This window comes from Candidatus Mycolicibacterium alkanivorans (assembly GCF_022760805.1).
Classification (GTDB): domain Bacteria; phylum Actinomycetota; class Actinomycetes; order Mycobacteriales; family Mycobacteriaceae; genus Mycobacterium; species Mycobacterium alkanivorans.
The window spans coordinates 3,202,925-3,257,878 of record NZ_JAIVFL010000001.1 but is presented as its reverse complement, the minus strand read 5'-3'; the positions used below and the strand labels follow the sequence as shown (position 1 = coordinate 3,257,878).

Here is a 54,954-nt window from a genome sequence, read left to right as displayed (position 1 = left end):
CAGTGCGGAGGCCGCCTCGGACTGGCCCCGCGGAAGCGCTCGAACCCCGGCCCGGACGATCTCGGCGATCACGGCGCCGTTGTAGAGCGTCAGCCCGGTCACCACACCGGCCAGAGCCAGGTGTTTGGACGGAAAAACGTCGTACTGCGCGTAGAGGAAGTAGGCAAAGATCATCATGATCAGTACCGGCACCGCCCGGAAGAACTCGACGATCACCGCGCACGGCACCCGGACGGCCGTGAGATGCGAGAGCCGTCCCACGCCCAGCAGAACGCCCAGAACCCCGGCCAGCACGATCGACAGTGCGGCCGCCGTCAGCGTGCCCTCGATCCCCGGCAGAACATAGGTCTTCCAGAGCCCGGACGTCAGGAACGGCTGCCACTTCTGCGCCGTGAGCTGACCCTTGGCGGCCAGCCTGGCCACCACCACCCACACCGCCAGCGCGGCCATCACCAGGGTGGCCACCGAGATCACCCGGTTGCGCATCCGCGCGCGGGGACCGGGCGCGTCGAAAAGCACCGAAGCCGAGCTCATTTCGCCACCGCCAGCCGCTTGCCGAGCCAGCCGAACAACAGGCCCAGCGGCAGGGTGAGGATGATGAAGCCCACCGCGAAGATGGTGCCGACCGCCAGCAGTGCCGCGGTGTTCTCGATCATCTCCTTCATCAACAGCGCCGCCTCGGCAACCCCGATGGCCGAGGCGATCGTCGTGTTCTTCGTCAACGCGATCAGCACCGACCCCAGCGGGATGAGCACCGCCCGAAACGCCTGCGGCAGCAACACCATCCGCAGGTTCTGCCCGAATGTGAAGCCCAGCGATCGGGCGGCCTCGGCCTGCCCCAGCGGCACGGTGTTGACCCCCGAGCGCACGGTCTCACACACGAACGATGCGGTGTAGACGGTCAATCCGAGCATCGCCAGCCGGAAGTTGCTGTCCTCGATCGACGTGAGCGACTTCGGGTCGACCAAGGTGATCCCCAGCGTTTGCGCCAGCCCGAACGAGCAGAACAGGATGATCAGCGTCAGCGGAGTGTTGCGCACGACGTTGACATACGCGGTGCCGATCCAGTTGAGCATCGGCACCGGCGCCAGCCGCATCGCGGCCAGTGCTGTGCCGAGGATCAGCGCACCGATCGCCGAGAACACGGTGAGCTGGATCGTGGTCCAGAACGCCTCGAAGATCTGGCCGCGGTACGCGCTGAAGACCTCCACCTCAGTACGAACTCAGCAGGCGTCGGGGGCGGGCGGCGCGGGTGCGGTGATTCCGGCCGGCCCGAGGTTCTTGTCGAAGGCGGCCTTCCAGGCGCCGTCGGCTTCCATCTTCTTCAGCGCATCGGTGATCTTGGTGCACAACTCGGTGTCACCCTTCTTCAGCCCGATGCCGTAGCGCTCCTCCGAGAACGGCTTGCCGACAATCTTGAACGCGCCCGGGGTCTGCGCGGCGTATCCGGCCAGGATCACCTCATCAGTGGTCACCGCGTCGACGGCGCCGTTCTTGAGTGCTTCCACGCACGCCGAGTAGGTGTCGTACTGCTGCAGCTGAACACCCGGGTACTTGTCCTTGATGCGCTGAGCCGGTGTCGAACCGGACACCGAGCACAGCTTCTTGTTGTTCTGCAGTGATTCAGGGCCGGTGATGTCGCTGTTGTCGGCCCCCACCAGCAGGCTCTGCCCGGTGATCAGATACGGCCCGGCGAAGCTCACCTTCTCCTTGCGCGAGTCGGTGATCGAGTAGGTGGCGACGATGTACTTCACCTGATCGTTCTGGATCAGCGTCTCGCGCTGGCCCGACGGTGATTCCTTCCACTCGATCTTGTCCTCGGGGTAGCCGAGCTCCTTGGCCACGTACTTGGCCACGTCCACGTCGAGCCCGCTCATCGTCCCGTCAGGGTTTGTCAAACCCAGGCCGGGCTGATCGAACTTGGTGCCGATGACCAGCTTGTCGCCGGCGCCGCCGCCGCACGCGGTCGCGGTGAAGGGCAGCGCGACGGCCAGCACCGCGGCCGCGGCCAAGCGCAATGAGAATGACGGCATAACTGGGTTTTCCTTTGCCCTTAGTGGTTGAGGATCTTGCCGAGGAAGTCTTTGGCCCGGTCTGACTTTGGATTGTCGAAGAACTCGCCCGGCTCTGCGTCTTCGACGATGGCGCCGTCGGCCATCATCACCACCCGATTGGCGGCGCGGCGGGCGAAGCCCATCTCGTGGGTCACCACCACCATCGTCATGCCCTCGCGGGCCAGCGAGGTCATCACCGCCAGCACCTCGTTGATCATCTCGGGGTCCAGGGCGCTGGTCGGCTCGTCGAACAACATCACCTTCGGGTCCATCGCCAGCGAGCGCGCGATGGCCACACGCTGCTGCTGGCCCCCGGAGAGCTGCGCCGGGTACTTCTCGGCCTGGTTGGCGACGCCGACCCGCTCCAGCAGCTTCATGGCCCGGTCGTGGGCCTGCGCCTTGTCGACCTTGCGGACCTTCATCGGCGCCAGCGTGACGTTCTGGATGATCGTCTTGTGCGCGAAGAGGTTGAACGACTGGAACACCATGCCGACATCGGAACGCAGCTGTGCCAGCTCGCGCCCCTCTGACGGCAACGTCTCTCCGTCGATGGCGATCGTTCCTGAATCGATCGTCTCGAGCCGGTTGATGGTGCGACACAGGGTGGACTTGCCGGACCCGGAGGGACCCAGCACCACGACGACCTGACCGCGTTCGACGTCGAGGTTGATGTCCTTGAGCACGTGCAGGTCACCGAAGTGCTTGTTCACACCCTGAATCGAGATCATCGGCACCCCGCCGCTGCTCTCCATTTGAAAGACCCTACCCAGGTGATCCTCACCCTGCCGGGCACTCGGCGCGATTTCTCCGGGGCAGCGCCCCCTCCGTACGATGAGATGTGTGACGTCGGTGCTGACCCAGGGCCCTGAAGCGGGAGGTGCGGCGGGCGATTCGCCCCGCTCGCCGGCAGGTCGCACCTACCAGGTCCGCACCTACGGCTGCCAGATGAACGTCCACGACTCCGAGCGCCTCGCCGGACTGCTGGAGGCCGCCGGCTACCACCGCGCGCCCGACGGTGCCGACGCCGACGTGGTGGTGTTCAACACCTGCGCGGTGCGGGAGAACGCCGACAACAAGCTCTACGGCAACCTCAGCCACCTGGTGCCGCGCAAGCAGGCCGATCCCGACATGCAGATCGCCGTCGGCGGTTGCCTGGCCCAGAAGGACCGCGAACAGCTGCTGCGCAAGGCCCCCTGGGTCGACGTCGTCTTCGGCACCCACAACATCGGCTCACTGCCCGCCCTGCTCGAGCGCGCCTGGCACAACCGGGAAGCTCAGGTCGAAATCGCCGAGTCGCTGCGGGAATTCCCCTCCACGCTGCCTGCCGCCCGCGAATCTGCTTACGCCGCATGGGTTTCCATCTCGGTGGGCTGCAACAACACCTGCACGTTCTGCATCGTGCCCTCGCTGCGCGGCAAGGAGGTGGACCGCAGGCCCGCCGACATCCTCGCCGAGATGCGCTCACTGGTAGACCAGGGCGTCCTCGAGGTCACCCTGCTCGGCCAGAACGTCAACGCCTACGGAGTGTCCTTCGCTGCCGACGAGCGCTTGCGCGAGTCGCCGATGGCTCTGTCGGATACCCCCCGCGACCGTGGCGCCTTCGCGTTGCTGTTGCGCAGTTGCGGAGACATCGACGGCCTGGAACGAGTCCGGTTCACCTCGCCGCACCCGGCCGAGTTCACCAACGACGTCATCGAGGCCATGGCGCAGACCCCCAACGTCTGCCCGGCCCTGCACATGCCGCTGCAGTCGGGATCGGACCGCATGCTGCGGGCCATGCGCCGGTCGTATCGCGCCGAGAAGTACCTCGGCATCATCGACCGGGTCCGTGCCGCCATGCCGCACGCCGCGATCACCACCGACATCATCGTCGGCTTCCCGGGCGAGACCGAGGAGGACTTCGCAGCCACCCTCGACGTGGTGCGCGCAGCCCGCTTCGCCGCGGCGTTCACCTTCCAGTACTCCAGGCGCCCCGGTACCCCGGCCGCCGACCTCGACGGTCAGCTGCCCAAAGAGGTTGTGCAGGAACGCTATCTGCGACTGCTCGAGGTCCAGGAACAGATCTCGCTGGAGGAGAACACCGCCCAGATCGGCGCACAGGTCGAACTGCTGGTTGCTACCGGCGAGGGCCGCAAGGACGCCAGCACCGCGCGAATGAGCGGACGGGCGCGCGACGGCCGGCTGGTGCACTTCGCGCCCGGAACCGCCGAGGTGCGCCCCGGTGACATCGTCACCACCACCGTCACCGGCGCCGCCCCGCACCACCTGATCGCCGACGCACCCCTGCTGACCCGCCGGCGCACCCGCGCCGGCGACGCGCACGCCGCCGGACGGCGCCCCCGCACCGTCGGCCTGGGCCTGCCGGCCATCGGCGCGCCGACCACCGGGGACCGTGCCACGACGGGATGTGTGCGATGAGTGACTTCGAGGCCTACCGCGGCGAGATAGAGGCGGCCGAGCGTAAGGTCGCCGGCGAGATCCAGCCGGGCGGGCGCGCCATGGTCGTGGCGATCCTGGTGTTCGTGTTGCTGGTGTCGCTGATCCTGCAGCACACCGGCAGCGCCCGCGGTGTCGACGTCCTGATGGGCGACGACAAAGCCATCAGCGTTGGAATCGCCCTGCCGTCAAGGATTTTCAGCTGGCTGGCACTGGTGTTCGGGATCGGCTTCTCGATGCTGGCGCTGTTGACCCGGCGCTGGGTGCTGGCCTGGATCGCCCTGGCCGGCTCGGGGCTGGCCAGCGCGACCGGCATGCTCGCCGTCTGGTCGCGCCAGACCGCCGTGCACGGCCAGCCCGGTCCGGGCATCGGCCTGATCATCGGCTGGATCGCCGTCATCCTGCTGACCTTCCACTGGGCCCGCGTGGTCTGGACGCGCACCGCGGTGCAGCTGGCCGCCGAGGAACAGCGCCGCCGCGAAGCCGCCGAGCGGCAGTCCCGTTCGCTGATCGACGATGTCGACCGCCGCGAGGGCCAGCCGCCGCCCGCCGGCGAGAATCCCTGAGAGTTCAGCCGCGCCGGCCCAGCGCCTCGACCGCGGTCTCGGCCCACTGCCGCCATTGCTCGGCACTTGCCCTGGCCTCCTCGGCCTCCTTTGTGCGGCCGGCCGCCTCGGCCTTCTCGGCCTGCCGTTCGAACTGCTCGACGCGGGCCAAGAACTGCTCGGCTCGGGCCTGGGCCTGCGGATCGACCCGCCCTGCATCAGCGGCGTCGCGCACCTTCTTCTCCACCGCGCGCAGCCGCCGCTCCAGATCGGCCTGCCGCTCGTGCGGAACCTTGCCGATCGCGCCCCACTTGTCGGCGATCGCGCGCAGTGCCGAGCGGGCCGCCTCGACGTTGGAGGTGTCGATCTTCTCCGCCTCCGCCAGCAGCCCCTCCTTGGCGGTGGCATTGGCGGTGAACTCGGCATCGCGTTCGGCGGTGACCGCGTTGCGGGCGGCGAAGAACGTGTCCTGAGCGGCCTTGAAGCGGTGCCACAGCGCGTCGTCGACACCCTTGGCCACCCGGCCTGCCGCCTTCCACTGGGTCAGCAGGTCGCGGAACGCCGCCGCGGTGGCGGCCCAGTCCGTGGAACCCGACAGCTCCTCGGCCCGCTCGCACAGCTTCTCCTTGGCCTCCTTGGCCCCGGCCCGCTCGCGGTCGAGCTCGGCGAAATGCGACCCCCGCCGGCGGTTGAACGTCTCCCGCGCCGCCGAATAGCGCTTCCACAGCGCGTCGTCGGTCTTGCGGTCCAGGCCGGTGATCGTGCGCCACTCGTCGAGAATCGCGCGCAGCCGGTCGCCGGCGGACTTCCACTGCGTGGAGTTGGCGGCCAGCTCCTCGGCCTCGGCGGCCAGCGCCTCCTTGCGGGCGGCCTGGGCGGCGCGGTGCTCCTCGCGGCGGGCGCGGTCGGCCGCGGCGGTCTCCTCGACATGGTCGCGGACGGCCGCCAGCCGGTCGGCGAGTGCGTCGATGTCACCGAGAACACTTGCGGTTGGCAGGGTTTCGGCCAGCGCCGCCGCGGCGGCTTTGATCTTGCGGGCGTCGCCGGTGCCCGAGGCCAGCCGGGTCTCCATCAGGGTGACCTCGGTGGCCAGGTCTTCGAAGCGCCGGCCGAAGTGGGCGTAGGCGGCCTCGGCGTCGCCGGCCTGCCACGAGCCGATGGAACGTTCGCCGGAGGAGGTGATCAGCCAGACCGTGCCGTCGTCGTCGACCCGGCCGAACCGGTGCGGGTCACTCGACGGCGGGCCCACCACGGGAGTCGCGGGCGGATGGGGCCGCGGTACGGGACGGGGCGGACCCGGTCGGGGGGCCGGCCGTGGCGGTTCACCCGTGTGCGGTTCGTCGATCGTCATGGCTCGCCTCACCTAACCCTCCGCGCGGAGCTCCCGCGCTCCTGCCGCGCAACGCGGCGCCAGTAGTGCATGAAGTCCGCCGGAATCGGGCGGACGTCCTGGAAAGGTATTGAACCAGGTCGCGGTCAGGTGTGCCCCAAGGTTGAGCTCTGCGGGTTGCATACGGTGCCGGTCGGCGGGCACTCTGACGCCCCGAACCCCGAGGAGACGAGTCGTGCACAAGTCGGACATCGCCACCCTGTTGGCCCTCGGCGCGGCGCTGTTGTTCGCAGTCGGTGACGTCATCCAGCAGCGCTCGGCCCACGACGTGACCGACGAACAGGTCGGCCACGTCGCCCTGTTCCTGCGGTTGCTCAGGGACAAGAAGTGGTGGCTGGGCAGCCTGGTGGCCGCCGGGGGATTCGTGCTGCAGGCCGCCGCCCTCGGGTTCGGCTCCGTCCTGCTGGTGCAGGCGCTGCTGGTGACATCGCTGCTCTTCGCGCTACCGCTGAGTGCGCGCTTCGCGGGCCGGCGCATCACCCGCTCACAGTGGGTGTGGGCGGTGCTGCTGGCCATCGCCGTCGCCGTGGTCGTGACCGTGGGCAACCCGTCCAAAGGTCAGGCGCGGGCCGGGTTCGAGCCGTGGATGTGGGTGATCGCCACCCTGGGTCCATTGCTGGCGCTGTGCCTGCTCGGCGCGCGTGTCTTCGCCGGCAAGCCAGTGGCCGCGGTGCTGCTGGGACTGGTGGCGGGTTCGCTGTGGGGCCTGTTCGCCGTACTGACCAAGGGCGTGGTGGACCAGCTGGACGAGGGCATACTCGCGCTGCTGAAGACACCCGAGCTCTACCCGTGGGCGGTGGTGGCCGTCTCGGCGACGGCGCTGCAACAGTCGGCGTTCCGGGCCGGCTCGATGGCCGTATCGCTGCCGGCGGTGACGGTCAGCGAGCCGGTGGTCGGTTCGATCCTCGGGCTGGCCATCCTGGGTGAGATGTTGCGACCCGGCCGGTCCGGCTGGGTCGGCCTCGGCCTCGTCGTGGTGGTGATGGTCGTGGCGATCGTGGAGCTGGCCCGCGGTGAGGCGACCTCGGGGGAGCCCGCACCGGCGTCCGGCTGATGCGCGGGACGCTAGCGTGTGGGGCGTGTTGACGGCCATCGCATTGACCCCGTCGGCGCCGGTCCTGGTGCCCGACCTCGCCGGCACGGCCGCCGCCGAGGTCGCCGGGATCCGCGACGCCGCGGTGGCGGCCGCCGCCGAACTGCCCGGCCGGTGGATCGTCATCGGTGTCGGCGCCGCCGACGCCGTGATCGAGCCGTCCACCCGCGGCACCTTCGCCGGCTACGGCGTGGACGTCCCGGTCGCCCTGGGTCGCGAGGCGCCCGCCACGGTCACCGCGCTGCCGCTGTGCGCGCTGTTCGCCGGCTGGCTGCGCGGTCAGGCCAACCCGTCGGCCCAGGCCGAGGTGTGGGTGTATCCGGCGGGTCTCGACGCCGGGGCCGCCCTTGCCACGGGCCGCGCGCTGCGGTCGCAGCTCGACGAGGTGGCCGACCCGGTGGGTGTCCTGGTGGTCGCCGACGGCGCCAACACCCTGACACCGCCCGCCCCCGGTGGGTACGACCCCGACGCCGCGCCGGTGCAGGCCGCCCTCGACGACGCGCTGGCCGCCGGCGACACCGCCGCGCTGGCGACGCTGCCCAACGGGATCGTCGGCCGCGTCGCCTACCAGGTGCTGGCCGGGCTGGCCGGCTCCGGCCCCCGCTCGGCCAGGGAGCTGGTCCGCGGGGCTCCGTATGGCGTGGGCTACTTCGTCGGCCTCTGGGTGCCGTGACTCCCGGACCCCGCCCCATCGCGGTCATCGGACCCACCGGCACCGGCAAGTCTGCGCTCGCGCTGGAGGTGGCCGAACGGCTCGGAGGGGAGATCGTGAACGCCGACGCCATGCAGCAGTACCGCGGCATGGACATCGGCACCGCCAAGCTCAGTGCGGACGAACGCCGCGGTATCCCGCACCACCAACTCGACGTCCTCGACGTCACCGAGACGGCGACCGTCGCGCGCTACCAGCAGGCCGCGGTGGCCGACGTCGAGGCCATCGCAGCCCGCGGCGCGGTCCCGGTCATCGTGGGCGGCTCGATGATGTACATCCAGTCGCTGCTCGACGACTGGGCCTTCCCAGCCACCGACCCGCTGGTGCGCGCCCGCTGGGAACAGCGGCTGGTCGAGGTCGGGGTGGCAGCCCTGCACGCCGAACTGGCGGTCCGCGATCCGAACGCCGCGGCGGCGATCCTGGCCACCGACGGCCGCCGAATCGTGCGGGCCCTGGAAGTCGTCGAGCTGACCGGTCAGCCGTTCGCCGCGTCGGCCCCGCAGATCGGCGCCCCGCGCTGGGACACCGTCATCGTCGGGTTGGATTGGGACACAACGGTTCTCGACGAACGGCTGGCCCAGCGCACCGATGCGATGTTCGACGCCGGTCTGGTCGACGAGGTCAGCTCCCTGCTGGACTGCGGGCTTCGCGACGGTGTCACCGCCGCCCGCGCGCTCGGCTACGCACAGGTGATCGCCGCCCTCGATGCTGGCGGCACCGACGAACAACTGGCCGAGGCACACGAGCTGACATTCATCGGCACCCGCCGCTACGTGCGCCGCCAGCGGTCCTGGTTTCGCCGCGACCACAGAATCGCCTGGCTCGACGGGTCTTCCCCCGGGCTCGCCGACGCGGTGATCGCACGGTGGCGGCACGTATCCTGAACAGGTGATCCGCGCCGACGACGATGATGCCGGTGCAGCCGGGATCGAGGAGCGGTGCAGATGATTTTCGCCAAGGGGCACGGCACGCAGAACGACTTCGTTGTGCTGCCCGACCTGCACGCGCAGCTGGACCTGGCGCCCGCCGCGGTGGCCGAGCTGTGCGATCGGCGCCGCGGCCTCGGTGCCGACGGCGTCCTGCGGGTCACCACCGCCGGGGCGGTAGTCGCCGCAGGCGTGCTCGACCGGCTGCCCGAGGGTGTCGAGGCCGGCGACTGGTACATGGACTACCGCAACGCCGACGGCTCGTTGGCCCAGATGTGCGGCAACGGCGTGCGGGTGTTCGCCCACTACCTGCGGGCCAGTGGACTCGAGCACCGCGACGAGTTCGTGGTCGGGTCGCTGGCCGGGCCACGTCCGGTGGTCGTGCACCGCGCCGACGCCGTCGACGCGGAGGTCACCGTGGAGATGGGAAAGGTCAACCGGCTCGGAACCGGGACCGCCACCGTCGGCGGACGGCAGTTCAGCGGCGTCGGCGTCGACGTCGGCAACCCCCACCTGGCGTGCCTGGTTCCCGGCCTCACCGAGACGGCGCTGGCCGCCCTCGACGTCGCCGCGCCGGTGGGGTTCGACCGTGGCCAGTTCCCCGGGGGCGTCAACGTCGAGATCCTCACCGAGCCCGTCGAGGGTGTGGTGTCGATGCGGGTGCACGAACGCGGCGTCGGTGAGACCCGGTCTTGCGGCACCGGCACAGTCGCCGCCGCGGTGGCCGCACTGGCCCACCTCGGCGCCTCGACCGGCACCCTTGCCGTGCGGATCCCGGGCGGCCGGGTCAGCGTGGAGATCAGCGACACCACCAGCTTCCTGCGCGGCCCCTCGGTGCTGGTGGCCCACGGCGAGATCGCCGACACATGGTGGGCGGCCCGACACTGACTGCTGGGGGCACGTTATTCGAATGCGCGGCGTTGTCCGTGCGTGACACCATCAGTACCACTTATGACTGAACCTGATTCGAGAACCCCCGAACCCAGCACCGGCGAACTCGCACTGGAGGACCGTGCCGCGCTGCGGCGCGTCGCCGGACTGTCCACCGAACTCGCCGACGTCTCCGAGGTCGAGTACCGCCAGCTCCGGCTCGAGCGCGTCGTGCTGGTCGGCGTATGGACCGAGGGCAGCGTCGCCGACGCCGACGCCAGCCTGGCCGAGCTGGCCGCATTGGCCGAGACGGCTGGCTCCGAGGTGCTCGAAGGCATGATCCAGCGCCGCGACAGACCGGACCCGAGCACCTACATCGGCTCGGGCAAGGCCCAGGAATTGCGCCAGATCGTCATCGCCACCGGCGCCGACACCGTCATCTGCGACGGCGAGCTGAGTCCCGCGCAGCTGACCGCGCTGGAGAAGGTGGTCAAGGTCAAGGTCATCGACCGCACCGCGCTGATCCTGGACATCTTCGCCCAGCACGCCTCCAGCCGCGAGGGCAAGGCGCAGGTGGCGCTGGCCCAGATGGAGTACATGCTGCCGCGGCTGCGCGGCTGGGGCGAATCGATGTCCCGGCAGGCCGGTGGCCGCGCCGGCGGCAGCGGCGGCGGGGTGGGCCTGCGCGGCCCGGGCGAGACCAAGATCGAGACCGACCGTCGCCGCATTCGCGAGCGAATGTCCAAGCTGCGCCGCGAAATCAAGGACATGAAGCAGATTCGCGACACCCAGCGCAGCCGGCGGCTGCACAGCGACGTGCCGTCGATCGCGATCGTCGGCTACACCAACGCCGGCAAGTCCAGCCTGCTCAACGCGCTGACCGGCGCCGGGGTGCTGGTGCAGAACGCGCTGTTCGCCACCCTCGAACCCACCACCCGTCGCGGCGAATTCGAGGACGGCAGGCAGTTCGTGCTCACCGACACCGTCGGCTTCGTGCGTCATCTGCCGACCCAGCTCGTCGAGGCCTTCCGCTCCACACTGGAGGAAGTCGTCGACGCCGACCTGCTGGTGCACGTGGTCGACGGGTCCGACGTCAACCCCATGGCCCAGATCGAGGCGGTACGCCAGGTCATCCGCGAGGTGCAGAACGAGCATCACGCCGCACCCGCGCCGGAGTTGTTGGTAGTCAACAAGATCGACGCCGCCGCCGACCTGACCCTGGCCCAGTTGCGCCGCGCACTGCCCGGCGCGGTATTCGTCTCGGCGCATACCGGTGACGGGCTCGACCGGCTGCGCAGCCGGCTCGGCGAACTTGTCGAGCCCCGCGAGATCGCCGTGGACGTGACGATCCCCTACGACCGGGGCGACCTCGTCGCGCGCCTGCACGAGGTGGGTCACGTCGATGCGACCGAGCACACCGAGGCCGGCACCCGCCTCAAGGCACGGGTGCCCGCCGCGCTGGCCGCCGGCCTGCGTCAGTACGCGACTTAGCCCGGCAAATCAATAACGTGTGAACTGTCGTGCGACGTCACGGCCCCATCATCCAACCAACCACCCGGTCGGTCTATTCTCGTCGCAAGAAGAGCGGAGCGATTCCTGGAGGGTCTATTCATGAGCAGCGCCATCAAGTACGAGCGGACGTTGTTCGAGCCGGAGCACGACCTGTTCCGGGAGTCGTACCGGGCGTTCCTCGAGCGGCACGTTGCCCCGTACCACGACCAGTGGGAGAAACAGAAGATCGTCGACCGCGGGGTCTGGCTCGAGGCCGGCAAGCAGGGCTTCCTGGGCATGGCCGTGCCCGAGGAGCACGGCGGCGGCGGCAACCCCGACTTCCGCTACAACACCATCGTCGCCGAGGAGACGGTCGCGGGCCGCTACAGCGGCCTGGGCTTCTCGCTGCACAACGACGTCGTCGCGCCGTATCTGCTCAGGCTGACCAACGAGGAGCAGAAGCAGCGCTGGCTGTCCAAGTTCTGCACCGGCGAGCTGATCACCGCCATCGCCATGACCGAGCCCGGCACCGGCAGTGACCTACAGGGCATCAAAACCCGCGCGATCAAGCAGGGTGACCACTACATCCTCAACGGCTCGAAGACGTTCATCACCAACGGCATCAACTCCGACCTCGTCATCGTCGTCGCGCAGACCGACCCCGACAAGGGCGCCCTGGGCTTCTCGCTGCTGGCCGTCGAGCGCGGCATGGAGGGCTTCGAGCGCGGCCGTCATCTCGACAAGATCGGCCTCGACGCGCAGGACACCGCAGAGCTGTCGTTCACCGATGTCACGGTGCCGGTGGAGAACCTGCTCGGCGAGGAGGGCCAGGGCTTCATTTACTTGATGCAGAACCTGCCGCAGGAGCGGATCTCGATCGCCATCATGGCCGCGGCCGCGATGGAGGCCGTGCTGGACGAGACGATCCAGTACACCAAGGAGCGCAAGGCGTTCGGCAAGCCGATCGGCTCGTTCCAGAACAGCCGGTTCCTGCTGGCCGAGCTGGCCACCGAGGCCACCGCGATGCGGATCATGGTCGACGAGTTCATCCGGCTGCACCTCGACGAGAAGCTGACCGCCGAGCAGGCCGCGATGGCCAAGTGGTACACCACCGAGGCCCAGGTCCGGCTCATCGACCGCTGCCTGCAGCTGCACGGCGGTTACGGCTACATGCGCGAATACACCGTGGCCCGGGCTTACCTGGATGCCCGCGTGCAGACCATCTACGGCGGGACGACCGAGATCATGAAGGAGATCATCGGCCGCAGCCTGGGCGTCTAGCCCGGGCCGGCGGGCTTTGGCCCCCTGGCGCGTCCCCGAGCCGGAAAACAGGGTTTCGATACCAGTTTTCCGTCGATTCGGGCGTTTCCGCGCGCCGTTTCGCGGATATTGCCGCGTGTCGTGTTCTGCTGACGCAGAGTTGACACGGACTATAACTAGAGGCATCTTGACCGGAACGGCGGGGAGCGTGCATGACCTGGCTTGGAAGTCGTCTCAGTAGAGGCACCGGGCGAATAGCGCTCGGCGTGTTCGCGACGGCGGCGGCAGCGGTACTCGTGGCCCCCGCGGCGGTGGCGACACCGGAGAGCGACGCGGCAAACGATGCCATCAACCAGGCCTGGCAAGCCGCCGGCGGCGACGGCTCGCCGGTGGGTGGCAGGGACGGCGACGTGTACCAGGTCGGCGACGGGTTCGCCCAGAATTTCTCCAGCGGGAAGATCTTCTTCACCGCGGGCACCGGCGCCCACCTGATCGACGGCGCGATCCTGGACAAGTACCAGGCGCTCGGCGGCCCGGCTGACAGCGATCTGGGATTCCCCACCATCGACGAGGTGACGGGCCTGCTCGGACCGAGCAGCCGGGTCAGCACGTTCAGCGCCAGTGACAAGCCGGCCATCTTCTGGACGCCCGACACCGGTGCGTGGGTGGTGCGTGGCGCCATCAACGCCGCGTGGGACGAGCTCGGCGGCTCCGGCGGAACCCTCGGCGCGCCCACCGGCGACGAGACCTACGACGGCGACGTCGTCAGCCAGAAGTTCTCCGGCGGCACGGTGTCGTACAACAACGCCACCAAGGTGTTCACCACCGACCCGCCGGACCTAGCCGCCAACCTCGCCGGCGTCGAGGTCCCGTCGGATGCCACCACGGCCATCAATCAGGCCTGGCGTGCCGCGGGCGGCCTTGCCGGTCCGCTCGGTGCGCGGCAGGGCGCCCAGTACACCGTCGGCGACAACGGCGCCGCGCAGGACTACTCGGGCGGCAAGATTTTCTACTCGCCGGCCACCGGTGCGCACGCCGCGACCGGCGCGATCCTGTCCAAGTACGACTCACTGGGCGGCCCGAAGAGCGATCTGGGCCTGCCGATCGGGACCGAGGCCGACGGCGGCGCCGCCAACAGCCGGGTCAGCGCCTTCAGCGCGCCGGACAAACCGGTGATCTTCTGGACGCCCGACACAGGCGCCATCGTTGTGCGCGGCGCCATCAACGCCGCGTGGGGCAAGCTCGGCGGAGCCACCGGGAAACTCGGGGTGCCCACCGGCGAACAGAAGACCGACGGCGACACCGTCACCCAGACCTTCAGTGGTGGCGAGATCTCGTTCAACACGGCCGCCAACACATTCAGCACCAAGCCGGCCGAGCTGGCCGGGCAGCTGTCGGGCATCGAGGTGCCCGCCGGCACACCGGGTCCCTCCGCGCCGGGAAAGTCCGGCAAGGGGCTCAACTGGCACTGGTGGTGGCTGCTGGTGATCATCCCGGCGCTGCTGTTGGTCAGCGTAATCGCGCTCGGCCTGATGCGGCTGCAGCGCCGGCGTGCCGCGCACCTCGATGACGAGGATTACGACGATGACGACCACTGGGCGGACGGTGGTCGGGTTCAGGTACCGCAGTCGTCGGGCTACGGCAGGTCGGCACCCGACGCGACGACCAAGACGATGCCGGGTCCCGAGGACGTTCTCGATGGCGACCAGGATTCCATCGACACCACGCCGACCCGCATTCCCTCCGAGCCCGAGCCCGAGACGGCACCGGAGCTGGTCGAGGTTCCCGCGGAGTTCGTCGAACATGAGGAGTACGCCGAAGTCGAGGAGGTCGACGAGGAGCCCAGCGATACCGGTCGCCACGCCGCAGTGAATCTCGAAGAGTCACAGTCGATGTGGAGGCTCAACATGGGCGAGCTCGGCACGCCGCGCCGCCGTCGCGCTGCCGAGGACGTCACGGTCGAGCCGGAAGACTATGCCCGGCCCGCGGAGGTTGTGGAATCCGGGGACGAGGAACAGCACGGTGCGGCCAAGCCGGCGATCCACTTGCCACTGGCCGATCCGTATCAGGCACCCGAAGGCTACGTCATCAAAGCCAACACGCATTCGGGTCTCTACTACACCCCGGATTGCGCCCTCTACGACCACACCGTTCCCGAAGTGTGGTTCGCCAGTGAGGAACTCGCGCAGGCGAACGGCTTTATCAAAGCCGAGTAGTCGCGGTCGGCAGGGACGGAGTCCCGGCTAGACCTTGCGGATGACGGTGACGACCTTGCCCAAGATGGCGGCGTCGTTTCCGGGAATCGGGTCGAACGCCGGATTGTGCGGCATCAGCCAGACCTGGCCGCCCGCGCGCTTGAAGGTCTTCACGGTGGCCTCGCCGTCGATCATCGCCGCCACGATGTCGCCGTTCTCGGCGACGTTCTGCTGGCGGATGACGACCCAGTCGCCGTCACAGATCGCCGCGTCGATCATGGACTCGCCCACAACCTTGAGCAGGAACAGCGAGCCTTCACCGACGAGTTCGCGCGGTAGCGGGAAGACGTCGGTGACGACCTCTTCGGCCAGAATGGGGCCGCCTGCCGCGATCCGGCCGAGGACCGGGACGAAGGTGGGTTCCGGCAGCGCGTCGGAGCCGGCGACCTCGGTTGCCGCGGGGGCAGCGGGGGCCGCGCGGTCGTCGGCACCACGCACGTCGACCGCGCGGGGCCGGTTCGGGTCGCGGCGCAGATAACCCTTTCGCTCCAGCGTGCGCAACTGGTGGGCCACCGACGACGTCGAGGTGAGGCCGACGGCATCGCCGATCTCACGGATGCTCGGGGGATAGCCACGGGTGGTGACCGAGGCGCGAATGACGTCGAGGATGGTGCGCTGCCGCTCGGTCAGTCCGGAGTCGGGAGTTGTCTCAGTGCGGTCGCTCATGGCGCCGAATGTAGTCGCACTGCCGACGAGAATCAAACATTTGTTCGAGCGTGTCGCATCGCGTCGCCGGCCTGATCGCGCTCCGCGAAAACTTGTCGGTGAGCCGCTCTATTCTTCCGACACGCTCGCTCGCATGTTCGAGTATCGAACACATGATCGAGTAGAATTCGAACACAAGAACGAACAGCGGGCGCCTCGACGGAAGGAGCGGACGTGACAGTCATCGACGATCGGCAGGTGGTTTCGTGGCCGTCGGGTTTCCGGCCGAGCCGGACCCCGGCCCGCCAGCGCCCCGGCTCATCGCGCCCCGGCCCATCGCGCCCCGCTGCGGCGCCGATGCGCTATCGCGGCACCGGCGTCCCGGTGTCGCAGGCCGTGCACAGCCGCAGGCCGGTCAGCACGGCGGTGACCATCGCCCTGGCCGGTCTGGCGGCGCTGATCACCCTGTGGCTCGGTTCGTTGGCGCACTTCAGTTCCGGCGCGGTGGCCCCGGCACAGATTCCCGATCAGCTCGCCGTCGTGCAGGTCCAGGCCGGGGAGTCCCTGGAGCAGGTCGCGGCGCGGGCGGCTCCGGACGCGCCGGTCAGCCAGGTGGTGCAGCGTATCCGCGACCTCAACAAGCTCGATTCGGCGTCGCTGGACGCCGGTCAGACGCTGATCGCACCGATCGGCTGATCGCGCCCCGGCCATGGACGGCGACACGGCGGGCCGGTGGACGGCGCAGGTAGGCTCTGGGTGGTTCACAACATCGGGCTGTACCGGCGGCGAAGGAGCGGTCATGCACTGTCCGTTCTGCCGGCACCCGGACTCCCGCGTGGTCGACTCCCGCGAGACCGATGAAGGCCAGGCGATTCGTCGCCGCAGATCCTGCCCCGAATGCGGGCGGCGGTTCACCACCGTGGAGACCGCGGTGCTGGCCGTCGTGAAGCGCAGCGGTGTCACCGAGCCGTTCAGCCGGGAAAAGGTGATCACTGGCGTGCGCCGGGCGTGTCAGGGCCGTCAGGTCGACGACGACGCGCTCAATCTGCTCGCCCAACAGGTCGAGGACACGGTACGGGCCGCGGGTTCGCCGGAGATTCCCAGCCACGAGGTGGGCCTGGCCATCCTCGGTCCGCTGCGCGAGCTCGACGAGGTCGCCTATCTTCGGTTCGCCTCGGTGTATCGGTCGTTCAGCTCCGCCGAGGACTTCGAGCGTGAGATCGAGGCGCTGCGCGCCCACCGCAGGGTCGGGACATCGGGCTGACGCCGATCAGCCGACGTGGCGTACTCCGTCGCTGACCACCCGACCGGCGACACCCACCCACCCCTCTGGACTCCACCTCGTGTAGAGCTGCGACCCCCTGCCCTGAGTGATCGTCAAGTCGCGGCTGAGGTAGTCGGTCATCCGCGCCGCGGCCGAACCAGTGGCCTCGTCCTCGGGAACGCCGAGTTCGTTGGCGAACATCCGGGAGCGGATGTGGCCGCGGTCGCGGTCCAGCCACGCCCACAGGTAGTGGTAGACGTCGTCGGGATAGGCGGCCGGATCGGCGGCCAGCAGCTCGTCGACCGAGGACAGGTCCTGGATGACGAACTCCGGAGACCACTCCGCGCGCGCCCGGATGACGGTGAGCGGTCCGTCTTCACTGATCTGCACGATGCCCGCGGGCACCTGCAGGGTGTGGATCGGTGTGCCCCGCTGCCGCAGCCACCAGGCGGCGCCCAACGTCGGGTGACCGGCGAAGGGCAGCTCGACGGCTGGGGTGAAGATTCGCGCGTGCGCGGTGGTCGACCCCGGCTCCGGCAGGTCGATGAATATCGTCTCGCTGTAACCCAATTCGGTGGCCAGGCGTTGTCGCTCACCGGCGGGCACGGCCGCGGCGTCGACCACTCCGAGTGGGTTGCCGAAGTTGCCCTCGGCATCGGTGAACACCCGCAAGACGCTCACGTCGACGGTCATGCCCCGACTCTACGACAGCTGGCGCGGCGGCAGGGCTCAGGTGGCGCTGCGTTCGTCGGTATCCATCGCATCGAGCACTGCCACCCGGGTGTCGAGCGAGCCGGTGACCGAACGCTCGCGGATCCCGGTGCGCAGGAGTTCGCGCAGCGCGGCCTGGTCGTATTCGGCCGGGGCGGTGGAACCGATGAATCGTTCGACGACCTCGACGAAACGGTCGGGGTCGTCGTGGAACGGGAAGTGCCCGGAGCGGGCGAAGATCTCCAGCTGCGAGCCGGGCATGGCGGAGTGCGCCATCAGGGCGTGGCTGACCGGGATCACGGCGTCCTGTTCGCCCCAAATCAATTGCACAGGAACGGATTCGGTCAGATAACATCGGTCGAGCATGGTGACCACCTGGCCGCGCCAGTCCACCACCGAGCGCAGCGTGCGGGTGAACGCCGAGGACGCGGTGGGTTCGGGTAGGTCGGTGAGGATCCGCAGCGCATCGGGGATGTCCCGGCCCAGGCCGGTGGATCCGAACAGGGCACCCAACGCCTGTCCGGCCACCTGCAGCGCAGGCAACACCATCGGCAGCCGCAGCAGCGCCAGCGCCTCACCGCCCAGCGGCAGCGAAGCGAACCGCAGCGCGACGTTGACGTCCTTGGTGACGCCCCCTGCCCCGATCAGGATGAGCCGCTCCACGAGCTGCGGGAACTGGTAGGCGAATTGCATGGCCACTCCGCCACCGAGTGAATGGCCGACCACGGTCACCCTGTCGACGTCGAGCACGCTCAGCATATCGCGCATGCCGTTGGCGTAGGCCGCCACCGAGTAGTCGGCCCGCGGTTTGTCGGACTGGCCGTGCCCCAGCAGGTCCGGTGCGATCACGGTGAACCGTTGGGCCAGCTTGCTGTGCACCGGGTGCCAGGTCGTCGAGTTGTCGCCGATCCCGTGGATCAGCAACAGCACTGGACCTGAACCGGCGACGCGAAACGCCCGGCGATAACCGTGGATGGTCCGGAAATGCAGCGTCGGAGTCACCTCTCGCACCGCCTGCAGATTGGGCTTTCGCTGCGTCATGTCCAACCTTGTCGTCGGCGCGGTGGACTCCGTCAGGTCTCGCCGTCGCCGCTGGGACCATCTTTGAAGTCGTCGGCATGCTCGGCCAGGAACCGCTCGAACTCCCCGGCCAATTCCTCGCCGCTGGGGAGTTCCTCGTCGCGGGCCAGCAACGACCGGTTCTCCTGAGCGGCAACGAATGCATCGTACTGTCGCTCCAGTGCGCTCACCACCCGAGCGACTTCGGGACTCGCGTCGACCTGCTCGTCGATCTTGGTCCGGATCGTGGCCCCGGCATCGGTCAGCGCGCGCAGCGGAAACGCCAGCGAAGCCGTCTTGGCGACTTGCTCGAGCAGCGCTTCGGCGGCGGCCGGGTAGTCGGTCTGGGCCAGGTAGTGCGGCACGTGCGCGGTGAACCCGAGCACCTCGTGCCCGTGCTGGGCCATCCGGTACTCCAGCAGATTGGACACGCTGGCCGGCACTTGCACCTCGCCCACCCACGGCTGATGGTCGGAGATGAGCTCCCGGTTGTTCGAGTGGGCGGTCATCGTCACCGGCCGGGTGTGCGGCACCGCCATCGGCATGGTGCCCAGCCCGATGGTCTGGCGCACGCCGAGCCGTTCGGCCAGCAGCCGCACCGCGGTGACGAACCGCTCCCATTTCAGGTCCGGCTCCAGGCCCGCCAGCAGCAGGAACGGCGTACCGAGGCTGTCGTGCAGGGCGTAGAGGTTCAGTTGCGGGTCTTCGTAGTGGGTGAAGTGGTCGGTCTTGAAGGTCATCGGCGGCCGGCGCGAGCGGTAGTCGAGCAGTTCGTCGATGGCGAAGGAGGCCACCAGTTCGGTGTCCAGGGTGTTCCTGAGGTGCTCGGCGGCCAGGCGGACGGCGTGCCCGGCGTCAGAGAATCCCTCCAGGGCGTGGATCAGCACCGGTCCCCGGCCGTCGGACGACGATAGCTGAGGTGCCGGAAACTCCAGCTCGTACATCCCGGGGTGTTCGGGGTGATAGTTCTGTGCCTGCTCGTCTTCCATCGCTTCCGCCTCCTTCTCGGTGCCCGGATAGCTCGTCGCCGCCCTTGTACCGTGACACCTAGTGTCTCAGAATCGGGGCGGTGCCACCGTCGGCACCCGTGTTGGTCAACGCAGCCGGACTCCCGACCGTTCCCCCAGCCAGCGGCTGTCGAGCGCCCGGTGGATCAGGGGTCACGAGATCATCTGCGTGATCGGCGGTTAACGGCGGAACTGGCTCAGCGCCCGCAACTTATTCATCACGTCCAGTGCGGCGACCTTGTAGGCCTCCGAGAACGTGGGGTAGTTGAAGACCGCGTCGACCAGGTATTCGACGGTGCCGCCGCAGCCCATCACGGCCTGCCCGATGTGCACCAGTTCGGTGGCCGCGGTGCCGAAGATGTGGACGCCGAGCAGCCTGAGGTCCTCGGTGGACACCAGCAGCTTGAGCATGCCGTAGGAGTCGCCGGCGATCTGGCCGCGGGCCAGCTCGCGGTAGCGGGACACCCCGACCTCATAGGGGATGGAGTCCTTGGTCAGGTCCACCTCGGTGGCGCCGACATAGGAGACCTCGGGAATCGAGTAGATGCCGATCGGCTGCAGGACGGTCATGCCGGCCGTGGGCTCGCCGAAGGCGTGGTAGGCGGCCAGCCGGCCCTGTTCCATCGAGGTCGCGGCCAGCGCGGGGAAGCCGATCACGTCGCCGACAGCGTAGATGTGGTCGACCTTGGTCTGGAAAGTCTTGTCGTCGACGAAGATTCGGCCTCGGTTGTCGGCTTCCAAGCCGGCGTTGGTCAGGTCGAGGTGGGCGGTCTGGCCCTGGCGGCCCGCCGAGTACATGACGGTCTCGGCCGGGATCTGCTTGCCACTGGCCAGGGTGGTGACCGTGCCCGCCGAGCCGACGTCGACGGCGGTCACCTCCTCGCCGAAGCGGAAGGTCACTGCGAGGTCGCGCAGGTGGAAGCGCAGCGCTTCGACGATCTCGGGGTCGCAGAACTCCAGCATCGAATCACGTTTTTCCACCACGGTGACCTTGGTGCCCAGCGCGGCGAACATCGAGGCGTACTCGATGCCGATGACGCCGGCGCCGACGACGACCATCGAGCCGGGGATGGACTTCAGGTCGAGGATGCCGTCGGAGTCCAGCACCCGGTTCTCGTCGAACTCGACTCCGGGCGGCCGTGCCGGGGTGGTGCCGGTGGCGATGATGACATAGCGGCCGCTGACCGTGATGCGTTCGGCGCGGGTGGGGTCCTCGACCTGGATGGTGTGCTCGTCGCGGAACCGGCCGTGGCCTTCGTAGAGTTCGACCCCGTTGCGCATCAACTGGTTTCGCACCACGTCGACTTCCTTGCCGATGACGTGCTGGGTGCGGGCCAGCAGGTCGGCGGGAGTGATCTTCTCCTTGACCCGGTAGCTGGCGCCGTAGAGCTCGCGCTGGCTCATGCCGGTCAGGTAGAGGACGGCCTCGCGCAGTGTCTTCGACGGGATGGTGCCGGTGTTGACGCAGACGCCGCCGAGCATGCGACCCCGCTCGATGATGGCCACCGACTTGCCCAGCTTGGCCGCGGCGATGGCGGCCTTCTGGCCACCGGGGCCCGATCCGAGGACGACGAGGTCGTATTCCACGCTCACAAGGAAAAGGTGTACGCCGGTTTGCCGAACCTCGCATGCCGACGGTGTCAATACGGTGTGAACAATGTGGTCGGACCATGCCCCAGGTTGTCCCCAGTTCGGACTTCGTCCACAGTCTTGGCGCGATCGGCGCCGGCCGGGCCGGTCCTGACGGTGTCCGTTGACAGCGTCTCGGTCATGACCAAGCACCGACCTGATTACCGCTTCACCCGTCCCGGCGCGCTCATCGCCGCCCTGCCTGCTGTTCTCGGCTTCGTGCCGGAGAAGTCCCTGGTCCTCGTCTCTCTCGAGCGGGGCGAACTGGGCGCTGTCATGCGTGTCGACCTGTCGCTCGCCCTGGCCGGGGAGGTCGGCCACCTCGTCGAAGTCGCCGGGGCCTCGGGCGCCGACGCCGTCGTGGCGGTGATCGTCGACGCCCAGGGCGCGCCCTGCCCGATGTGCAACGACGACTACCGGGACCTGTGCGACGCGCTGACCACCGCACTGGCCGAGCACCACATGGGCCTGTACGCCGCCCACGTGGTCGACCGCATCGAGGCCGGCGGCAGTTGGCATTGCGTCGACGGCTGTGGTGAGTCCGGGACGGTCGAGGACCCGACCGCTTCTCCGCTGGCCGCCGCGGCGGTGCTCGACGGCAGGCGGCTCTACGGCACCCGCGACGATCTGAAGGCGGTGGTCGCCGTGGCCGATCCCGGGCATGCCGACTCACTGGTGGCGTTGATCGGGGAGGCCGCGTCGGCGCGGGAGATGGACTGGCGCGAAGACCCCGACGGCTGCGGTAGGCGCGATGTGGAGGCGGCCATCGCCGCGGCGGCCCGGGTATGCGAGGGTGCCGACCTCGGAGATGCCGAGGTAGCGGCGCTGGCGTGCGCGCTGGGCGACGTCGCGGTGCGCGACACCCTCTATGCGCTGGCGGTCGGTTCCGGCGCGGGGCAGGCCGAAACGCTGTGGGCGCTGCTGGCACGCACCCTGCCGGACCCGTGGCGCGCCGAAGCTCTTGCCCTGCTTGCATTTTCGGCATATGCACGCGGTGACGGACCGCTGGCCGGGGTGTCGCTGGACGCGGCGTTGCGCAGCCACCCCGACCATCGGATGGCGGGCATGCTCGACACCGCGCTGCAGTCGGGGATGCGCCCCGAGCAGATCCGGGAACTCGCCGGAACGGGCTACCGGCTGGCCAAGCGGCTGGGGGTGCGGCTCCCGCCGCGACGGGCGTTCGGCCGCCGCGCGGTCTAGATCGTGGCTAGACCTTCTCGACCTTCACGGCATGGGCCATCTCGTGGGGCAGGTCGACGCTCTCGTGGCCGCTCACGATGATCGTCACGCCGCCGTCGGGGTTGGTTTCCACCTGAACACGGGCATTCGGCACCACACCGGCGTCCTTGAGCCGGCTGATCAGCCTGACATCGCCCTGGACGTGTTCGGCGAGTTGGCGAACCACCACCGCCACCGGCGAGCCGGCGGGTAACTCGGTCAGCCGAACCAGGTTCGATTCCCGGCGCTGGTTGAAGTTGTCCAGCCCGAGCAGGGACAGGCCGGGAATCGGGTTGCCGAAGGGGGAGACGGTGGGGTTGTCGAGCACCGTGACCAAGCGGCGCTCGACGTCCTCGCTCATCACGTGCTCCCAGCGGCAAGCTTCGGCGTGGACTTCCTCCCACGGCAGGCCGATGACGTCGACAAGCAGTCGTTCGGCCAGGCGGTGCTTACGCATCACCGACACGGCCAGTGCACGGCCCTTGTCGGTCAACTCCAGGTGGCGGTCTCCGGCGACGTGCAGCAGGCCGTCGCGCTCCATGCGTGACACGGTCTGGCTGACCGTCGGGCCGCTCTGCTCCAGCCGCTCCGCGATGCGTGCACGCAGCGGGGTGACGCCCTCTTCCTCGAGGTCGTAGACGGTGCGCAGATACATCTCGGTGGTATCGACCAGGTCGTTCATTAGGTCACCCTTCGTCGCCGTCGAGTCTACTGGCGCGGCTGGGTGATCGGCCGCACAACACCAGGCAGATAGCTGTATGCCCGCCGGCGGGTGCCGGCGGGCATACAGGAGGGGGTTGGTCAGCTGGCGTAGGACCGCAACCGGTCGGCGCGTTCGCCGTTGCGGAGCTTGGACATCACTTCGCGCTCGATCTGGCGGACGCGCTCGCGCGACAGGCCGAACAGCTTGCCGATCTGGTCCAGGGTGCGCGGCTGGCCGTCGTCGAGGCCGAAGCGCAGGCGGATCACCTGATGCTCCCGCTCGTCGAGGGTGGCCAGCACACTGCGGATGTCGGTGTGCAGCAACTCAGCGATCACGGCATTCTCGGCCGACATCGCCTCGGCATCCTCGATGAAGTCACCCAGCGGGGCTTCCTCGTCGCTGCCGACCGGCATGTCCAGGCTCACCGGGTCACGGCTGTGCTCGAGCAGATCGTTGATCTTCTCGACCGGGATGCCGGACTCTTCGGCCAGCTCCTCATCGGTGGCCTCACGGCCCAGGTTCTGGTGCATCTCCCGCTTGATCCGGGCCAGCTTGTTGACCTGCTCGACGAGATGGACGGGCAGCCGGATGGTGCGGCTCTGGTCGGCCATACCGCGGGTGATGGCCTGGCGGATCCACCACGTGGCATACGTGGAGAACTTGAATCCCTTGGCATAGTCGAATTTCTCCATCGCGCGGATCAGGCCGAGGTTGCCCTCCTGGATCAGGTCCAGCAGCGGCATGCCGCGTCCGGTGTAGCGCTTCGCCAGCGACACCACCAGGCGCAGGTTGGCCTCGAGCAGGTGGCTGCGGGCGGCTTGGCCGTCACGCACCACGATGGCCAGATCACGTTTGCGGTTCTCGCTCAGCCGCTTACGGGTCTCGAGCAGGTGCTGGGCGTAGAGCCCGGCTTCGATGCGCTTGGCCAGCGCGACCTCGTCCTCGGCGGTGAGCAGTGCGGTCTTGCCGATGCCGTTCAGATACACACGCACGAGGTCGGCGGCCGGACTCTGGGCGTCCAGATCGCTGTCGACTCGGCTAGTGGTGGCATTTGCCATGGTGGCCTCCTGATCGGCTCCGACTGTCAGTTGGTCCAACGCCTGACAGGTGCTAAGAGTTCCCGCGAGGTCGCCATCTCACACCCTCTGAAGTGCAGAAATACGGCGCGGTTCTGAGAATGTGCTGAGAAAGGGGGGCTACGGTGCTCGGCGGGAACCGGTGTCGGCCCGCCCGGCCGCATGTGGTTGCGCCGTCGGTGTCGGACCGCTCTCGATGGCGCGGTGCTGGGGCCGCGGGAACAACTGTGTGCGGTGTGGTGCGTCGTTGTACCGGCGCGGCTCCTCGGCCCGCCTCGGCGGCCGGTCATTGGCGATCAGCACGGCCATCCACGGCAGGGGCAGCGACACCGCGATGATCGCCAGGGAGATCAGGCCGTTGTGCCAGATTCCGTAGGCGACGGCCGCCAAGATCAGAGCCGGGATACGAAAAGACATGATGGTCAAGTACTTCCGCACCCGCGCTCGGTGCTGCTCCTCGTAGGCGGGGGCGGCGGCGGTGATGAGCACGGGCCGACCGTCGTCGTCGAAGCCCGGCTCCCGTTTCATCCCTCCACTGTTCCACATTTCCGTGCCCTTGAACGGGTCGGTTTCTTACATCTGTCTGACCGGGCAGAATGGCCGTATGCGAACCCAGACGATCGAACGCACCGACAGCGACGAACGCGTCGACGACGGGACCGACGACGACGCCCCCAAGGTCTTCCACTACGTCAAGAAGGACAAGATCGCCGAGAGCGCCGTCATGGGCACCCACGTCGTGGCGTTGTGCGGCGAGGTCTTCCCGGTGACCCGCGCCGCCAAGCCCGGATCCCCGGTGTGCCCCGACTGCAAGCGGATTTACGAAAGCCTCAAGAAGGGCTGACCGGCTCCGGCTCGGGCCGGGCCTCCTCCTCGCTTTCCTCGCTGCGGACCGGCGCCTTGGCGCCGCGCTCGGTGTCACCGAGTGAGCGGGCCTTGCGTTCCAGCCAGGTCCGCATCTGGTGTCCCCGCGGCACCGCGGCCGGGAACTCCTCCTGGATGGCGGCATTCAGCTCGGCGCCGATCATGACCGCGAAGCCGAGGAAGAACGCGAAAAGCAGGAATGCGATCGGCGTGGCCAGCGCCCCGTACGTGTATCCGGTGCTGGTGATCCAGGTCAGGTAGAACCGCAGGCCGAGGGTGGCCACCACGAACACCGCGACCGCCAGGACCGCGCCCCACAGCAGCCGGTGGGTGGGCAGCGGCTTGGGCAGCGACACCCGGTAGAGGATCGTCACCGCCACGATCAGACCCAGGATCAGGGTGGGGAAGTAGCCGTACTGCAAGATGTTGTCCCAGCTGTCCGGGATGTATTCGCCGATCTTGCGGGGGCCGAGTGCCACCAGAGGAGCAGCGGCGACGACGAACACGAGCATCACGACGTAGAGGCCCAAGGCGAAGAACCGCTGCCGGACCGGGTGGCGCAGCGGGGTCTGGTCGTGTGCCTCGACCACCGAGTCCACGAAGGCCGAGATGGCCGACGACCCCGCCCACAAGCTGATCACGAAGCCCACCGACACCACCTCGCCGCGCGCGCCGACCACGATGTCGCGAACCGTGGGTTCGATGATCTCGTTGACGACGTTCTTGGAGAAGAAGCTGTTGGCGGTGCCGATCAGCTGGTCCTGGATGCGCTGCAGCGTGTCGGGACCGAACAGCGGCGCGATGTAGGCCAGGCTGCCGAGCATCCCGAGCAGCAGCGGGGGCAGCGACAGCACCGACCAGAATCCGGCCTGGGCCGACTCGGAGAAAATCGAGTCATCCCAACTCTTGGACAATGTCCGGCGGGTGATCCGCCACACGTGATGGCGAGACGGCTTGGCGGAGTGGTCAGTCATGACCGTTCCAGCATTCCTGACGACGGCGGTCCTGCCCAGCGACGCCGGCCGCGAGTCGCTGTTATGCCTCCGACGGGGCGACTTCGATCACCGCCGCCAGCTCGGCCAGCTTGGCCTGGTGCTCGTTGGCGTGATGCTGGCAGAACAGGAGTTCGGCACCGGAGGGGAGCTTGGCGCGGACCCGAGCCGCCGCCCCGCAGCGGTCGCAGCGATCAGCCCTGGTCATTTCGGGACTGGTCAGGGTCGCGTTCATGGGCTCCTCCGTAAGGTGCTCAGCGCGTCGGTGACTCGGCGCCACCGTCACGGATCTCTACTGTCTCAGACGTTCGCTGTTCCGGCCTTGTTCCCCGGGGGTTTAACGCTGTGTCGTGTCTCACGCCCCCATACGGTGGCTGCGCGGCGGTCCACGACGAAATCTCCTCCAGCTGCCGCGACTGCCGGTGAGCGTGGCCCGCGTGCGGCCTCCGGGGTGGGGGGCACCGAAAGCGGGACTGACGAAAGTCGGCGCGGCCACTAGTCCAGGTAGTCGCGCAGCACCTGCGAGCGGCTCGGGTGGCGCAGTTTCGACATCGTCTTGGACTCGATCTGGCGGATCCGCTCCCGGGTAACGCCGTAGACCTGGCCGATCTCGTCGAGGGTGCGGGGCTGGCCGTCGGTCAGGCCGAACCGCAGCCGCACCACGCCGGCCTCGCGCTCGGAGAGTGTCTCGAGCACCGACTGCAGCTGATCCTGCAGCAGCGTGAAGGACACCGCGTCGACGGCCACCACGGCCTCGCTGTCCTCGATGAAGTCACCGAGCTGGCTGTCGCCCTCGTCGCCGATGGTCTGGTCCAGCGAGATCGGCTCACGCGCGTACTGCTGGATCTCCAGCACCTTCTCCGGCGTGATGTCCATCTCCCTGGCGAGCTCCTCTGGCGTGGGCTCGCGGCCCAGGTCCTGCAAGAGCTCGCGCTGGATACGGCCCAGCTTGTTGATGACCTCGACCATGTGCACCGGGATGCGGATGGTGCGGGCTTGGTCGGCCATCGCACGGGTGATCGCCTGCCGGATCCACCAGGTGGCGTAGGTGGAGAACTTGTAGCCCTTGGTGTAGTCGAACTTCTCGACCGCGCGGATCAAGCCGAGGTTGCCCTCCTGGATGAGGTCCAGGAACGCCATTCCGCGGCCGGTGTAGCGCTTGGCCAGCGACACCACCAGACGCAGGTTGGCTTCGAGCAGATGGTTCTTGGCCCGGTCACCGTCGCGGCAGATCCACTGCATGTCGCGACGCTGCTGAACCGGTAACTTCTCGCCCTTCTCGGCCAGCTCCGCCAGCTTCTGGGTGGCATACAGGCCGGCCTCGATGCGCTTGGCCAGCTCGACCTCTTCCTCGGCGTTGAGCAGCGCGACTTTGCCGATCTGCTTGAGGTAGGCGCGAACCGAGTCGGCTGAGGCGGTGAGCTCGGCGTCCTTGCGGGCCTGCCGCAGCGCCTCGGACTCCTCCTCGTCCCACACGAAGTCGCCGGAGGCCTTGTCCTTCTCCGAAGGCTCGCTGATGTCGTCCTCGTCGGCGGCCTCGCCCTCGGCGGCGGCCGGGGCGGCCTCTTCGGCGCCCTCCTCGACGGCCACCTCGACCTCTTCGGCGACGTCTTCGAGCTCGTCGAGCACGATCTCGTCTTCGGCAACATCCAGTTCGGGATCGGCGTCGAGTGCGGTGTCCAGGTCGTCGGCGATGACGTCGCCGGCCGTTTCCGGTACCGCGTCCTCGGGCTTCTTGGTGGCCTTACCGGCACGGCCGGCGGCCTTGGTGGCCCTCTTCGGAGCGGCTTTGGCAACGGCCCCGGTCTTGGGAGCAGCCTCGGCGTCACCGGCCGCGGCCCTCGCGGCAGGGGCCTTGGTGGCCCGCTTGGCCGGCGCGGAACCGTTGGCGGCCTCGGCCGCCGGCTTCTTCGCGGGCGTCTTGGTGGCGGTGCGCTTCACCGGCTCGTCGGTTGCCGGGCTTGCCTTGGTCGCTGCCACGTACACCCTTTCGATCGTGCTCGCTCGCGGCGGGCGTGGGCGCACCCGACCGAAAGCGTCGGCTATCAGGAATATCGGCGTGGATCTCGTGGTGGATACTTGCCGCTATCCGGTAGGCGGCCGCCGTGGACCATTGTAACGACTGCTTGGCGCCCTTCCGCGCTCAGCGGGCAAAAATCAGTGCGTGACGTCGCCTGATGCCGCCATCGCGGCGCCGACGATGCCCGCTTCGTTGAGCAGTTCGGCCGCGACGACCGGCGTGCGGTTCTTCAAAAGCGGGATCCACTTCTCGGATTTGCGGCTGATGCCGCCCCCGGCGATGAACAGGTCGGGCCAGATCAGGTTCTCGATGGTGACGAGCACCCTGGTGACCTCCTCGCTCCACCGTTCATAGCTCCAGCTCTTGCGTTCCTTCACCGAGGACGCCGCCCGGTGCTCGGCCTCCTTGCCGCCCACCTCCAAGTGGCCGAACTCGGTGTTGGGCAGCAGCACGCCCTTGTGGATCACCGCCGAGCCGATTCCCGTCCCGAACGTCAGCAGCACCACCACACCGCTCTCGGTGCGCCCGGCGCCGTAGCGCTCCTCGGCGAGCCCCGCTGCGTCGGCGTCGTTGAGCACCGTCACCTGCTGGCCATCGAGTGCGGCGCCGATGATCTCCGAAGCGTTGGCCCCGATCCAGGCCTCGTCGACGTTGGCGGCGGTCTGCGCCACACCGTTGACGACCACGCCCGGATAGGTGACCCCCAGGGGCCCGGTCCACTCGAAGTGTCTGACGACTTCGGCGACGGTCTTGGCGATCGCCTCCGGTGTCGCCGGCTGGGGGGTGAGCATCTTGAACCGTTCGCCGATGAGCTTGCCGGTGTCCAGATCGACGATGCCGCCCTTGACGCCGCTGCCGCCGACGTCGACACCGAATCCTCGGTTCTGTCCTGCGGCGATTGGCTCGGCTGCGGTCATGGCTGCTCCTCGGCGAGGCGGTGTGTCGGCGCGATGCACACACTAGTTCGTACGGGGCTCGTTGTGTCCGTGTCGCCGGGGTGTGCTGCGATAGCGGGGTGAGCGAGAACCGGCCTGACCAATTGCGTGCCGTCGCCGAGCAGTTGGCCGCCGAGGCGGCCGCTTTCGTGCGCCGCCGCCGCGCCGAGATCTTCGGTGACGGACGCATGACCGCCGCCGGTTCGGTCCGGTCCAAGAGCACCCCGACCGATCCGGTGACAGTCGCCGACACCGAGACCGAACGGCTGGTGCGGGATCGGCTCGACGCGCTGCGACCCGGCGAGCCGATCCTCGGCGAGGAGGGCGGCGGGCCGGCGGTCGGTGCCGACGGCGGCGTCTGCTGGGTGGTCGATCCCATCGACGGGACGGTCAACTTCGTCTACGGCATTCCGGCCTACGCGATTTCGGTGGCCGCCCAGATCGACGGTGTGTCGGTGGCGGGGGCGGTCGCCGACGTGGTGTCCGGCGACATCTACTCAGCCGCGCTGGGCCACGGCGCGCACGTGCTGCGCGACGGTGAGCGCCAGGTCCTGCGCTCCAGCGGCGCCGACGAGCTGGCCATGGCATTGGTCGGCACCGGCTTCGGCTACGCCCCGCGCCGGCGCGCCGAGCAGTCGGCACTGCTGTCCCGCATCCTGCCGCTGGTGCGCGATGTCCGCCGGATCGGATCGGCGGCACTGGATCTGTGCATGGTGGCCGAGGGTCGGCTGGATGCCCACTACGAGCATGGACTGCATGTCTGGGACTGGGCGGCGGGTGCGCTGGTGGCCACCGAGGCCGGTGCGCTGGTGCGCCTGCCCGACGTCGACGACGGGCGGGCCGGCCTGCTGGTCGCGGCAGCGCCGGGCATCGCGACGCAACTCATCGAGGCACTCGAGAAGTTCGGGGGGCTGCGCCCGCTGGAATGAGCCGGCTCAGCAGGTGCCGTTGTGGATCTTGGCGATCAACGCCGAGTCCGCCGGCTCGGTGGCATCCGGGCGCAGACCCGCCAGCACCGCGTCGATGTCGTCGCTGTGGGCCAGCGTGGTGAAGTCGGTCCCGATGGCCAGATCGACGGTGTCGTCCTTGCGGTCGTCCTGGTAGAGCTCTACGCACGGGGCCACCAGCCACACCGCGGCGGCGCCGGCCCTGCCGTTGGCGCCGAAGCGGATCTGACCCTGACAGTTCAGCCGGGCGTTGGCGTAGACCGGGTCGTTGGCGGCGGTGGGCTGGGCGAACCCGATGTCGCGCAGCGCGCCGGCCACGTCACCGGCCTGTCCGCCCTGGCCGCTCGCGTTGAGCACGCGGATCTTGGTATCGGCGAGCTTGGCGGGGGCCACATCGATGAGCGTCGAGCGCGACACCTGCTCGCCGAGTTTCGGGGCCGAGGAATCGGCCGGGGTGGGCGGGGCGTTGCAGGCGGCCGCCTCGCGGACGTCGACAGGGCGGGTCAGGACGATTCCCCACACCAAAGCGGTGATCACGAACAGCACGGCGACCGCGATGATGCCCGGCAGGTAGTTGCGGCGGCGGAACGGGCGACCACGCTTGTCGAAGGCTGTGCCCTCGGTAATTTGAGCGACCACGGATGCACTCTAGAACCACGTCGTGGGCGCCGGCGGAACACGCCCGTCGGCGCTTATCAATATGCGTGAGGTAAATCACACTTCAATGCACCGCGATCTGGGCACGAATCGTTTGGTGGATGCGTTCGACGCTGATACAAAGCCATGCTGAGGCAACGAGGGGAAGACGATGGCTACCGACTACGACGCCCCACGGCGTACGGAGACCGACGACGTGTCCGAAGATTCGCTCGAGGAGCTGAAGGCGCGGCGCAATGAAGCGCAGTCGGCAGTGGTCGACGTCGACGAATCAGATACCGGTGAGAACTTCGAGTTGCCGGGTGCAGACCTGTCCGGCGAGGAACTGTCGGTCCGGGTGATCCCGAAGCAGGCCGACGAGTTCACCTGTTCGAGCTGCTTCCTGGTGCATCACCGCAGCCGCTTGGCCAGCGACAAGAACGGCGTGATGATCTGCACCGACTGCGCGGCCTAGCTTCCGTCGCGGGACTTCAGCTCCTGAGCGCCGAGAGCACCCGCTCCGGGTGTCGAGCACTGATCAGCCAGTACGGCGTCGGATCGTCCGGGTCGTCGAGCACGAGCAACACCAGGGGTCCGACCCATGGCCGGTGCAGCACGTAGGCCGCCGGGTCGAGCTGACGGCCCAGCGCTGCCGACTTGGCTGTGCGCGGGATCTCCGCCGAGCGCCTGACCACCGACGCCGGAAGGTGCGCCTGCCCGGCCCACACCTCGACCGCGGAACCGTCGGCGATCACCCGGACCTCGGTTCGGCCCAACCACAGCAGCACTCCGGCAGCCACCGCGCCCAACACCGCATAGGGCAGCCACGGGGGTAGCGTCCGTACCCCCATGTTGACTTCCTTGGCGATGAGCGTCGCCACCCCGAGACCGAGCGGCCACCACCACCAGGGCACCCACAGCCGCTCGCGGTACCGCACGCTTTGCGAGGTCACACGCGAACCAGACACGAGGCCAAGGGTAGTCTGTGCCATCGTGCCCACCAGTCTTGCGGTGGTTCGTTTGGACCGCGATCTCCCGATGCCCAGCCGCGCTCATGACGGCGATGCAGGCGTCGATCTGTGCAGCGCCGAGGACGTCGAACTGGGCCCCGGCCAGCGTGCGCTGGTCTGCACCGGGATCGCCGTGGCCATTCCGCACGGTATGGTCGGGCTCGTCCACCCGCGCTCCGGTTTGGCTGCGCGCGTGGGACTTTCGATCGTCAACAGCCCCGGCACGATCGACGCGGGATACCGCGGCGAGGTCAAGGTGGCACTGATCAACCTCGACCCCGCCACGCCGATCGTGATCCGGCGCGGCGACCGCATCGCCCAACTGCTGGTGCAGCGGGTCGAACTTCCAGAGCTGGTCGAGGTTGCCTCGTTCGACGAGGCTGGGCTGGCTGACACCACCCGTGGTCAGGGCGGCCACGGATCCTCCGGCGGACATGCGAGTTTGTGATGGCATTCGGCAGACGTAAGAACGACGATCAGCGTGACGAGACCACCGAGACGCCGGCGCCCGCGCCGGCGGATCCGGAACTCGACGACGAAGGCGGCCCCTTCGACATCGAGGACTTTGACAATCCGGACGATGCGGCGCTGGCCCGGCTCGACCTCGGGTCGGTGCTGGTTCCGATGCCGGCCGCCGGGCAGGTCCAGGTCGAGATGAACGAGGTCGGCGTGCCCAGCGCGGTGTGGGTCGTCACGACCAATGGGCGGTTCACCATCGCGGCCTACGCCGCACCCAAGTCGCCCGGACTGTGGCGCGAGGTGGCCGGCGAGCTGGCCGACTCGCTGCGCAACGACAACGCCAAGGTCTCCATCGAAGATGGGCCGTGGGGTCGCGAGGTGGTCGGTACCGGTGCCGGTGTGGTGCGCTTCGTCGGCGTCGACGGCTACCGCTGGATGATTCGCTGCGTGGTCAACGGTGCGCCCGAGTCGATGGACCGTCTGACGGTTGAGGCGCGAGAAGCAGTGGCCGACACCGTTGTTCGTCGAGGCGACACTCCGCTGCCGGTGCGCACCCCGCTGCCGGTGCAGCTGCCCGAGCCGATGGCCGAGCAACTTCGGCAGGCCGCCGCGCAGCAGGCGCAGATGGCCGCCGCCCAGCAGGCGCTGATCCAGCAGCAGCAGGCTCAAGGCCAGCAGCCCACCGAACGCCGCAGCGCGTCGGGTTCGGCCATGCAGCAGCTGCGCAGCAGCAGCAGCACCGGCGGCTAGCTAGCCCGCGGCTTCCTGAAGCGCCGCCAGACAGGCCGCGCCCAACACGGCTGGTTCGGGCCCGAACTCGTCGAGGGTGACCGTGCTCAGCGCCGCGCGCGGCGCCGCCGACATCCACTCCAAAGCCACCTCCACGGGATGGATCGGGTCGTCGGAGGCCGCGACGATGCCCATCGGCACGCTCAGGCGCTCCAGTTCCGCACTCGACGGCGAGACGTAGCCGGCCGCTTCCTCCAGCGCGTCGGGCAGCTCCGGCCACTGGCGCAGCCAGCTGCGCGCGAGCTCGTCGGCCAGCCAGACCGGGCTCGACGCCCGCATCTGCGCCATGGTGGCCGCCAGTCCTTCGGTGCGCAGCTGTGCTGCGGTGCGCCGTGCGGCCAGCGCGGCAGGAGCGGAATACGGTTCGCCGGTCCACGGCGGCAGCGCCGCGAGCACCGCGACCGCCCGGCCCGGGAGCGCCAGCGCCCACGCCGCGGCCACCGCCGCGCCGATGGACACCCCGCCGACCGCGATCGCGCCGTCGCGCGAGGCGTCCTCGAGCGCCTGCAGGTAGCCGGCCACCAGGTTGGCCGGCTGCGGTGCGATGGCGACCACCACCGCACCCGCCTCGTGCAGCGGGCCGGCGAAGGCCCGGTAGACGTAGTCGTCGTCCGAGCCGGTTCCGGGCAGCAGCACCGTCGTCACGCCGCGCAATGTGAACGCCATAGCTAGATCGTGCCCTGAATCGGCGCAACCGTGACGACTCCGGGTATGCCGCGTGGCAGCGGGGAACCAAGAGGTCTACCGTTGCGTTGGCAGTGTGATCGAACATCAGGAGAAGCCATGGCTACGGCCGAAGGTTTTGTTCGCCGGATCACCCGTCGCTTGACGGAGGACTCTGAGCAGCGCGACGTGGAAGAGCTCACCGGCGAGGCCGCCAGCACCGGCGCCCAGCGCGCCGTCGACTGTCAGCGCGGCCAGGAAGTCACGATGGTCGGAACCCTGCGCAGTGTCGAGACCAACGCCAAAGGCTGCGCCGGCGGGGTACGTGCGGAGTTCTTCGACGGCACCGACAGCGTGACCCTGGTCTGGCTCGGTCAGCGCCGTATCCCCGGTATCGAATCCGGCCGCACCCTGCGGGTGCGCGGGCGCCTGGGCACGCTGGAGAACGGCAACAAGGCCATCTACAACCCGCACTACGAGATTCAGCGTTGACCCGATCGGTCAGTGATGCGGCCGGCGCCGACACCCCTGAGCCCGCGGACGATGACGAACCCAGGAACACCCCGGCCCAGGCACTATTGGCCCAGATGGGCGGCATCAGCGGCCTGGTCTACTCGGCTCTGCCCGTCGCCGTTCTGGTCCCGGTCAACACCGCCTTCGGCTTGGTGCCCGCCATCAGCGCCGCACTGGGAGTGGCCGCACTGATCCTGCTCTGGCGGCTGATCCGCCGCGACTCCGCGCAGCCCGCCGTGTCCGGGTTCATCGGGGTGGGCATCAGCGCGCTGATCGCCTGGTTCGTCGGAGCCTCGAAGGGCTACTTCCTGCTCGGCATCTGGACCTCGCTGCTGTGGGCGGCGGTGTTCGCGATCTCGATTCTCATCCGCCGCCCGGTCGTGGGTTACGTCTGGAGCTGGGTCAACGGGCACGACCGCGGATGGCGCAAGAGCCGGCGCGCGGTGCTGGCCTTCGACCTCGCCACCGTGACCTGGGTGCTGGTGTTCGGCGCCCGCTTCGCGGTGCAACACCACCTCTACGACGCCAACCAGACCGGCTGGCTCGGGCTGGCCCGCATCGCGATGGGCTGGCCGCTGACCGCCGTCGCCGCCCTGGTCACCTATCTGGCCATCCGGACCGCGCAGCGGGCGGTGCACCGGGCGCACCCGCACGACACCGAGACGGACGCCGACGTGGCGCCGGCCGGGTACTGACCGCTAGCTTCTCGCCGCTGACAGCAGCGTCGCGCGCAGCTCGTCCTCGACCTCTGGTGCCGCCACGAACAGCAACTCGTCGCCGCCTTCGAGCGGCTCGTCGGCCTCGGGCACGATGACCCGCTGACCGCGCAGGATCGTGACCAGTGCGGCGTCGCGGGGCAGCGACAGCTTGCGCACCGGGCGGCCACCCCACGGGGTGTCGTCGGGCAGGGTGATCTCGACCAGGTTGGCGTGGCCCTGGCGGAACTGCATGAGGCGCACCAGATCACCGACCGCCACCGCCTCCTCCACCAGGGAGGCCAGCATCCGCGGCGTGGACACCGCGACGTCGACGCCCCAGGAGCTGTCGAATAGCCACTCGTTGCGCGGATCGTTCACCCGGGCCACGACCCGCGAGACCGCGAACTCCGTCTTGGCCAGCAGTGAGAGAACCACGTTGGCCTTGTCGTCGCCGGTGGCGGCGATCACCACGTCGAACCCCTCCAGGTGCACCGACTCCAGCAGCGACAGCTCGCAGGCGTCACCGAGCCGCCAGTGCGCGGCGGGAATGGCGTCGACGTCGAGATGCTCGGCGTTGCGTTCGATCAGGGTGACCTCGTGCTCGCTTTCCAGCAGCTCCCGAGCGATCGACCGCCCGACCGCACCGGCCCCGGCGATCGCTACCTTCAGACGCTTCTCGCCCATGTCCTCAGTGCCCCTCTCCGACGTCCGGGCCAGGCGGTAGCGCGGCGATCGCCAGCGCCTCGGCGGCCCGCCCGGACACCGCCGCGACATAGACCTGATCGCCGACCTGCACGACGGTCTTGGGCTTGGGCAGGATTCCGGTGCCGAACCGGATGACGAAGGCCACCCGCGCCCCGGTGGCCTCCTCGAGGTCGGTTACCCGATGGCCAACCCACCCCTCGTGCAACGACACCTCGGCGACGGCGACGGTGCCGGTGGGATCACGCCATCTGGCGGTCTCGGTGTCGCGGACGAGCGCGTTGAGCAGCCGGTCGGTGGTCCACGGCACGGTGGCCACGGTCGGGATGCCCAGGCGCTCATAGACCGCGGCTCGCTTGGCGTCGTAGATGCGGGCGACCACCCGCTGTACGCCGAAGGTCTCGCGGGCCACCCGCGCGGAGATGATGTTCGAGTTGTCGCCGGAGGACACCGCGGCGAAGGCGTCGGCGTGCTGAATCCCCGCGCGCAGCAACACTTCCAGGTCGAAGCCCATTCCCAGCACCCGCTCGCCGGAGAACTCCACCGACAACCGGTGGAAGGCGGTCGCGTCGCGATCGATGATCGCCACGTCATGCCCGATCCGGGACAGCGCGTCGGCCAGCGAGGCGCCCACCCGGCCGCACCCCATCACCACTACCCGCACCTGAAGTCCTCTCGGCTACGTCGTGCGTCTGCCCGCTAGAACCGGGGCCGAAAAGTGGCTGACCGATGCTCGCGGACAACGACCGTATGGGGAACGCTACAGCCAACGCGTCGTGGGCCTAGTCTTGGCACTCGTGTCTAAGCTTTCGACCGCCGCCCGCCGGCTGGTCCTGGGACAGCCCTTCCGCAGCGACAAGCTGAGCCACACGCTGCTGCCCAAGCGGATCGCACTTCCCGTCTTCGCCTCCGACGCGATGTCCTCGGTGGCCTACGCGCCCGAGGAAATCTTCCTGGTGCTCTCGGTCGCCGGCCTGGCCGCGTACTCGATGGCGCCCTGGATCGGGGTGGCAGTCGCGCTGGTCATGCTCGTCGTGGTCGCGTCCTACCGGCAGAACGTGCACGCCTACCCGTCCGGTGGCGGCGACTACGAGGTGGTCACCACGAACCTCGGCGGCACCGCGGGCCTGACGGTGGCCAGCGCGCTGCTCGTCGACTACGTGCTGACGGTCGCGGTGTCGATGGCCTCGGCGATGTCGAACATCGGCTCGGCGGTCCCGTTCATCGCCCACCACAAGGTCGCCTTCGCCGTGGCCGCGATCGTGCTGCTGACCGCGGCCAACCTGCGCGGTATCCGGGAGTCCGGCACGGCGTTCGCCATCCCCACCTACGCTTTCATGGTCGCCATGTTCCTGATGCTGCTGTGGGGCTTCATTCAGATCCACGTGCTGGGGCACCACCTGCGGGCTGAGTCCGCGGGGTTCGACCTGCGCTCCGAGCACGGCGACGTGATGGGGCTGGCGCTGGTGTTCCTCGTGGCGCGGTCGTTCTCGTCGGGCTGTGCGGCGCTGACCGGTGTGGAGGCGATCAGCAACGGGGTCCCGGCGTTCCGCAAGCCCAAGTCGAAGAACGCCGCGACGACGCTGGCCATGCTGGGCGGCATCGCGGTCACCCTGTTCATCGGCATGATCGTGCTGACCCTGGACATCGGCGCCAAGGTTGCCGAACGCCCGGACGAACAGCTGATCGGGGCGCCGGCGGGCTATCAGCAGAAGACGCTGGTGGCGCAGCTGGCCGAATCGATCTTCCACAACTTCCCGCCCGGGCTGTTCCTGGTCACCGGCGTTACCGCGCTCATCTTGGTGCTGGCGGCCAACACCGCGTTCAACGGCTTCCCGGTGCTGGGTTCGATCCTGGCCCAGGACCGCTACCTGCCGCGCCAGCTGCACACCCGCGGTGACCGGCTGGCGTTCTCCAACGGAATCCTGTTCTTGGCCGCCGCCGCCATCGCGTTCGTGGTCGCCTTCCGCGCCGAGGTCACCGCGCTCATCCAGCTCTACATCGTGGGTGTCTTCATCTCGTTCACGCTCAGCCAGATCGGCATGGTGCGGCACTGGACCCGGTTGCTGCGCACCGAGACCGACACCGCCGCCCGACGGCGGATGATGCGCTCGCGGGTGATCAACACCATCGGCTTCATCGCCACCGGGGTGGTGCTGATCGTCGTGCTCGTCACCAAGTTCATGGCCGGCGCCTGGATCGCGATCGTCGCCATGTCGAGCCTGTTCGTCCTGATGAAGGCGATCCACCGCCACTACGAAACGGTGTCGCGGGAACTGGCCTCCCAGGAGGCCGAGCAGGGCGAGATCGTGCTGCCCAGCCGCAACCACGCCGTGGTGCTGGTGTCCAAGCTGCACTTGCCCACGCTGCGGGCGCTGGCCTACGCCAGGGCCACCCGGCCCGACGTGCTGGAGGCGATCACCGTCAACGTCGACGACGCCGAGACCCGCGAACTGGTGCACAAGTGGGAGGACAGCGACGTCAGCGTGCCGCTGAAGGTCGTCGCCTCCCCGTACCGGGAAGTCACCCGGCCGGTTCTCGACTACGTCAAGCGGATCAGCAAGGAAGCCCCACGCACGGTGGTCACGGTGTTCATCCCGGAGTACGTGGTCGGTCACTGGTGGGAGCAGATCCTGCACAACCAGAGCGCGCTACGGCTCAAGACCCGCCTGCTGTTCATGCCTAACGTGATGGTGACTTCTGTTCCGTGGCAACTGAATTCGTCGGAACGCGTGCACGATTTGATGCAGAACGCCCCCGGCGATGTACGCCGGGGATTCCTCGAGTGACGGACGAGGCGCCCGCCGAACTGGTTGTCAGCACTGGTGCGGCGGCCAACGGCGGCAGCTGCGTGGCCCGCCACGAGGGCCGGGTGATCTTCGTCCGCTATGCGCTGCCGGGGGAGCGGGTACGGGTCCGTATCACCGGTGACCGTGGATCCTATTGGCACGCAGAGGCTTTCGAGGTCCTCGAGCCGTCGCCGGACCGGGTGGATTCGCTGTGCCCGATCGCCGGTGTGGACGGTGCCGGCTGTTGCGACCTGGCCTTCGCCGAGCCGCACGCCGCCCGGGTTCTCAAGGGTCAGGTGGTGGCCAACCAGCTGGAGCGCCTCGGTGAGTTCGCCTGGCAGGGCGCCGCCGAACCCGTGGGCGACGATGTCGCCCTGGGCTGGCGCGCCCGGGTGCGCCTGGACGTGGACGCTGAGGGCCGGGCCGGCTTTCACCGCTACCACAGCGCCGAGCTGGTCACCGATCTGCAGTGCGGGCAGCTGCCGGCCGGGATGCTCGACGGGCTCGACGGCCCGCAGTGGCACTCCGGCGAGCAGGTGTACGTGGTCGTCGACGACGACGGCCAGCGCCATGTGGTGGCGACCAGCCGTGCGCCGCGGTGCACCCGCCTCGTGGAGGGCGCCGCCGACACCGTGCAGCGGGTCGCACAGCGGGTGTGGCGGGTGCCGGTGACCGGTTTCTGGCAGGCCCACCGCGCGGCGGCGTCGACGTACAGCGCGCTGGTCACCGAGTGGACGACGGGCAGCGGTGCTGCCAGCGCATGGGATCTCTACGGCGGCGCCGGGGTGTTCGCCGCCGCGCTGGCCGACGTGGTGGGCGAGGCCGGACGGGTGCTCACTGTGGACACCTCGAGGGCCGCCTCACGTTCGGCGCGCACCGCACTGGCAGACCTGCCGCAGGTCGAGGTCGTCACCGACTCGGTGCGCCGGGTGCTGGGCGCCCAGCGTGGTGGCGCGGACGTCGCGGTGCTCGACCCCCCGCGCTCGGGGGCCGGACGCGAGGTCGTCGAGCTGCTGGCCGCCGCGGGGGTGCCCCGGGTGGTCCACATCGGCTGCGAGGCCGCGGCGTTCTCTCGTGACGTCGGGCTGTATCAGCGCGCCGGCTACACCGTCGAGCAGATCCGCGTCTTCGACTCGTTTCCGCTGACCCACCACGTCGAATGCGTCGCGCTGCTGACGAAGTGAGAAGGATCACCGGCCAGTAGACTCACCGCCCAAAGGAGTGCCGGGGGAAGTCTGGTCGGCAACGAAGCGTGACCCGTCGATGGCGAGGTGAACCGTGGCCGATCGAAAGCCCCTGTTGCGTCGTGCGCTGTTCTCCCGCGGCTCCTGGTCGGAAACCTCGCGCATCACCGCGATCCTGCGCAAGGAGACCGTCGGCGGCGCGCTGCTGCTGTTCGCCGCCGCGGTCGCACTGATCTGGGCCAACTCGGCGTGGTCGGCGTCGTACCACAACCTGACCAGCTTCCACGTCGGCACCGACCGGTTCGGGCTGCATCTCGACCTGACTCTCGGCGGGTGGGCGGCCGACGGGCTGCTGGCGATCTTCTTCTTCGTCGTCGGACTCGAACTCAAGCGCGAATTCGTCGCCGGCGACCTGCGTGACCCGGGGCGTGCCGCGCTGCCGATCGCCGCGGCCGTCGGCGGCATGGTGGTGCCCGCGGCGATCTTCGTGGCGTTCACGGCCGACGCCAGTGACGGCGCGGTGCGTGGCTGGGCGATCCCCACCGCCACCGACATCGCCTTCGCGGTGGCCGCGCTGGCCGTCATCTCGACCCATCTGCCCTCGGCGCTGCGCACCTTCCTGCTGACGCTGGCGGTGGTCGACGACCTGCTGGCGATCACCGTGATCGCGGTCTTCTACACCGAGAAGATCAAGGTTGTGCCGCTGCTGGTGGCGCTGATCCCGCTGACGCTGTTCGCGATCCTGGTGCAGCGGCGAATCCGGGCGTGCTGGCTGCTGATCCCGCTGGCGGCGCTCACCTGGGTGTTCGTCCACGAGTCGGGGGTGCACGCCACGGTGGCCGGGGTGTTGCTCGGTTTCACCGTGCCGGTCCTGCGCAGTGAAGCCGCCGGGGGACCCGACGCCGGGCCCGGGCTGGCGGAGCATTTCGAGCACCTGATGCGCCCGGTGTCGGCCGGGTTCGCGGTCCCGGTGTTCGCGTTCTTCGCGGCCGGCGTCACCTTCGGGGGCTATGACGGATTGGTGACAGCGCTGCGCGATCCGATCGCGCTGGGCATAGTCGGTGGCCTGGTGGTCGGCAAGACGATCGGGGTGTTCGGCACCACCTGGGTGCTGGCCGCGATCACCCGCGCCAGCCTCGACTCTGCACTGCGCTGGATAGACGTCTTCGGCATGTCGATGCTGGCCGGCATCGGGTTCACGGTATCCCTGCTGACCGGCGATTTGGCCTACGATTCGGGCTCCGCGCGCGACGATGTCGTCAAGGTCGCGGTGCTCACGGGGAGTTTGCTGGCCGCCCTGTTAGCGGCCATTGTGCTGCGGCTGCGAAACCGTCATTACCGGTCGGTGTGGATCCTGGAATCACGTGACCGAGACCACGACGGCGTGCCGGATGTCTACGAGTCGGGACGGGACTGATCCGGTCGGCCGTGCGTAGACTGGCCCAATGCTTGAACAGGTCCGCGGCCCCGCTGATCTGCAACACCTTTCGCAGGCTCAGCTGACCGAACTGGCCGCTGAGATTCGCCAGTTCCTGATCCACAAGGTCGCTGCCACCGGTGGGCATCTGGGGCCCAATCTCGGAGTCGTCGAGTTGACGCTGGCTTTGCACCGCGTCTTCGACTCTCCGCATGACCCGATCATCTTCGACACCGGTCACCAGGCCTACGTGCACAAGATGTTGACCGGCCGCAGCGCGGACTTCGACACGCTGCGCATGAAGGACGGCCTGTCCGGCTATCCGGCGCGCGCTGAAAGTGAACACGACTGGGTCGAGTCCAGCCACGCCTCGGCGGCGCTGTCCTATGCCGACGGGCTGGCCAAGGCCTTCGAGTTGACCGGGCACCGCAACCGCCACGTCGTGGCCGTCGTCGGCGACGGCGCCCTGACCGGCGGCATGTGCTGGGAGGCGCTGAACAACATCGCGGCGGCCCGCCGTCCGGTGGTCATCGTGGTCAACGACAACGGCCGCAGCTACGCACCCACCATCGGCGGTCTGGCCGATCACCTGGCCGGCCTGCGGCTGCAGCCCGGCTACGAGCGGGTGCTCGGGCGGGGCCGTACCGCGGTGCGGGGCATGCCGCTGTTCGGCGAGGTCTTCTACCATGCCCTGCACAGCGTGAAGGCCGGGCTGAAGGACGCGCTGTCGCCGCAGGCCATGTTCACCGATCTGGGGGTCAAGTACGTCGGTCCGATCGACGGCCACGACGAGCACGCCGTGGAGAACGCGCTGCGGCATGCCCGCGGCTTCAACGCTCCGGTGATCGTGCACGTCGTCACCCGCAAGGGCATGGGCTTCCCGCCAGCGGAGAACGACGAGGCCGAACAGATGCACTCCACCGGCGTGATCGATCCGGTGACCGGGCGGGCGACGCAGGCCTCGGCGCCGGGCTGGACGTCGGTGTTCTCCGACGCGCTGATCGCCTACGCCGCCAAGCGCCGCGACATCGTCGCGATCACCGCCGCCATGCCGGGCCCGACCGGGCTGTCGGCCTTCGGCGAGCGTTTCCCGGACCGGCTGTTCGACGTCGGTATCGCTGAGCAGCACGCGATGACCTCGGCGGCCGGCCTGGCCATGGGCGGGCTGCACCCGGTGGTGGCGATCTATTCGACGTTCCTCAACCGGGCCTTCGACCAGATCATGATGGACGTCGCCCTGCACAAGCTGCCGGTCACCATGGTGCTCGACCGCGCCGGAGTCACCGGCAACGACGGCGCCAGCCACAACGGCATGTGGGACCTGTCGGTGCTCAACATCGTTCCCGGCATCCGGGTCGCCGCACCGCGCGACGGCGCCCGGCTGCGCGAGGAGCTCGGCGAGGCGCTCGACGTCAACGACGGCCCGACGGCGATCCGGTTCCCGAAAGGGGCTGTCGGTAACGACATTCCGGCTCTCGAGCGGGTTTCCGGGGTGGATGTCCTGGCCCGTCCCGCTGACGGGCTCGGCAACGACGTGCTGCTGGTCGCGGTGGGCTCGTTCACCTCGATGGCACTCAGGGTGGCCGAGCGGCTGCGCAATCAGGGCATCGGCGTGACGGTGGTCGACCCGCGCTGGGTGATTCCGGTGCCGGCCGCGCTGCACCCCCTTGCCAAGGCGCACAAGCTGGTCGTGACCGTGGAGGACAACGGTGTTCGCGGCGGTGTCGGGTCGTCCGTCTCGGCGGTGCTGCGCGCGGCCGAGATCGACGTGCCGTGCCGCGATATCGGTGTGCCGCAACAGTTCCTGGACCACGCCGCGCGCGGCGAAGTGCTCGAAGAGGTGGGTCTCACCGAGCAGAACATCGCCCGTCAGGTGACCGGCTGGGTCGCCGCGCTGGGCTCACTCGACGAGTCGGTCAGCGAGCAGGTCGACTAACCCTCGCCAGCAGACGCAAAAGTCCCCGGCTTGCCGGCGTGTCGCGGACTTTTACGTCTGCTCGCCGGGAGTAGTGAGTGCCTGGGCGAGGACCGGGACCACCAGGTTTCGCTGCCACGAGCGCGCTCCGCCCTCGCGCAGGAACGCATCCACGGTGGCCTGATCGCCGCCCACCCAGTCCCAGCACAGCCGGCGCACCAAATCGGGGGAGACCAGGTTCTCGGTCGGCACGGAGACGCGCGCCGACAGTTCGGCCAGCGCGGCGCGCGCGGCGTCGAGCCGGGCGGTGGCCTCGGGTTTGCGCTTGGCCCAGCGCACCGCCGGCGGCGGGCCGTTCTGGGGTTCGTTGGTGTCGGGCGGCTCGGGATTGGTGCGCGCCGCCTCGAGGGCGGTCATCCACACCTGCGCGCTGCGGCGCTGCTTGGTGCCGCCGAAGATCGGCAGCTTGGTCAGTTCCTCGACGGTCTTGGGGTCGGCCAGCGCCGCGGCGACGATCGCCGAGTCCGGCAGGATGCGGCCCGGCGCGATATCCCGGCGCCGCGCGATCTGATCGCGGACCGTCCACAACTCGCGCACCGCGGCCAGCCCCCGGCGGGTGCGGACCTTGTGGATGCCCGAGGTGCGCCGCCACCGGTCGCGCCGCGTGATCTGCGCCTCGGCGCGCCGCAGATACTCGAATTCCTCAGCAGCCCAATGGCTTTTGTCCTGCTGGCCCAGCACGCCGGCGACCGACTCGCGCAACGCGATCAGCACCTCGACGTCCAGGGCGGCGTAGTTCAGCCAGGCCGGCGGCAGCGGGCGCTTGGACCAGTCGGCGGCGCCGTGCCCCTTGGCCAGGCCCAGCCCGAGCAGGCGCTGCACCATCGCGGCGAGGTTGACCCGTTCGAAGCCGGCCAGCCGGCCGGCCAGCTCGGTGTCATACAGCGACGGGGGCCGCAGGCCCACCTCGGCCAGGCAGGGCAGGTCCTGGTCGGCGGCGTGCAGAATCCACTCGTCTTCTGCCAGCACGTCGGCGACCGGCTTGAGCACGTCGATGGGACTGCCGCCGTGGTTCACCGGGTCGATGAGCACCGTGCCCGCCCCGGTGCGCCTTATCTGGATCAGGTAGGCCCGGTTGGAGTACCGGAAACCCGACGCCCGCTCGGCGTCGACCGCGAACGGGCCGGTGCCGGAGGCGAGTTTGTCCGCGGCCGCCGCGATCTCGTTGGTGCTGACCGACACCGGCGGTACACCCTCGGTGGGCTGCAGAAGCGGGGTGGCCTCGGCGGCTTCGTCATCGGTGGCCTCGGGCGCCTCGTCCAGGGCGCCGTCGTCGAACTCATCCATGTCAGGCGCGCGAGCGGGAACTCAGATCGATCACCCCGACCGGCGGCAGTCCGGCGGCGTGCTCGAGGACTTCACAGAACGCCTGGACATGCACACCCAACTCCGGCGACGTCGCCGTCCACGAGGCCCGCATCTCGAGCTGGTGGGCGCGGGGCGGCCCGGAGATGTCGCCGTAGCGCACCGACGTGGTGGCCGTGACGGTGCCGCCCAGCGCGGTGACCTGGTCGGAGCGGGACTCCAGGGCGTCGATCAACCAGCTCCAGGCCACCTCGGGCAGCAGCGGGTCGACGGCCTCGCTGGAGTCCAGGTCGGCCTGGATGTAGGCGACCAGGCGCATGGTGCCGTCCCAGGCCTCCGAGCCGTCGGGATCGTGCAGCAGGATCAGCCGGCCGAAGGCGTCACCCTCGGACCGTTCCGGAACGATCGCGGTCTCCGGATGCTTGACTTCGGCACCCAGCGCATAGCTGTACGGCGCGAGGCGCTGAGGTGGCCGGATCGGCCCGAGCTCGATCTCCGGGCGCACCTCCGCGGCATTCATCGCCGCCACCGCCTCGCGGAATTGCGCCGGTTCCGCAGTGGTCACGTCGATTGACGCTAGCCCTTTGCGGGGGGCCGGGGGAGCAGGCGCGCCGAATTCCTACCATCGGGCGGTTACCGGCCCTTTGCGCCGTGGCAGCATGGACGCGATGAATACGCGTCGTGCACTGCCCGAGGCGCCCTTCCTGGCCGCCGCAACCGGGCGCAAACCCAGCCGCGTCCCGGTCTGGTTCATGCGGCAGGCCGGCCGGTCGCTGCCCGAGTACCGGGCCCTGCGGGCGGAGAACACGATGATGCAGGCCTGCTTCGACCCGGAACTGATCTGCGAGATCACCCTGCAGCCGGTGCGCCGCCACCACGTCGACGCCGCGATCCTGTTCTCCGACATCGTCGTGCCGCTGCGCGGCGCCGGCATCGACCTGGACATCGTGCCCGACGTCGGCCCGGTGATCGCGCATCCGGTCCGCACCGCGGCCGACGTGGATGCCATGAAAGGTCTTTCGCTGCAACGGGTCAGCGCGGTCTCCGACGCGGTGGGCCTGCTGGTCGGCGAGCTGGGCGAGGTTCCTCTGATCGGCTTCGCCGGCGCACCGTTCACCCTGGCCTCGTATCTGGTCGAGGGCGGACCGAGCAAGCTGCACGAGCGCACCAAGGCAATGATGCTGGCCGAGCCGGCGACCTGGCACGCGCTGATGGGTGTGCTCACCGACTTGACCATCGCCTTCCTGGAGGTGCAGCTGGATGCCGGAGTGGACGCCATCCAGGTGTTCGACTCCTGGGCGGGCACGCTGTCGCCCGCCGACTACCGCACCCACGTGCTGCCGCACAGCACCCGGGTGTTCGCCGCGCTGGCCGACCGTCGCGTGCCAATGGCCCACTTCGGTGTGGGCACCGCCGAGTTACTCGGCGCGATGGCCGAGGCGGTCAGCGGGCACGGCTCGCCGGCTGTGGTCGGTGTCGACTGGCGCACCTCGCTGGCCGATGCCGCGGCCCGGGTGGGGCCGGGGGTGGCGCTGCAGGGCAATCTCGACCCGGTCGTTCTACTGGCCGGCTGGCCGGTGGTGGAGAAGGCGGCGCGGGCGGTGGTCGACGACGGACGGCTGGCGGTCGACGTCGGCGCCGCGGGCCACATCTTCAACCTCGGTCACGGCGTGCTGCCCGCGACCGACCCTGATGTTCTGACTGATCTGGTGGCGCTGGTGCATTCGCTGTGAGCGTTTCGGAGGGCAGGAGGGGAGTGGCCGGGGAATGAACCGAGCGTATTGCATTGTCGGAGGCGGTATTTCGGGTCTAGTGGCCGCCTACCGGATCCGCCTGGCCGTCGGGGACGACGCCACCATCACCGTTTTCGACCCGGCCGACCGGCTCGGCGGCATCCTGCGCACTGAGCGGCTCGGCGGTCAGCCGATCGACATCGGCGCCGAGGCGTTCGTGGTGCGCAGACCCGAGATGCCGGCGCTGCTAGCCGAGCTCGGCCTGACGGGCCGGCAGATCAGCACCACCGGCGTGCGCCCGACGATCTACAGCCAGGGACGGATCCATCCGCTGCCGCCGGACACCGTCAACGGCATCCCCACGTCGGCGGCGTCGGTGACCGGCTTGGTCGACGCCGCGACGATCGCCGAGATGACGGCCGAGCCCCGCCGCCGGTTGCAGTGGCAGCCCGGTGCGGATCCGGCGGTCGGGGCGGTGGTCGCCGACCGGTTCGGCGAGCAGGTGGTGGCCCGCTCGGTCGATCCGATGCTGTCTGGCGTGTACGCCGGGTCGGCGGCGACGATCGGCATCCGTTCGGCGGCGCCGACGGTGGCCGCCGCGCTCGATGCGGGCGCGACCAGCCTGACTGACGCGGCGCGGCGGGCGTTGCCCACCAGCTCCAGGGGTCCGGTGTTCGGGGCCATCGAGGGCGGCTACGAAGTGCTGCTGGGCGAGCTGGTACGACGCAGCCGGCTGCTGTGGGTACAAACCGCGATCGAGCACATCGCCGCCGACGGTGCCGGTTGGGTGTTGCGTGACGACGAAGGCTCGCACCGGCGCGCCGACGCGGTCGTCGTGGCGGTTCCGGCACCGCGGCTGGGCGGGCTCATCGGTGACGTCGCGCCGCGGGCCGCCGCGGCGGCCGCGCGGATACCGGTGGCCTCGGCCGCCGTGCTGGCGATGGCACTGCCCGGCGGCACTCCGTTGCCGCCGCGGTCCGGCGTGCTGGTCGCCAGCGGCGAACGCCTGCACACCAAGGCGATCACCCTGTCCACCCGCAAGTGGGGGGCGCGCGGCGACGCCGAGCTGTTGCGGATGTCGTTCGGGCGCTTCGGCGATGACCTGGCTCACGTCACCTCCGACGCCCAGCTGCAGTCCTGGGCGGTGACCGACCTGGAGACGGTGTTCGGCATCCGGGCCGACCCGGTCGACGTTCTGGTGCACCGCTGGCTGGACGCGATGCCGCAGTACGGCCCCGGCCACGGCGAGGTGGCCGCGGAGTTTCGGGCCGGGCTGCCGCCGGGTCTGGCGATCGCCGGCAACTACATCGACGGCATCGGGGTTCCCGCCTGCGCGGCCGGGGCGGACCGTGCGGCGGCCGCTGTGGTGGCGGCCACCGCACGCCGGTAGCGCTAGGTGCCATGGCACCATAGGTGCCATGGCACGACTTGACTACGACGAGCTCAACGCGACCATCCGCTACGTCATGTTCTCGGCGTTCGCAGTCGAGCAGGGCGTTCTCGGGTACGACGAGGAGGCGCGCGCCGCCGTCGTCGGCGAGACCGCTACCTTTCTCAAACAACAGGAGGACAACGGCGTCGTGGTGCGCGGCATCTACGACGTGGCCGGGATGCGCGCCGACGCCGACTTCATGTTCTGGACCCACGCCGAACGGGTGGAGTCGCTGCAGGCCCTCTACAGCGACTTCCGCCGCACCACCACGCTGGGCCGGGCCGTCTCGCCGGTGTGGAGCGCCGTCGCGCTGCACCGGCCGGCGGAGTTCAACAAGAGCCATGTCCCGGCGTTCCTGGCCGGTGAGGAGCCGGGCAACTACGTCTGCGTCTACCCCTTCGTGCGCTCGCTGGACTGGTATCTGCTGCCCGACGACGAGCGCCGCAAGATGCTGGCCGACCACGGCATGGCCGCGCGCGGCTACAAGGATGTGCGGGCCAACACGGTGCCGGCCTTCGCCCTGGGTGACTACGAGTGGATCCTGGCGTTCGAGGCCCCCGAGCTGTACCGCATCGTCGACCTGATGCGCGACCTGCGGGCCACCGAGGCGCGCCGGCACGTCCGCGAGGAGATCCCGTTCTTCACCGGCCCGCGCGTCGGCGTGGAGGAACTCGTCGCCAGGCTGCCCTAACTAACCTGCGCGGGCCAGTCCGGAAAATCGCAGAATCGGGTCGTAGCCCGCCTACCTCAGCCACCATGGGCGAGGTGGCACGGCGGACGCCGGCCCGACACGTCTTGTACACGCCTCCCGTCACCGCAGCCTTCGGGCACGTCAACGCAGGAAGCAACCAGGACACCCGTGACGCTCTCGGAGCTTGCTCAAGCCGCGTGCGATGAAAGTCGCAAACATGGTCCTACCCGACCTCCTTCGACGGGTGCTGCAGGCGCCGAACACCAGCAGCATCGAAGGAGGCCCGCCGTCAATCGCGGAGCCACGCGGTGAGCACTTTCGATGCGCAGAACTGGCAGTTTCAGTGAGCGCGATCACCGTCTGGGGAAGCAAAGTCGGGGCTTCGCTTTGGGTATGGGACCATCCAAGGAATGACCATCCCCTGGCGTTATCCCGCCGACCCACTGCGGCGGTGGCTATTCCGCCTGCCCGTCGCGGCGTATCGCCTCGGCATGGGGCGACTCATGGGCGGATGGCCGATCACCCCGGAGGTGCGGATGGGTATCTTGCTCATGACAACCGTCGGCCGAACGAGCCGGAGGCCGCGAACCACCGCACTTGAGTACCGAGAACGAGGGGGCCGGTTCTTTCTGGTGTCGGCCTGGGGTCGGCGCGCTGATTGGTTCAAAAACATCGAGCACGACCCGCATGTGCGTGTCCAGGCCGGCAAGCATCGGGTCTTGTGCCGGGCGCGGGCGCTGACGTCCGCAGCGGATCGCGACGAGGCGTTCGACGTGTGGCTGTGTTCCAACCCCAGGGCTGCCGCTCGCTTCTTCCGCCTGATCGGGTTGCACCTTCCGGAGTCGGCGGACGAACAACGCCAGCTCTTCGAGCAATTCGTGGCGGTCGTCCTCGAACCGGAATGGAGCGCCTAACTGACTCGTCGGGCTTACTGCAGGTAAAGCGCCCATTTTCCCCCGCCGGGCGGTTGCGAATCGCGACCCTCTCAGCGACAAGCGGCTAAAATATTTGTACCGCCAATTTCTGACCGCTCCGTCCGGCGGGGAGGGAGCTCTGAATTGCCGAGGGCTGCCTCGGTAGCCGGCGCCGTCGTTGCCTTCTTCGTTGCGTTCGGCGGGTGGGTCGTGGGAGGCACGCGCGGCACCACGGTGGCAGCGGTTTCCGACATCGTGCTACTTGCCTTGACAGTGCCGGTCATCGCGCTCACCGGGCTGGCAGCCCGATCCGAGCGGGGCCGAATACGCCTGGCGTGGCTGGCTCTGACCGTCGGCTTGTTCTGCTGGGCAGTGGGCCAAGCCATCTGGGCGTTCTACGAGCTGATCTTGCACAAGAACCCGTTCCCGTCGCCGGCCGATGCCGCCTATCTGGTGTTCCCGGTCGCGGCGTGTGTGGGTCTGCTGGTGCTGCCGGGCAAGGACGCCGGCCCGTTCCGGGCTCGCTCGTTCCTCGACGGACTGATCGTGGCGGCATCGTTGTTCCTGGTCGGCCGGGTGATGGTACTGGGCCCCCCTACAGCGCAGGCGACACCGACCGGGTCGCCTTCGTCGTCGCCCTCGCCTACCCGCTGTCCGACGTCGTCGTCTTGACGACGGCCGCGGTGGCCCTGGTGCGATCGAGCGCCGGTGACCGCCAGCCGCTGACTCTGGTGACGATCGGTGTGGCGTGTATCGCGTTGTCCGACAGCCTGTTTGCATACCTGTCCGCGAAAGACGCATACCACAGCGGCGGGGCGCCCGACATCGGCTGGGCGGCGGGCCTGCTGTTCATCGCGGGCGGCGCGATGGCGAGCCGGCGGCCCGGCCGCGATATTCCTGGAGTGCCCGAGCTGCCGAGTTGGGCCTCCGTCTGGCTGCCGTACGTACCGTGGCTGCTGGCCGCAATCACCGCAGCGGCCAATCCCCGCGAGTTGCTGCGCTATCCGCTGGTGCAGTTGGTGGCGGCGGTGGCCGAGCAGGCGCGGCGGGATCCGCTGACCGGTCTGGCCAACCGGGCCCGCTTCACGGAGCGGCTGGACCACGCGATGGAACAGCTTGAGCGCGAAGGTGTTTCGGTCGGTGTGATCTCGATGGATCTCAACGACTTCAAGTTGGTCAACGACAATCTCGGCCATCACGTGGGCGACGAACTGCTGTCCGCGTCGCCAGCCGGCTGCTGACCGCCGTTCGATCCGGTGACACCGATGCCCGGCCCGGCGGTGACGAATTCTGCCTGCTGGTCTCAGGCGGCGCTGACGCCGCACACACACCGCGGTTTTCGAGCAGGCCACCGCCAACCAAGCCACGTGTCGTCGAAGGCCAAGGTGTGCCCGGCGTGATGACGCGCCCACGGCACCGCCACCACCGTCGGCCCATGGGCAGGGCAGTTCACCCGCGGCGCGGCGGCCTCCAAAACCACCTGCACCGTGCCCCAATCCAGGCCGCGCCACCGGCGCCGGTCCTCACCGCGGTCATGCCAGGGAGCCCTGCGGCCACAACGCCGTGAGACGCCGCTGCGTGGCCGTACCCGCGCCACCACCAAGTGCGGCGACCTCAGCGTCCTGGCCTTCGAATTCCTCGAACTCGATGTCTTCGATCACAGTGCGCTTGTCGACACCCAGCAGCGCACGCCATAGCCTCACATTGCGCACGTCGTTGCCCGCTCCTTTGGTTACTGACCCTTGACAAGCCAGAAACCCTATCGGCATCAACGCCGAAGCGATCCGTCCCGTCGCGACGGCTACGTGGGCGGAAGCTCGTGGGTGACAGCCTGGTAGCCGCGCGCCCCGGCGCGCTGCAACCCGGCCCGCACGAGCCCCATGATCAGCCCTTGGATTGCCGCCGCGGTCATCACGGATTTCGTGGAGTAGGGTCCTTCGGGTCCGGCGGCTCAGGGTCGTTCTCACCGATCCGCATCCAGACCTGGCCGAAGACCTGGCCGGCCAGCAAGCCGCCGCCGACGCCGGTGGCGACGGAAAGCGGCGTGTACAACGATCTCGCGAGTCTGCTCATGCTGCCTCCATGCACACGATTACCCCCGCGTGGAGGTGAGATATCCAGGCGTGCACGAGCCAAATGCGGTGCGTCGTAGTGCGGCGGGTGCGAGGATCGTTGGATGGATGTAGATCATCCGGAAGACGACCAGCACTGGGATCGGCACCAACGCCGAGAGACCGAAACCGAACGGCTGGACCGGAATTGGGCCAGCCTGCTGCAGGAGCTGCGCGTCGTGCAGACCGGCGTGCAGTTGCTGACCGGCTTTTTGCTCACGCTGCCGTTCCAGCAGCGCTTCAGCCTTCTCAGCGACACCATGCAGATGGTGTATCTGGCGACGGTGAGCGCTTCGGTGCTGTCCACCGCACTCTTGATCGCGCCGGTCGGAATGCACCGGTTGCTGTTCCGCCGCCACCGGTTGGCGACGCTGGTGTCGGCGGCCCACCGATGCGCGTACACGGGCCTGGCGCTGCTGGGAGTCGCCGTCACGGGTATGACCGTCATCATCTTCTACGCGGTCGCCGGTCTGACTCCGGCGCTCGTCGCCGGTGCCTGCGCGCTGCTGCTGTTCGTCGGGTTCTGGTTCGTCCTACCCATCGGTCTGCGGGCGGGCGAGCGGTGATCCCAGACGCCTGGTTTCGGCCCCGCTTACAGCGGCGAGGTGCTGGCGCCGATTGGCGGCGAAACCCTGCCCGGCTGAGCGTATTTGAGGTACACGTAACCGCCGGCGTCGACCAGGACATGGGCCAGGGTCATGCCGGTGGGTGCGGCGAGCCCGGTGGAGGAGGGCCGTCCGAGAGGTTGGTTTCCGGCCAGTGTGGGAGACAGGGTGACGCACAGTTCGTCGACCAGCCCGGCGACCACCAGTTCGTCGAGCAGCGTCGGGCCGCCCTCGCACAGCACACGCCTCATCCCGCGGGAACGGAGCTCCGCGACGGCCTGCGCGACGTCCACCGCCTCATCACCGGAAATGAGCACCTCGCAACGCTTCTCGGCACTGGAGCGCGCAGCCTGCGCGCTGGTGACGAGGATCGGCGGGGTCGACGTTCCGAACATCGTGTCGGGTAACCGTCCCGACTGAGAGACCACCGCGAGAGGCGGAGGCTGCGGGCTCATGCCCAGCTCCACGCGTTGTGCCCGATGGTCCCCCCGCAGCGTCACCGGACCGTAGTGCTCGGTCCGCGCGGTGCCTGCGCCGACCAGAACGACATCGGCGTAGGCGCGAAGGGCCAGCAGCAGCTGGTGATCCGCCGGGCATGACAGCGGCCCGGCCCGTCCGTGGAAGCCCGCGGCGCCGTCCGCGCTGAAGATCATGTTCGCCCGCAGACCGACCGGCGCCGGCCGGTACCCACAGTCCTCGACGGCGGTCCCCGCCGGAAGGGTGCGCAGTTCGGTCATGCTTCGTGGCCGGGCTCCAGGTCACGGACATCGGAGAAGGTGATGAGCTCACCGAGGTCATCAGGTGCGCGGCCGGCCACCGGTTCGACGAGGTGACCGACATGGTCACCGGCATCGAAGCGACGGATGATCTTGCCGACGAACCAGGCCGGTGCCGCGTCGAGGATCGGCACGCCCGCGGGTCCTCGATGCCAGGCGCACTGGGCGAACTTGTCGACGGTGTCGCCGGTCTGCCCACCGAAGAGTTCGGCGATCGGCAGTTCGGCGCGAGGGAGCAGGTGGACGGCCAGGTGGTCGGCTTCCGTTGCGACGGTGAAGGTGTGGTTCTTGCGGGACAACCCGACCAGGAACCGGGGCGGGTGGATGCTGGTCTGGGACGTGAATCCGACCAGGCACCCGGCCAGCCGCTCGGGGGCCGAGGTGGTGACGACGAACATGGGGTAGTCGAGCAGCGAGACGAGGCTGTTGAAGGCAGCCCCGCCGTCGCCGTCGTGCTCACTTGCGGTCAGAGGAGAACACCCCACTCAGCGCGTCGCGCGCCCGATCCAGCACGGACGCGAACGGGCCCGCGGCGAAGTTGGCCACGCCCGACTCGACGCCCGGGTGCGGATGCGTCGGGGCGATCCGCTCGGCGACCTCCACCGCGTCGGCCGACTTGGCCAGCTCGTCGCCGCTGACCGCGGCTTCCAGGGCGGTGAACTCGAGCTCCTCTTCGTGCGCGGCATGCTCCAGCACGGCCGCCTGCAGATGGATGAGCGCCTTGCTGAACTCGGCGCTGTCGATCGGCAACTTCTCGATGTCGCGCAGCAGGACCTTGGCGCCGTGTTCCTCGGCTAGCCGGGCGTCGATGATCTCCTCGCCTCCGTCGACCTTGCGCCGCACACGCGGGTGCACCACCATCTCCTCGGCCGTCTCGTGCACAGCCAACATCGTGCGCAGCCGGGTGAATGCGTCCTGCCGCGTCGCGGCGTCGGCGGCGTCCAGAGTTTCGATGAACAGCGACTTGATCGTCTCGTGCTGGGTCTTGAGGCAGTCGACGACGTCGCGGGCTGACGAGATGGTCGGGGCAGTCACATGAACCTCCCTGTTGCAATGAGTTTTTGCGATGAGCGCAGCCACGGCGGTGGGGCGCGCGTTACTTCGGCAATACCCGTCGCCACCACGACGAAACCTCGCGGGCCAGCGCCCGTGCGTTTGAACTGGGCGCCCGCGGGTATCGGGTGCTGTCATGAAGGCAGTCACCTGGCACGGCAGGCGCGATGTGCGCGTCGACACCGTGGACGATCCCAAGATCGAGAACCGACCGATGCGATCATCGAGGTGACCTCGACCAACATCTGCGGGTCGGACCTTCACCTGTACGAAGTGCTCGGCGCGTTCATGCACGAAGGCGACATCCTCGCGGTCGGCATGGAGGCGCACGGCTCTCCGGTTGCGCAGGCCGCGCAGACGGCCATGGCGTTCCTTCCCGACGCGATCGCCAAACCGTTCATGCAGGCCGGGGTGGACCGCCTCGACGCGCTGTACTCGGCGATCCCCTGTGTGCGCCGCGGCGGCACGCTGTCGCTGATCGGTGTGTACGGCGGAATGGCCGGCCCGATGCCGATGCTGACGCTGTTCGACACGCATCTCCAGGTCAGGATGGGGCAGGCCAATGTCAAGAAATGGGTCGACGACATCATGCCGTTGCTGACCGATTCCGACCCGCTGGGCGTGGATTTCTTCGCGACCCACGTGCTGCCGCTGGACGAGGCGCCGCATGGCTACGAGATCTTCCAGAAGAAGCAGGACGGCGCCGTGAAGGTCATTCTGCAGCCCTGAGTCGGTATCGAGGGGTACGGCGCGATACGGCTGACGCGGAGCAAGTTGGACATACCCGGATTCGTCCGCAAAAGCAGGGTCTGACGATCGCGTCCGCCACCCGGCGAGCGGCCAAGACGAAGAAGCCCGACGAGGCACAGGCCATCCTGGAGAAGGCCACCCGGATGCTCATTCGCCGGATGGCGCGCAGCTGAGTGCGACGTGGGCGTTTGGTTGCCGATTGTGGTGGAAACCCATTCGGAGCCGATCAATGTAGGAGGTCAGGTATCCATGCCGAACTCATCGATCAAGAACGAGAAGATGTACGAGCATCTTCGCCGCGAAGGAAACTCCAAGGAGAAGGCGGCGCGCATCTCCAACGCCGCCGCGGCGCGCGGGAAGTCCTCGGTCGGCCGCAAGGGCGGCCAGTCGGGCTCCTATGACGACTGGACCGTCGACGACCTGAAGCAGCGCGCCAAAGAATTGGGCATGTCCGGGTATTCGAAGTTGACCAAGGACAAGCTCATCTCGAAACTGCGCAACCACTGACGCGAGGAGTTCCCATGTCGGTGACAGCTTTTCAGGATCTGCCGCTGGCCGACCGCGACAGAGAGTGGGACGGCGCCGCCGCGGAGAAACGGGTGCGCCGGTGGGCCGACGCCACCGAGGAACCGAACCAGAAATACCGG

General features: G+C 68.9%; 59 protein-coding genes and 4 pseudogenes (2 of these 63 only partly in view). 34 read left to right on the top strand and 29 right to left on the bottom strand.

Annotation, left to right across the window (positions count from 1 at the left end):
• The 4 genes in view from K9U37_RS15970 to K9U37_RS15955 are tightly spaced (at most 20 nt apart) and all read right to left on the bottom strand, a layout consistent with a single transcriptional unit that may run on beyond the window.
• Positions 1-534: the 5' portion of an amino acid ABC transporter permease gene (locus K9U37_RS15970; RefSeq protein WP_243072514.1), read on the bottom strand. Its footprint begins 354 nt before the window's first position; 534 of the gene's 888 nt are visible here — the first part of the coding sequence; its start codon is at positions 532-534; its stop codon lies off the left edge, out of view.
• Positions 531-1,211, bottom strand: a complete 681-nt coding sequence (locus K9U37_RS15965) for an amino acid ABC transporter permease (protein WP_243072513.1) — start codon at positions 1,209-1,211, stop codon at positions 531-533. The genes K9U37_RS15970 and K9U37_RS15965 overlap by 4 nt, the downstream gene beginning before the upstream one ends.
• Positions 1,212-1,223: 12 nt before the next feature.
• Entirely contained in the window at positions 1,224-2,033 is an 810-nt protein-coding gene (locus tag K9U37_RS15960; RefSeq protein ID WP_243072512.1) for a glutamate ABC transporter substrate-binding protein, read from the bottom strand.
• Between the two features lie 20 nt (positions 2,034-2,053).
• A complete protein-coding gene (locus K9U37_RS15955) occupies positions 2,054-2,782 on the bottom strand; it encodes an amino acid ABC transporter ATP-binding protein (RefSeq protein WP_243073412.1) in 729 nt (242 codons plus the stop codon).
• A 103-nt stretch (positions 2,783-2,885) separates the two neighbouring features.
• Here K9U37_RS15955 and miaB point away from each other — a divergent pair, with 103 nt between their 5' ends.
• Both miaB and K9U37_RS15945 read left to right on the top strand, forming a co-directional pair.
• Complete coding sequence (miaB, locus tag K9U37_RS15950) at positions 2,886-4,472, top strand: tRNA (N6-isopentenyl adenosine(37)-C2)-methylthiotransferase MiaB (RefSeq protein WP_243072511.1); 1,587 nt, start codon at positions 2,886-2,888, stop codon at positions 4,470-4,472.
• A complete protein-coding gene (locus K9U37_RS15945; protein WP_243072510.1) occupies positions 4,460-5,056 on the top strand; it encodes an Rv2732c family membrane protein in 597 nt (198 codons plus the stop codon). Before miaB ends, K9U37_RS15945 begins: the two co-directional genes overlap by 13 nt.
• Before the next feature lie 4 nt (positions 5,057-5,060).
• Here K9U37_RS15945 and K9U37_RS15940 read toward each other — a convergent pair whose 3' ends face one another.
• Positions 5,061-6,386, bottom strand: a complete 1,326-nt coding sequence (locus tag K9U37_RS15940; protein ID WP_243072509.1) for a DUF349 domain-containing protein — start codon at positions 6,384-6,386, stop codon at positions 5,061-5,063.
• A 214-nt stretch (positions 6,387-6,600) separates the two neighbouring features.
• Here K9U37_RS15940 and K9U37_RS15935 point away from each other — a divergent pair, with 214 nt between their 5' ends.
• The 7 genes from K9U37_RS15935 to K9U37_RS15905 all read left to right on the top strand — a co-directional run bounded on the left by K9U37_RS15935 (position 6,601) and on the right by K9U37_RS15905 (position 14,993).
• Complete coding sequence (locus K9U37_RS15935; protein WP_243072508.1) at positions 6,601-7,479, top strand: DMT family transporter; 879 nt, start codon at positions 6,601-6,603, stop codon at positions 7,477-7,479.
• A gap of 25 nt (positions 7,480-7,504) precedes the next feature.
• Positions 7,505-8,191 (top strand): class III extradiol ring-cleavage dioxygenase family protein, encoded by a 687-nt coding sequence (locus K9U37_RS15930; protein ID WP_243072507.1) that lies wholly within the window; start codon positions 7,505-7,507, stop codon positions 8,189-8,191.
• Entirely contained in the window at positions 8,188-9,114 is a 927-nt protein-coding gene (miaA, locus tag K9U37_RS15925; RefSeq protein WP_243072506.1) for a tRNA (adenosine(37)-N6)-dimethylallyltransferase MiaA, read from the top strand. The genes K9U37_RS15930 and miaA overlap by 4 nt, the downstream gene beginning before the upstream one ends.
• Before the next feature lie 60 nt (positions 9,115-9,174).
• A complete protein-coding gene (gene dapF / locus K9U37_RS15920; RefSeq protein WP_243072505.1) occupies positions 9,175-10,044 on the top strand; it encodes a diaminopimelate epimerase in 870 nt (289 codons plus the stop codon).
• 63 nt (positions 10,045-10,107) lie between these two features.
• A complete protein-coding gene (hflX, locus tag K9U37_RS15915) occupies positions 10,108-11,517 on the top strand; it encodes a GTPase HflX (RefSeq protein ID WP_243072504.1) in 1,410 nt (469 codons plus the stop codon).
• A gap of 120 nt (positions 11,518-11,637) precedes the next feature.
• Complete coding sequence (locus K9U37_RS15910) at positions 11,638-12,798, top strand: acyl-CoA dehydrogenase family protein (protein ID WP_243072503.1); 1,161 nt, start codon at positions 11,638-11,640, stop codon at positions 12,796-12,798.
• Positions 12,799-12,989: 191 nt separating this feature from the next.
• Positions 12,990-14,993, top strand: coding sequence for a sunset domain-containing protein (locus K9U37_RS15905; RefSeq protein ID WP_243072502.1), 2,004 nt, complete (start codon positions 12,990-12,992; stop codon positions 14,991-14,993).
• A 27-nt stretch (positions 14,994-15,020) separates the two neighbouring features.
• Here the strand turns inward: K9U37_RS15905 and lexA are convergent, their stop codons facing one another.
• Positions 15,021-15,698: a transcriptional repressor LexA gene (gene lexA, locus K9U37_RS15900; protein WP_243072501.1), complete on the bottom strand. Its 678-nt coding sequence runs from the start codon at positions 15,696-15,698 to the stop codon at positions 15,021-15,023.
• A 213-nt stretch (positions 15,699-15,911) separates the two neighbouring features.
• Here lexA and K9U37_RS15895 point away from each other — a divergent pair, with 213 nt between their 5' ends.
• Both K9U37_RS15895 and nrdR read left to right on the top strand, forming a co-directional pair.
• Positions 15,912-16,373, top strand: a complete 462-nt coding sequence (locus K9U37_RS15895; RefSeq protein ID WP_243072500.1) for a LysM peptidoglycan-binding domain-containing protein — start codon at positions 15,912-15,914, stop codon at positions 16,371-16,373.
• Positions 16,374-16,476: 103 nt separating this feature from the next.
• Positions 16,477-16,941 (top strand): transcriptional regulator NrdR, encoded by a 465-nt coding sequence (nrdR, locus tag K9U37_RS15890; protein ID WP_243072499.1) that lies wholly within the window; start codon positions 16,477-16,479, stop codon positions 16,939-16,941.
• A gap of 6 nt (positions 16,942-16,947) precedes the next feature.
• Here the strand turns inward: nrdR and K9U37_RS15885 are convergent, their stop codons facing one another.
• The 4 genes from K9U37_RS15885 to sthA all read right to left on the bottom strand — a co-directional run bounded on the left by K9U37_RS15885 (position 16,948) and on the right by sthA (position 21,305).
• The gene (locus K9U37_RS15885) at positions 16,948-17,634 is read right to left on the bottom strand and encodes a PhzF family protein (RefSeq protein ID WP_243072498.1); all 687 of its coding nucleotides are present in this window, start codon (positions 17,632-17,634) and stop codon (positions 16,948-16,950) included.
• Between the two features lie 36 nt (positions 17,635-17,670).
• Positions 17,671-18,693 carry an alpha/beta fold hydrolase gene (locus tag K9U37_RS15880; RefSeq protein ID WP_243072497.1) on the bottom strand — a complete coding sequence of 341 codons (1,023 nt, stop codon included), beginning with the start codon at positions 18,691-18,693 and terminating at the stop codon, positions 17,671-17,673.
• Positions 18,694-18,725: 32 nt separating this feature from the next.
• The gene (locus tag K9U37_RS15875) at positions 18,726-19,700 is read right to left on the bottom strand and encodes a proteasome assembly chaperone family protein (RefSeq protein ID WP_243072496.1); all 975 of its coding nucleotides are present in this window, start codon (positions 19,698-19,700) and stop codon (positions 18,726-18,728) included.
• 198 nt (positions 19,701-19,898) lie between these two features.
• The gene (sthA, locus tag K9U37_RS15870) at positions 19,899-21,305 is read right to left on the bottom strand and encodes a Si-specific NAD(P)(+) transhydrogenase (protein ID WP_243073411.1); all 1,407 of its coding nucleotides are present in this window, start codon (positions 21,303-21,305) and stop codon (positions 19,899-19,901) included.
• Positions 21,306-21,488: 183 nt separating this feature from the next.
• On the opposite strand from sthA, the gene K9U37_RS15865 reads away from it, so the two are divergent.
• Entirely contained in the window at positions 21,489-22,547 is a 1,059-nt protein-coding gene (locus K9U37_RS15865) for a DUF4192 domain-containing protein (protein WP_243072495.1), read from the top strand.
• A gap of 7 nt (positions 22,548-22,554) precedes the next feature.
• On the opposite strand, the gene K9U37_RS15860 is transcribed toward K9U37_RS15865, so the two are convergent.
• From K9U37_RS15860 to K9U37_RS15850, 3 genes are all read right to left on the bottom strand, one after another.
• Positions 22,555-23,247 (bottom strand): iron-dependent transcriptional repressor DtxR, encoded by a 693-nt coding sequence (locus K9U37_RS15860; protein ID WP_243072494.1) that lies wholly within the window; start codon positions 23,245-23,247, stop codon positions 22,555-22,557.
• A 119-nt stretch (positions 23,248-23,366) separates the two neighbouring features.
• Entirely contained in the window at positions 23,367-24,326 is a 960-nt protein-coding gene (gene sigB / locus K9U37_RS15855; protein WP_243072493.1) for a sigma-70 family RNA polymerase sigma factor SigB, read from the bottom strand.
• 138 nt (positions 24,327-24,464) lie between these two features.
• Positions 24,465-24,890: a DUF3099 domain-containing protein gene (locus K9U37_RS15850; protein ID WP_243072492.1), complete on the bottom strand. Its 426-nt coding sequence runs from the start codon at positions 24,888-24,890 to the stop codon at positions 24,465-24,467.
• Between the two features lie 58 nt (positions 24,891-24,948).
• On the opposite strand from K9U37_RS15850, the gene K9U37_RS15845 reads away from it, so the two are divergent.
• Positions 24,949-25,188 carry a DUF3039 domain-containing protein gene (locus K9U37_RS15845; protein WP_243072491.1) on the top strand — a complete coding sequence of 80 codons (240 nt, stop codon included), beginning with the start codon at positions 24,949-24,951 and terminating at the stop codon, positions 25,186-25,188.
• Here the strand turns inward: K9U37_RS15845 and K9U37_RS15840 are convergent.
• The 4 genes from K9U37_RS15840 to ppgK form a co-directional block, all read right to left on the bottom strand.
• A complete protein-coding gene (locus K9U37_RS15840; RefSeq protein ID WP_243072490.1) occupies positions 25,175-26,182 on the bottom strand; it encodes a YihY/virulence factor BrkB family protein in 1,008 nt (335 codons plus the stop codon). The genes K9U37_RS15845 and K9U37_RS15840 overlap by 14 nt on opposite strands.
• 61 nt (positions 26,183-26,243) lie before the next feature.
• Positions 26,244-26,435 (bottom strand): DUF7455 domain-containing protein, encoded by a 192-nt coding sequence (locus K9U37_RS15835; RefSeq protein ID WP_243072489.1) that lies wholly within the window; start codon positions 26,433-26,435, stop codon positions 26,244-26,246.
• A 260-nt stretch (positions 26,436-26,695) separates the two neighbouring features.
• Positions 26,696-28,180 (bottom strand): RNA polymerase sigma factor, encoded by a 1,485-nt coding sequence (locus K9U37_RS15830; RefSeq protein WP_243072488.1) that lies wholly within the window; start codon positions 28,178-28,180, stop codon positions 26,696-26,698.
• Positions 28,181-28,357: 177 nt separating this feature from the next.
• The gene (gene ppgK, locus K9U37_RS15825) at positions 28,358-29,137 is read right to left on the bottom strand and encodes a polyphosphate--glucose phosphotransferase (protein ID WP_243072487.1); all 780 of its coding nucleotides are present in this window, start codon (positions 29,135-29,137) and stop codon (positions 28,358-28,360) included.
• A 98-nt stretch (positions 29,138-29,235) separates the two neighbouring features.
• Between ppgK and K9U37_RS15820 the strand changes: the two genes are divergently transcribed.
• Positions 29,236-30,084, top strand: coding sequence for an inositol monophosphatase family protein (locus K9U37_RS15820; protein WP_243072486.1), 849 nt, complete (start codon positions 29,236-29,238; stop codon positions 30,082-30,084).
• A gap of 6 nt (positions 30,085-30,090) precedes the next feature.
• On the opposite strand, the gene cei is transcribed toward K9U37_RS15820, so the two are convergent.
• Complete coding sequence (cei, locus tag K9U37_RS15815) at positions 30,091-30,741, bottom strand: envelope integrity protein Cei (protein WP_243072485.1); 651 nt, start codon at positions 30,739-30,741, stop codon at positions 30,091-30,093.
• Between the two features lie 169 nt (positions 30,742-30,910).
• Between cei and K9U37_RS15810 the strand changes: the two genes are divergently transcribed.
• Complete coding sequence (locus K9U37_RS15810; RefSeq protein WP_243072484.1) at positions 30,911-31,213, top strand: DUF4193 domain-containing protein; 303 nt, start codon at positions 30,911-30,913, stop codon at positions 31,211-31,213.
• Positions 31,214-31,229: 16 nt separating this feature from the next.
• On the opposite strand, the gene K9U37_RS15805 is transcribed toward K9U37_RS15810, so the two are convergent.
• Positions 31,230-31,706, bottom strand: a complete 477-nt coding sequence (locus K9U37_RS15805) for a DUF3093 domain-containing protein (RefSeq protein WP_243072483.1) — start codon at positions 31,704-31,706, stop codon at positions 31,230-31,232.
• A gap of 25 nt (positions 31,707-31,731) precedes the next feature.
• On the opposite strand from K9U37_RS15805, the gene dut reads away from it, so the two are divergent.
• Positions 31,732-32,196: a dUTP diphosphatase gene (gene dut / locus K9U37_RS15800; RefSeq protein ID WP_243072482.1), complete on the top strand. Its 465-nt coding sequence runs from the start codon at positions 31,732-31,734 to the stop codon at positions 32,194-32,196.
• Entirely contained in the window at positions 32,196-32,957 is a 762-nt protein-coding gene (locus K9U37_RS15795; protein ID WP_243072481.1) for a DUF3710 domain-containing protein, read from the top strand. Before dut ends, K9U37_RS15795 begins: the two co-directional genes overlap by 1 nt.
• Here the strand turns inward: K9U37_RS15795 and K9U37_RS15790 are convergent, their stop codons facing one another.
• Positions 32,958-33,662 (bottom strand): alpha/beta fold hydrolase, encoded by a 705-nt coding sequence (locus K9U37_RS15790; protein ID WP_243072480.1) that lies wholly within the window; start codon positions 33,660-33,662, stop codon positions 32,958-32,960.
• A gap of 117 nt (positions 33,663-33,779) precedes the next feature.
• Here K9U37_RS15790 and K9U37_RS15785 point away from each other — a divergent pair, with 117 nt between their 5' ends.
• Together K9U37_RS15785 and K9U37_RS15780 are read left to right on the top strand one after the other, a co-directional pair.
• Complete coding sequence (locus K9U37_RS15785; RefSeq protein ID WP_243072479.1) at positions 33,780-34,151, top strand: OB-fold nucleic acid binding domain-containing protein; 372 nt, start codon at positions 33,780-33,782, stop codon at positions 34,149-34,151.
• 86 nt (positions 34,152-34,237) lie between these two features.
• The gene (locus K9U37_RS15780) at positions 34,238-34,867 is read left to right on the top strand and encodes a DUF3159 domain-containing protein (RefSeq protein WP_243073410.1); all 630 of its coding nucleotides are present in this window, start codon (positions 34,238-34,240) and stop codon (positions 34,865-34,867) included.
• A gap of 3 nt (positions 34,868-34,870) precedes the next feature.
• Here K9U37_RS15780 and K9U37_RS15775 read toward each other — a convergent pair whose 3' ends face one another.
• On the bottom strand, positions 34,871-35,539 hold the full coding sequence (locus K9U37_RS15775; RefSeq protein ID WP_243073409.1) for a potassium channel family protein: 669 nt from the start codon (positions 35,537-35,539) through the stop codon (positions 34,871-34,873).
• 19 nt (positions 35,540-35,558) lie between these two features.
• On the bottom strand, positions 35,559-36,236 hold the full coding sequence (locus K9U37_RS15770) for a potassium channel family protein (RefSeq protein WP_243072478.1): 678 nt from the start codon (positions 36,234-36,236) through the stop codon (positions 35,559-35,561).
• A 124-nt stretch (positions 36,237-36,360) separates the two neighbouring features.
• Between K9U37_RS15770 and K9U37_RS15765 the strand changes: the two genes are divergently transcribed.
• The 4 genes from K9U37_RS15765 to dxs all read left to right on the top strand — a co-directional run bounded on the left by K9U37_RS15765 (position 36,361) and on the right by dxs (position 42,898).
• Entirely contained in the window at positions 36,361-38,361 is a 2,001-nt protein-coding gene (locus tag K9U37_RS15765) for an APC family permease (protein ID WP_243072477.1), read from the top strand.
• Complete coding sequence (locus K9U37_RS15760; RefSeq protein WP_372489577.1) at positions 38,349-39,545, top strand: class I SAM-dependent RNA methyltransferase; 1,197 nt, start codon at positions 38,349-38,351, stop codon at positions 39,543-39,545. The genes K9U37_RS15765 and K9U37_RS15760 overlap by 13 nt, the downstream gene beginning before the upstream one ends.
• Before the next feature lie 94 nt (positions 39,546-39,639).
• Positions 39,640-40,962 (top strand): Na+/H+ antiporter NhaA, encoded by a 1,323-nt coding sequence (gene nhaA, locus K9U37_RS15755; protein WP_243072475.1) that lies wholly within the window; start codon positions 39,640-39,642, stop codon positions 40,960-40,962.
• A gap of 28 nt (positions 40,963-40,990) precedes the next feature.
• The gene (dxs, locus tag K9U37_RS15750) at positions 40,991-42,898 is read left to right on the top strand and encodes a 1-deoxy-D-xylulose-5-phosphate synthase (RefSeq protein WP_243072474.1); all 1,908 of its coding nucleotides are present in this window, start codon (positions 40,991-40,993) and stop codon (positions 42,896-42,898) included.
• 51 nt (positions 42,899-42,949) lie between these two features.
• Here the strand turns inward: dxs and K9U37_RS15745 are convergent, their stop codons facing one another.
• Together K9U37_RS15745 and K9U37_RS15740 are read right to left on the bottom strand one after the other, a co-directional pair.
• A complete protein-coding gene (locus K9U37_RS15745; protein WP_243072473.1) occupies positions 42,950-44,224 on the bottom strand; it encodes a ribonuclease D in 1,275 nt (424 codons plus the stop codon).
• A gap of 1 nt (position 44,225) precedes the next feature.
• Positions 44,226-44,762, bottom strand: coding sequence for a DUF3000 domain-containing protein (locus tag K9U37_RS15740; protein ID WP_243073408.1), 537 nt, complete (start codon positions 44,760-44,762; stop codon positions 44,226-44,228).
• 148 nt (positions 44,763-44,910) lie between these two features.
• Between K9U37_RS15740 and hemE the strand changes: the two genes are divergently transcribed.
• From hemE to K9U37_RS15710, 6 genes are all read left to right on the top strand, one after another.
• A complete protein-coding gene (hemE, locus tag K9U37_RS15735; protein WP_243072472.1) occupies positions 44,911-45,975 on the top strand; it encodes a uroporphyrinogen decarboxylase in 1,065 nt (354 codons plus the stop codon).
• A gap of 34 nt (positions 45,976-46,009) precedes the next feature.
• Positions 46,010-47,365: a protoporphyrinogen oxidase gene (locus K9U37_RS15730; protein ID WP_243072471.1), complete on the top strand. Its 1,356-nt coding sequence runs from the start codon at positions 46,010-46,012 to the stop codon at positions 47,363-47,365.
• A 28-nt stretch (positions 47,366-47,393) separates the two neighbouring features.
• Entirely contained in the window at positions 47,394-48,098 is a 705-nt protein-coding gene (gene hemQ / locus K9U37_RS15725) for a hydrogen peroxide-dependent heme synthase (protein WP_243072470.1), read from the top strand.
• Positions 48,099-48,508: 410 nt separating this feature from the next.
• Positions 48,509-49,012: a nitroreductase family deazaflavin-dependent oxidoreductase gene (locus K9U37_RS15720; protein ID WP_243072469.1), complete on the top strand. Its 504-nt coding sequence runs from the start codon at positions 48,509-48,511 to the stop codon at positions 49,010-49,012.
• Between the two features lie 144 nt (positions 49,013-49,156).
• The gene (locus K9U37_RS15715) at positions 49,157-49,684 is read left to right on the top strand and encodes a hypothetical protein (RefSeq protein ID WP_243072468.1); all 528 of its coding nucleotides are present in this window, start codon (positions 49,157-49,159) and stop codon (positions 49,682-49,684) included.
• A complete protein-coding gene (locus K9U37_RS15710; RefSeq protein WP_243072467.1) occupies positions 49,681-50,253 on the top strand; it encodes a GGDEF domain-containing protein in 573 nt (190 codons plus the stop codon). The genes K9U37_RS15715 and K9U37_RS15710 overlap by 4 nt, the downstream gene beginning before the upstream one ends.
• 45 nt (positions 50,254-50,298) lie before the next feature.
• On the opposite strand, the pseudogene K9U37_RS15705 reads toward K9U37_RS15710, so the two are convergent.
• Positions 50,299-50,724, bottom strand: a pseudogene (locus K9U37_RS15705) (transposase family protein); the annotation flags it as partial.
• 89 nt (positions 50,725-50,813) lie between these two features.
• A pseudogene (locus K9U37_RS15700) lies at positions 50,814-51,085 on the bottom strand (DUF4235 domain-containing protein).
• Positions 51,086-51,188: 103 nt separating this feature from the next.
• Here K9U37_RS15700 and K9U37_RS15695 point away from each other — a divergent pair.
• Entirely contained in the window at positions 51,189-51,689 is a 501-nt protein-coding gene (locus K9U37_RS15695) for a DUF6328 family protein (RefSeq protein ID WP_243072466.1), read from the top strand.
• A 26-nt stretch (positions 51,690-51,715) separates the two neighbouring features.
• Here the strand turns inward: K9U37_RS15695 and K9U37_RS15690 are convergent, their stop codons facing one another.
• From K9U37_RS15690 to K9U37_RS15680, 3 genes are read right to left on the bottom strand one after another with little or no spacing between them, the layout of a single operon-like run.
• Complete coding sequence (locus K9U37_RS15690; RefSeq protein ID WP_243072465.1) at positions 51,716-52,465, bottom strand: pyrimidine reductase family protein; 750 nt, start codon at positions 52,463-52,465, stop codon at positions 51,716-51,718.
• Positions 52,462-52,902 (bottom strand): flavin reductase family protein, encoded by a 441-nt coding sequence (locus tag K9U37_RS15685; RefSeq protein ID WP_243073407.1) that lies wholly within the window; start codon positions 52,900-52,902, stop codon positions 52,462-52,464. The genes K9U37_RS15690 and K9U37_RS15685 overlap by 4 nt, the downstream gene beginning before the upstream one ends.
• Before the next feature lie 58 nt (positions 52,903-52,960).
• The gene (locus K9U37_RS15680) at positions 52,961-53,539 is read right to left on the bottom strand and encodes a hemerythrin domain-containing protein (RefSeq protein WP_243072464.1); all 579 of its coding nucleotides are present in this window, start codon (positions 53,537-53,539) and stop codon (positions 52,961-52,963) included.
• Between the two features lie 154 nt (positions 53,540-53,693).
• Here K9U37_RS15680 and K9U37_RS15675 point away from each other — a divergent pair.
• From K9U37_RS15675 to K9U37_RS15660, 4 genes and pseudogenes are all read left to right on the top strand, one after another.
• Positions 53,694-54,286: pseudogene (locus tag K9U37_RS15675) on the top strand (MDR/zinc-dependent alcohol dehydrogenase-like family protein).
• 71 nt (positions 54,287-54,357) lie between these two features.
• Positions 54,358-54,480 (top strand): annotated as a pseudogene (locus K9U37_RS15670) (DNA topoisomerase IB); the annotation flags it as partial.
• Between the two features lie 76 nt (positions 54,481-54,556).
• Entirely contained in the window at positions 54,557-54,814 is a 258-nt protein-coding gene (locus K9U37_RS15665; protein WP_243072463.1) for a DUF7218 family protein, read from the top strand.
• 14 nt (positions 54,815-54,828) lie between these two features.
• A protein-coding gene (locus K9U37_RS15660) for a hypothetical protein (RefSeq protein WP_243072462.1) crosses the window boundary here: on the top strand, positions 54,829-54,954 show its beginning. Its footprint extends 243 nt past the window's final position; the window shows 126 of its 369 coding nt (coding positions 1-126); the start codon lies at positions 54,829-54,831; its stop codon lies off the right edge, out of view.

Excerpts from the sequence above, each read along its gene's own strand:
- K9U37_RS15960 (WP_243072512.1), bottom strand. The coding sequence starts at position 2,033 with ATGCCGTCATTCTCATTGCGCTTGGCCGCGGCCGCGGTGCTGGCCGTC.
- K9U37_RS15955 (WP_243073412.1), bottom strand. The coding sequence starts at position 2,782 with ATGATCTCGATTCAGGGTGTGAACAAGCACTTCGGTGACCTGCACGTG.
- miaB (WP_243072511.1), top strand. The coding sequence starts at position 2,886 with ATGAGATGTGTGACGTCGGTGCTGACCCAGGGCCCTGAAGCGGGAGGT.
- K9U37_RS15945 (WP_243072510.1), top strand. The coding sequence starts at position 4,460 with ATGTGTGCGATGAGTGACTTCGAGGCCTACCGCGGCGAGATAGAGGCG.
- K9U37_RS15940 (WP_243072509.1), bottom strand. The coding sequence starts at position 6,386 with ATGACGATCGACGAACCGCACACGGGTGAACCGCCACGGCCGGCCCCC.
- dapF (WP_243072505.1), top strand. The coding sequence starts at position 9,175 with ATGATTTTCGCCAAGGGGCACGGCACGCAGAACGACTTCGTTGTGCTG.
- hflX (WP_243072504.1), top strand. The coding sequence starts at position 10,108 with ATGACTGAACCTGATTCGAGAACCCCCGAACCCAGCACCGGCGAACTC.
- K9U37_RS15910 (WP_243072503.1), top strand. The coding sequence starts at position 11,638 with ATGAGCAGCGCCATCAAGTACGAGCGGACGTTGTTCGAGCCGGAGCAC.
- K9U37_RS15905 (WP_243072502.1), top strand. The coding sequence starts at position 12,990 with ATGACCTGGCTTGGAAGTCGTCTCAGTAGAGGCACCGGGCGAATAGCG.
- lexA (WP_243072501.1), bottom strand. The coding sequence starts at position 15,698 with ATGAGCGACCGCACTGAGACAACTCCCGACTCCGGACTGACCGAGCGG.
- nrdR (WP_243072499.1), top strand. The coding sequence starts at position 16,477 with ATGCACTGTCCGTTCTGCCGGCACCCGGACTCCCGCGTGGTCGACTCC.
- K9U37_RS15885 (WP_243072498.1), bottom strand. The coding sequence starts at position 17,634 with ATGACCGTCGACGTGAGCGTCTTGCGGGTGTTCACCGATGCCGAGGGC.
- K9U37_RS15880 (WP_243072497.1), bottom strand. The coding sequence starts at position 18,693 with ATGACGCAGCGAAAGCCCAATCTGCAGGCGGTGCGAGAGGTGACTCCG.
- K9U37_RS15875 (WP_243072496.1), bottom strand. The coding sequence starts at position 19,700 with ATGGAAGACGAGCAGGCACAGAACTATCACCCCGAACACCCCGGGATG.
- K9U37_RS15865 (WP_243072495.1), top strand. The coding sequence starts at position 21,489 with ATGACCAAGCACCGACCTGATTACCGCTTCACCCGTCCCGGCGCGCTC.
- K9U37_RS15860 (WP_243072494.1), bottom strand. The coding sequence starts at position 23,247 with ATGAACGACCTGGTCGATACCACCGAGATGTATCTGCGCACCGTCTAC.
- sigB (WP_243072493.1), bottom strand. The coding sequence starts at position 24,326 with ATGGCAAATGCCACCACTAGCCGAGTCGACAGCGATCTGGACGCCCAG.
- K9U37_RS15850 (WP_243072492.1), bottom strand. The coding sequence starts at position 24,890 with ATGTGGAACAGTGGAGGGATGAAACGGGAGCCGGGCTTCGACGACGAC.
- K9U37_RS15845 (WP_243072491.1), top strand. The coding sequence starts at position 24,949 with ATGCGAACCCAGACGATCGAACGCACCGACAGCGACGAACGCGTCGAC.
- K9U37_RS15840 (WP_243072490.1), bottom strand. The coding sequence starts at position 26,182 with ATGACTGACCACTCCGCCAAGCCGTCTCGCCATCACGTGTGGCGGATC.
- K9U37_RS15835 (WP_243072489.1), bottom strand. The coding sequence starts at position 26,435 with ATGAACGCGACCCTGACCAGTCCCGAAATGACCAGGGCTGATCGCTGC.
- ppgK (WP_243072487.1), bottom strand. The coding sequence starts at position 29,137 with ATGACCGCAGCCGAGCCAATCGCCGCAGGACAGAACCGAGGATTCGGT.
- K9U37_RS15810 (WP_243072484.1), top strand. The coding sequence starts at position 30,911 with ATGGCTACCGACTACGACGCCCCACGGCGTACGGAGACCGACGACGTG.
- K9U37_RS15795 (WP_243072481.1), top strand. The coding sequence starts at position 32,196 with ATGGCATTCGGCAGACGTAAGAACGACGATCAGCGTGACGAGACCACC.
- K9U37_RS15790 (WP_243072480.1), bottom strand. The coding sequence starts at position 33,662 with ATGGCGTTCACATTGCGCGGCGTGACGACGGTGCTGCTGCCCGGAACC.
- K9U37_RS15785 (WP_243072479.1), top strand. The coding sequence starts at position 33,780 with ATGGCTACGGCCGAAGGTTTTGTTCGCCGGATCACCCGTCGCTTGACG.
- dxs (WP_243072474.1), top strand. The coding sequence starts at position 40,991 with ATGCTTGAACAGGTCCGCGGCCCCGCTGATCTGCAACACCTTTCGCAG.
- K9U37_RS15745 (WP_243072473.1), bottom strand. The coding sequence starts at position 44,224 with ATGGATGAGTTCGACGACGGCGCCCTGGACGAGGCGCCCGAGGCCACC.
- K9U37_RS15740 (WP_243073408.1), bottom strand. The coding sequence starts at position 44,762 with ATGAATGCCGCGGAGGTGCGCCCGGAGATCGAGCTCGGGCCGATCCGG.
- hemE (WP_243072472.1), top strand. The coding sequence starts at position 44,911 with ATGAATACGCGTCGTGCACTGCCCGAGGCGCCCTTCCTGGCCGCCGCA.
- K9U37_RS15730 (WP_243072471.1), top strand. The coding sequence starts at position 46,010 with ATGAACCGAGCGTATTGCATTGTCGGAGGCGGTATTTCGGGTCTAGTG.
- hemQ (WP_243072470.1), top strand. The coding sequence starts at position 47,394 with ATGGCACGACTTGACTACGACGAGCTCAACGCGACCATCCGCTACGTC.
- K9U37_RS15720 (WP_243072469.1), top strand. The coding sequence starts at position 48,509 with ATGACCATCCCCTGGCGTTATCCCGCCGACCCACTGCGGCGGTGGCTA.
- K9U37_RS15695 (WP_243072466.1), top strand. The coding sequence starts at position 51,189 with ATGGATGTAGATCATCCGGAAGACGACCAGCACTGGGATCGGCACCAA.
- K9U37_RS15690 (WP_243072465.1), bottom strand. The coding sequence starts at position 52,465 with ATGACCGAACTGCGCACCCTTCCGGCGGGGACCGCCGTCGAGGACTGT.
- K9U37_RS15685 (WP_243073407.1), bottom strand. The coding sequence starts at position 52,902 with ATGTTCGTCGTCACCACCTCGGCCCCCGAGCGGCTGGCCGGGTGCCTG.
- K9U37_RS15665 (WP_243072463.1), top strand. The coding sequence starts at position 54,557 with ATGCCGAACTCATCGATCAAGAACGAGAAGATGTACGAGCATCTTCGC.